We start from the raw sequence: 53,357 nt of genomic DNA, 5'->3' as shown, positions 1-53,357 counted from the left end.
ATGAATCACGAAGGGCTACGACCAGCATCCGACTACCTGGACAGCATGATCCGCGAACAGCAACGCCCGCGCCTTGTGACGATCGACGAAGGTCATTTCGACGTCCACCATCCCGAGCAGTACGGAAATCTCTACAGCATCCCGATCAGCAGCTGCACAGAACGCGACGACATCCTGCGCTGGCTTCGGCAGCTGTCCGAGAAGCCATGGGTGACGCCCTTGGTCATCGAGGACTTCGCCAAGGCGATGATCCGGCACTTCGGGGTCAGGGGCTGAGCATGACTTCCGATGCACGAATCAGCACCAGTCTGCCGGCGCACCCCAAGACGAAGAAGGTCATCCGACGCCTCGGTGATGGTGGCGCCTGGTACACGGTCTGTCTGTTCCTGTGGACGGCAGTCAATCGCTCCGACGGCGACCTGGCCGGACTGTCGACCGAAGACATCGAGCTTTCCGTGGACTGGCGAGGCGAGCCGAACGCCTTCGTCACAGCACTCAAGGACTGCGGCTTCCTTGATGGGGAAGAGGGCGCCTATCGCATCCATGACTGGGCCGAACACAACCCGTGGGCCGCAGGAGCCGAAGCACGCAGCGAGAAGTCGCGATGGGCGGCGGTGTGCAAACAGCACGGACGAAAGCAGGCTGCCCAAATGATGCCGGAGTATGCCAAGCGCATCGGAGAACAGTGCTTGGATGGTGCTACTGGCACTGATAACACTGCCACGGGCACGAATAAATCATCTGCTGGCACTGGCAATGAACTGCCAAGCGCACATCGACGAGTGCCACTGGCAGATTCTGGCACTGCGGGTGGCATGCGGGTGGCAGCAAAAACGAGTGCCCCGTCTCCGTCTCCGTTACCGTCTCCGTCTCCGTTACCGGAAGAGCACGAGAAACCATCGAACCGTTCGAGGGGCACCCGGCTACCCGACGACTGGACCCTAACCGCCGACCGGGTAGCGCTGGCGAAAGACGCCGACCCCCGCGTCGATCCGCGCCGCGAAGCACCGAAGTTCCGGGACTACTGGCTGGCCGCTACCGGAAAGAACGCCGTCAAGGCCAACTGGGACGCCACCTGGCGCAACTGGATTCGCCGGGCAGGTGAGAGCCTGGGAACGGGCGTTGCGCACACCGCGGCCAATGACAGCCCTGCCTCGTCGAGGCCGCTATGAGCCGCCCCAACGAGCCGACCATCCTCGAAATCGAGCGCATCCTGCTGGCGACGATGATGCTCCGCCCCGGTGACTGCTGGCGCGTGAACATCGTGGCGGAACACTTCGCCAGCGAGCAGCACGCCGACATCCTGCGCGCCATCCAGACCCGCTCGCAGGAAGCGAAGCCGATCGACCCGGTCTCGCTCATGGATCACTTCGAGCAGGCCGGGCAGCCGTCCATCGGGCAGCTCGCGCTGGAGATCGGCAACAGCGGCATGCTGACCCCGGTCCCGGAACCGTACGCGCACCGAATCAGCACCGCCTGGCGTCAGCGCAAGGCGCGCGACATCGGCATGGAGCTACTGAAGTCCACCGACGAAGCGGCCGTCGATCAGGCCATCGCCTCGCTGATGAACCTGCACGCCGTCGAGCAGAACCACGAGTGGGACGCCAAGCAGGCGACGAACGCCGCGTTCCAGGAGCTGACCACGATCCACGAGAGCGGCGGCAAGCTCCCCGGCGTCACGACCGGCCTGGTCGACGTGGACGAGAAGCTCGGCGGTCTTCACCGCGGCGACATGATCGTCATCGGCGGTCGAGCAGCCATGGGCAAGACCTCGTTCCTGCTCGGCATGGCCCGCGCCGCCGCGAAGGATGGCTATCCTGTCGGCATCATCTCGGGCGAGCAGCCCGTCAAGCAGATGGCCCTGCGCATGCTGTCCTCGGGGTTGAACATCGACTCGAAGAAATTCCGGAACGCGCAGTTCAAGGACTTCGAATGGAGCCAGCTCTACGGCGTCGTGGCCACGAATGCCGCGCTACCGATGTGGTTCCTCGACCGCTCCGCGCCCAACATGGCCGAGGTGTCTCGCGTCGCACGCCGCTGGAAGCACAAGCACGGCATCAAGGCGCTGTACGTCGACTACCTGCAGCGGATCGGAGGCGAAGGCGAACGGAAATACGAGCAGGTCAGCTTTGTTGCACGGGGCCTAAAGAACCTCGCTCGCGATCTCGACATCCCTGTGGTGGTGCTGGCTCAGGTGAGTCGCGCCGTCGAGGGTCGATCCAGCCCCATCCCGAAAATGGGCGACTTGTCCGACTCCAGCGAGATCGAGAAGGAGGCCGACCAGGTGCTGATGATCTATCGCGCCGGCTACTACAGCCAGGACGCCGACCAGAACACCGCCCGCGTGATCGTCGAGAAGAACCGCCACGGGCCGACCGGCTACATCGACGTGCATTGGCAGGGATCGACGATGACGTTCGGTGACCTCTCGCGCGAGTACGAGGATTCCCTTGGAGGTATTGCATGAACCAGTTAAGTCAGGCCCAAAACGCCATTCCCGCCAGCATCGCGCCCGCGCGAGTCGTCGCCCCGGTCACGCTGGTGCTGCCGTACCCGATCAGCGCGAACCGCTACTGGGCCAGCAGGATCATCACGCCCAAGGGCTCGCGCCGCCCGATGGCGCTGACCTACGTCACGCCGGAAGCGAAGCAGTACCGCGACGACTGCGCGAAGCTGGCGATCGCTGCAGGTGTTCGTCCGCTGCCTGGCCGCGTCTGCGTCGAGCTGAAGCTCTACCCGCATCGTCCACTCGACTGGGCGAAGCGCGCTCGCAAGGATCCCGACTACTGGGCCGACACCGTGCAGTGCATCGACCTGGGCAACTGCGAGAAGGTGCTCAGCGATGCGCTGAACGGCATCGCCTGGGCGGACGACAAGCAGCACCACCGCATCGTGAAAGATCGCATGGACCCCGACGAACACGGCGCCCGCGTGGTCGTGACGATCTCGCCAATGCAGCGCGAAGCGATCGCGCCGGGGTTGTTCTGATGATCGAGCGCAAGCAACTGTATCGACATAAGCCCGAAGAGGGCCAGATCGGCGACTGTTTTCGTACATCGATCGCATGCCTGTTGGACCTGGAGCCGGCAGCTGTTCCACACTTCGGTGTGTCGGACTTCGACGCAAGTGGGCGCGCCGCCAAGCACTCGCAGACGGCTGAAGCTGAGGCGTGGCTCGCAGAGCGTGGTCTCGCGCAGGTTCACGTCGCGTATGGCGGCGAGCTTGATGACGTCCTCGCTGCGGTGGGCTCACTGAACCCGAAGGCGTACTACCTGCTCGGCGGCCGGTCGCGAACCGGTGTGAATCACGCAGTCATAGGCTGTGGCAATCGAATCGCTTGGGACCCGTCGCTGACTGACGCCGGCATTGTCGGGCCGTGCTCTGACGGGCTCTTCTGGGTCACGTTCATCGTGCCGTCGCTGCTGGTGGCCGCATGACCACCCGCCCACCCCGCGAAACCATCGCGCCCAAGCTCCTGCCGCACCTCGCCGAGCCGATCGACGCCTACACGTTGGCCGAACGCGTCGGCACGACGTTCACGGGCTGCGAGTCGGCACTCAAGGCCATGCACCGCCGCGGGCTGGTGCGGAAGATCGTCAGGCGGGAGAAGGGCGAGTTTCTGGCGCATCACTGGCAGGTGAAAGCATGATCCGCAACGTCGTTCTGCGTGCGCAGTGGAGTGCTGGATATTCCAGCTTGTACCTCACGCCATCCGTTCGTGTCGGCAGCTGGCGCGACTCGCGCGGCCGCCACTGGTGGCTGGGCTGCTGCTGGTTCAAGTCTGACGTCTGCCTGCGATGGACGAATGCGTGACCAAACCGTACTCGCGCCCAGAGCGCTCCGCCGAGTTCGCCATCGCGCGCCGGCACCTGGCAGAGGTCTACCGCGATCCGTGCGCGCACTGCACGCATCGCGAGGTCGTGCTGGGCAAGGCGATCTGTCCGACGTTCGGCCGCACCTTCCCGCGCTGCACCAGCACGCCGGGGCTGCAGTTTGAGCCCGATCACAGCACACTCACCAAGGGCAAGCCATGACCACGAACGAACTCTTCGGCAAGGACCGCCCGATGCTGATGGAGCGACTGGGCCGACTGCTCGGGTCGTCCACGTTCACCACGCCAGAATCGGGTGGCGGCACGCCCTTCAGCTCCCGCAAACTGACCGCCGAGGCCGAGATGCTGCTGGCGCTGAAACTGGCGCAGACGCATCCCGGCGACGTCGGCCCATGGCTGGTGTACTCGATCGCTCTGCAGATCGACGACCGCCAGCGCGAGATCGTGCAGTGGCTAGCCGGCAAACTTGAGCGTGGAACCGGCGTACTCGGCAAACGCAATGCCCCGCGACTGCTGATCACCGCGCACGCCGCCTACCAGCTGGCGGTGCACGGCCTGGAGCCGAAGCGACCGAAGACTCGGCCGGCGGACTATCTGGCCCTAGTCAACATCGGTGCCGGCTGGCTCTGGATGAAGTGCGAGAGCGCGATCGACCGGGCCGAGTTTGCGAGCGGGAGGCCGAGGTCCGACTACCACGATTTGCCCGCGGCGAAAGAGGGGACTTGACGTCAAGGGGGTAAATGCCTAGATTTCGCTACAGGCGAAGTTGCCACCAACGCCGAACCATTACCCGAAACCCTGCCCGAAACGGCGGGGTTTTTGCGTTTCAGCTTGCCGCATCGCTTCACCGGGACAACGCCCACAAAGGCCATAAGGCGGCGATGGGCTGCGGCATCCAAATGCAGAGCGTTGTCGTCGTTGGCACGACTGCGAATGGCCGTAATTCGGCCCTGATGTAAGCCGTTAGGACGCGGGTTCGATTCCCGCCAGCTCCACCAGATGGGACTTGAGAGAACCGAAACGCGAGCTGAAAGAGGCTACGTCTCAGGTTCCATCTGATGGGGCTGACCTGGTTTCGACTGGCGGTAGAGATACGGGACGCGGCACGAAAGGCGACCGACGTAATCGGCGCAAAACCTACACCTGCCAATGACAGCGTGTACGACCAGGCCATTGCCGCCTGATCCGAAGTTGGGGCACTTCGTCACCGAACGCCCTCGGTCGCTGGACTCTCCGGCGACCACTTATTCACACAGGATCCGCGCGATGACCGCACTTCAAACGGGCGCCGGCATCGTCGAGCTGACGATGTCGCACCTGCTGCCCGCTAAGTTCGACGGCAAGCCGGCACGCGTGCAGATGCTGGCGATCGGGCTGCAGGAATCAGGGTTCCTGACGCGCCAGCAGAGCGGCGGCCCAGCCAGGTCGTACTGGCAGTTCGAGCAGGGCGGCGGCATTCGTGGCGTGCTGACACACCCGGCGAGCAAGGCCTACGCCCGCGCGTTCTGCGGCCTGCGCGCCATGGCGCCGGTCGAGAGCGACGTCTACGCCGCATTCCTGAGCGACGACCAGTTGGCCTGCGCCTTCGCCCGCCTGCTGCTGTGGACCGATGCGAACCCGCTGCCGCAGCTGGGCGATGCGGACGGCGCGTGGAAGTACTACCAGCGCAACTGGCGCCCGGGAAAGCCGAGGCCTGAAGCGTGGCCGGCGAACTATGCCGCGGCGCTGGACGCGGCTGGATGACGCCCATGGAAATCACACGTGCCGATGGCGACCACATGCAGTTCAAGCTCGGCCCAGTGGAACGCTGGGTGATCGCCGGGTCCGTGATGCTGCTGGTGTTCCTGCTGGGCTACGTGTTCCACAGCTTCGACAACCGCCTGGAAATCCAGGCCAACACGATGCAGACCGTCGTGACGCAGCAAGCCGTGACCAATGCGCAGCTGCAGACCCTGAGCCAGCAGCTTGCCGACGTGCCTGGCCTGACCCGCGCCATGGCCGAGGCGAAGGTGCAGATCGAGCGCAACACCTCCGACATTCGCGAACTGCAGCAGACGAGGCGCTGAGATGAAGCTGATCCCGAACGCGAGCAAGGCTCACCGGCTGTGGTCGATGCGCTTCATCATCGCCGCCGCGTTCTTCAGCTCGATCATCGCCGCCTATGCGCTGCTGCCACCGGACTGGCTGCCGGCCATCCCGCAGTGGATCAAGGGCGCACTGGCGCTGACTGATCTGGGCTGTGCTGGTGCGGCCGGTGTCGCGCGAGTGATCGACCAGCCTGCATTGCGTGAGCCGGAAAACGACGACAACGCGGAGCATGCGTGATGCTCGCCAGCATCGAAGCCAAGCTGATCGCACTGGCCGCAGTGATCCTGCTGCTGGTGGTCGGCGTGAGCTACTACGGGCACACCCGCTACCGGGCTGGCCAGACCGCTGTGCAGGCGAAGTGGGACGCGTCACAGGTCGCTCAGCAGCAGGCCGTCGCCAAAGCTCAGGCTCAGAACGACATTGCGTCCGCGGCGATGCGGGACGAATTCAACGCGCTGAGCGCGAAATACGAGGCTGCCGTCCATGCGAAAGCTCCCGCTGTTGCTGATTCCGTGGCTGCTGGTGTTGCTGGCGGCTCTCTCCGGCTGCGCAACGCCGGCATGTGCCCCGGTGCTGGTCAAGTCTCCGCCGCTACCGCCCGTTCCCGCGCCGCTGATGCAGCCGCCACCCAAGCCCTTGTCGATAGGGTTGCAGCTGCGATCCGAATTGTTCGAATCGGTGACGCCGCCGACGCCCGCGAGCTCCAGCTCCGTGCACAAGTGACTGGGCTGCAGGCGGTGCTGGCGGCCGAGCGCCGGGAGCACTGACATGTTCACCCTCGTCGCCATCATCATCGCCGCCCTGCTGCTGATCGGCGTGATCGTCTGGCTGCTGGCCGAGATCAACGCCGACCGCAAGTGGCAGGCCAGCATCAAGCCCACCGTGCCAGCGCCGCGGGAGCGGTTGCCGCCGAAGAGTGATATCTGATCATGGCTCGCCCGACCGCCTTCAAACCTGAATACGTCGCGCAGGCAAAGAAGCTCGCGACCCACGGGCTGACCGACATCGAGATGGCCGACGTGTTCGGCGTCTCCGATCGCACCCTGTACCGCTGGAAGTCCGATTACCCCGACTTCGCCAAGGCGATGAAGCTGGGCAAGAAGGGTCCGGATGACCGTGTTGCCGCCTCGCTCTTCCAGCGCGCCGTCGGCTATGAGCACGAGGTGGAGAAGATCTTCCAGCACAACGGCACCGTGGTCCGGGCCAAGACGATGGAGCACATCCCGGCATCGGTGACCGCCGCCATCTTCTGGCTGAAGAACCGCGCCGGGTGGAAGGACGTGAGCCGGCAGGAGCTGACCGGTCCGGCCGGCGCGCCGATCGAGACCGCCAATCGTTCGGTGGTGACCTCGGCCACCGACCCCATCGAGGCCGCGCGCATCTACCAGGAGATGATGAAGGCGGAGGCCTGATGCCGCTTCCGTTCGCCTTTGACTTCAAGAAGCCGGACTACGTGCCGGTGTTCGAGTGGCGCATGGAGCGCCTGCAACGGATCAGGAAGAACCCTTCCGCCATTCCGGCGATGAAGCAGTTCTACCGGGATCACCCGGCGCAATTCATCATCGACTGGGGTCTCACGTTCGACCCGCGCAACGTGGAGCGCGGCCTGCCGGCGATCATCCCGTTCGTCCTGTTCCCGAAGCAGGAGGAGTGGGTCGAGTGGTTCGTGGAGCGGTGGCGCGCGCAGGAACGCGGACTCACGGAGAAGACCCGCGACATGGGTATGTCGTGGCTCACGGTGGGCACGGCGGCTTCGATCTGCCTGCACAACGACGGCGTCGTGGCCGGGTTCGGATCGCGCAAGGAGGAGTACGTCGACAAGATCGGCTCGCCGAAGTCGCTCTTCGAGAAGGCGCGGATGTTCATGACCTACCTGCCGGAGGAGTTCCGCGGCGGGTGGGATCGGCAACGGCACGCCCCGCACATGCGGCTGGTGTTCCCGGAGAGCGGGTCGGTGATGACGGGCGAGGCCGGCGACGGCATCGGTCGCGGTGACCGCGCCAGCTTCTACATCGTGGACGAGCACGCCTTCCTGGAGCGCGCCCATCTGGTCGAGGCGGCGCTGTCGCAGACGACGAACTGCCAGCAGGACATCAGTACGCCGAACGGGCGGGCCAACGTCTTCGCGCAGAAGCGCTTCAGCGGCAGGGTCAAGGTCTTCACCTTCCACTGGCGCGACGATCCGCGCAAGGACGACGCCTGGTACGCCAAGCAGGTCGCCGATCTTGACCCGGTGACGGTGGCGCAGGAAATCGACATCAACTACTCGGCCTCGGTCGAGGGCGTGGTGATCCCATCAACCTGGGTGCAGGCCGCGATAGGCGCTCACCTGAAGCTGGGAATCACGCCCACGGGCGCCGGGTCCGGTGCGCTGGACGTGGCTGACGAGGGCGTCGACAAGAACGCCTTCGCCGGCGGACAGGGCATCCTGCTGAACGTGCTCGAGGAGTGGTCAGGCAAGGGTGATGACATCTTCGGCACCGTGGAGAAGGCCTTCGCCCTGTGCGACGCGCACGACTACGCGCGGTTCGACTACGACGCGGACGGTCTGGGCGCTGGCGTTCGGGGTGATGCACGGGTGATCAATGACCAGCGCCGGAAAGCCGGCGTGACGGAGCGCCGCGCCGAACCGTTTCGAGGGTCCGGCGAAGTCGTCGACCCGGACGGCGAGATGGTGTCGAAGCGCAAGAACAAGGATTTCTTCCAGAACTTCAAGGCGCAGTCGTGGTGGTCCCTGCGGATTCGGTTCCAGCAGACCTACCGCGCCGTCGTGGAAGGCATGGCCGTGGACCCGGACGCGATCATCTCGATTGATCCAGCCCTGCCGAACCTGGCGCGGCTCATCACCGAGCTGTCCCAGCCGACGTACAGCATCAACACCGTGGGCAAGGTCGTGATCGACAAGGCTCCGGATGGCACGCGTTCGCCGAACCTGGCGGACGCCGTGATGATCCACTACCACCCCGGCGCCCGTGCGCTGGACATCTGGGCCGCCCTGGCGGCATGAGGACACGATGAGCAAGCGCAATCGCCAACGCAACGCGGCACCTCCCGCGATGCGGACGCCGATGGCGCGCGCGTCGGCCGGCGCGAAACGCTACACCGCGGACAGCTTCCAGAACTTCGAGGCGCGTGTCGGCATTCAGACGAACAACCAGAGTTCGGGCGGCAGCTACGGTTTCGACTTCATCAGCCGCAACCGCGTTCAGATGGAGGCGATGTACCGCTCCAGCTGGATCGTCGGCGCCGTCGTGGACAGCGTCGCCGAGGACATGACGCGCGCCGGCATTGAGGTGACCTCGGACCTGAGCCCGGACGATCAACAGACCTTCGACCAGGCCATGGAGCGCCTGCAGATCTGGGACGCGCTGTGCGACACGATCAAGTGGGGCCGGCTCTACGGTGGCGCGCTGGCGGTCATGCTGATCGACGGCCAGAAGATGGACACGCCGCTGCGCACGGACTCGGTCGGCGAGGGGCAGTTCAAGGGCCTTCTGGTGCTCGATCGCTGGCTGGTGCAGCCGTCGCTGGAGAACCTGGTCACCGAACTCGGTCCGGATCTCGGCAAGCCGAAGTTCTACGACGTGGTCGCCGACTCGATGGCGCTGAAGCGTCAGCGGATCCACTACAGCCGGGTGCTGCGCATCGACGGGGTCGACCTGCCGTACTGGCAGAAGATCAGCGAAAACCTGTGGGGCCAGTCGGTCATCGAGCGTCTCTTCGACCGCCTGCTCGCGTTCGACAGCACCACGCAGGGTGCCGCCCAGCTCGTCTACAAGGCGCATCTGCGCACGCTCAAGGTCGACAAGCTGCGCGAGATCATCGGGCTGGGTGGACCGGCCTTCGAGGGTCTCATCAAGCAGATCGAGATGATCCGCCGGTACCAGAGCAACGAAGGACTCACCCTGCTGGATGCGTCCGACGAGTTCCAGGTCGACCAGTACACGTTCGCCGGCCTGGATGACGTCATGCTGCAGATGGCGCAGCAGCTGTCCGGCGCGGCGGAGATTCCGCTCACCCGATTGTTCGGTCAGTCGCCGGCCGGCCTGAACTCCACCGGCGACGGCGAGATGAAGCAGTACCACGAGAGCATCAACACGAAGCAGGAGCGCCGGCTGCGTATGCCGCTGACGCGCCTGATCGAAGTGATGGCCCGTTCCGTGCTCGGCACAGCAATGCCAAAGGGATGGGATTTCAGCTTCAACAGCCTGCAACGCATGTCCGATACCGAGAAGTCGGCGATCGCCACGGCGACCACGCAGGCGGTTCTGGAAGCATTCGATTCCGCGGTGATCGACCTGCCGACGTGCCTCAAGGAGCTGAAGCAGCTCAGCAAGATCACGGGCCTGTTCACCAACATCACCGACGAGATGATCAAGGTAGCCGAGAACGCGCCGCCGCCGGTCAGCGAGGTTGATCCTGATGCAAACCCTGCAGTTCCGGGATCGGAAGAAGAAGCGGCAGGCGCCGACAACCCGAAGGGCCGAGCTTCGCTACGCATCGCAGCTGCGTAAGGTCGCCGTCCAGGTCGGGCACCTGATCAACGGATTCCCCGCTGGCGATCCGGCAGCGGTACCGACGATCACGCAATTGCTCGGCAAGTACGCCGAAGCGCTGTCGCCCTGGGCGGAACGCGCCGCAGCACAGATGCTGGCCGAGGTCGACGCGCGCGATCGCGGCATGTGGGAGCAGCTCTCGGACGCGATGTCGCGGGAGCTGCGCAAGGAGATTCGCACCGCGCCGACCGGCGCGCGCATGCAGGAGTTGCTGCAGGAGCAGGTCACGCTGATCACGTCCCTGCCGAAGGATGCGGCGCAGCGCGTGCACGAGCTGACGCTGGCCGGCATCGAGGACAGCACCCGGGCGAAGGAGATCGCCAAGGAGATCGCGCGGTCGGGCGAGGTGTCGGTGAGACGCGCCAACCTGATCGCACGCACGGAGGTGGCGCGCACGGCGTCGACGCTCACCCAGGCGCGTGCCGAGCACGTTGGAAGTGAAGGTTACGTTTGGCGTACGTCAGGAGACGCAGACGTGCGGCACAGCCACAAGCAAATGAACGGGAAGTTCGTCCGGTGGGATTCCCCGCCGACGCTTTCCGATGGCACCACGACGCATGCCGGGCAGATCTACAACTGCCGATGCTACCCGGAGCCGGTGATTCCCGAGGATTGATGATGAAGACCACTGACTTCGACCCGTCCGGCGCGTCGCGGTACTACACCGTGTCCAAGCTGGGCCCGAAGCGATCGCTGACGCCCGAGGGATACCTGCTGTGCGAAGACGTGCCGGTGGCTCGTACCGGCGAGATGCTCTACGCCGAGGGCGAGATCGTCGGCGGTGACGGCGAGATGATCGCCGGCGACAACACCGGCATCGTGCGCGTCTCGCGCGGACCGGAGGATCTGTTCCGTCCGCAGACCATTGCCAGCTTCGAGGGCAAGCCGGTCACGCTGAGCCATCCGGACGAGTTCGTGGGCCCGGCCAATATCCGCAACTTCGCCGTCGGCACGATGTTCAACGTGCGCCGCGGCACCGGCATCGAGGACGACCTGATGCTCGCTGACCTGCTCATCACCGAGCAGGGCGCCATCAAGGCCGTGCAGGACGATGGCATCGAAGAGGTCAGCAACGGCTACGAGGCTGACTACGACCAGGCAGAACCGGGGCGCGCGGTACAGCGCAACATCGTTGGCAACCACGTAGCGCTCGTCGAGCGAGGCCGTTGTGGCCCGCGGTGCGCAATCGGAGACGAAGACATGGCAAAGAAAACGGGCAAGAGCAAGTTCGGCGACCTGCTGATGCGGGCGTTCAAGGCGAAGGACGCGGACGAGGTCGAGAAGCTGGCCAGTGAAGCCGAATCCATGGACGAGGAGTCCGAGGAAGAGAAGGCGGCGCGCGAGGCCAAGGAAAAGGAAGGCAGGACCAGCGACGCGCTGTCCAAGATCTTCGACAAGCTCACCGCGATGGACGAGGACATCCAGGAGCTGAAGAAGGCCAAGGCCGACGACAGCGACGAAGACGATGACGACGATGACAAGAAGAAGACCGACGATGCGGGCGACCTGACCCAGCCGGAAGCCGCCGGCAAGCTCGACGAGGCTGGCGTGAAGCTCTACACCGGCGACGCCGCGAAGCTGATCCCGTCGCTGGCCGAAATCCTCGCTCCGGGCACCAAGATGCCCACCTTCGACGCCAAGACCACCGACGCCCAGCGCGCGCAGGCCCTGTGCAGCTGCCAGCGCCGTGCGCTCGACACCGCGTACAAGACCGACGACGGCAAAGCGGCGATCGAGCTCTTCTTGGGCGGCCAGACTGCGGACTTCAGCAAGCTGCCGGTGCCGATGCTGCACGCCGCCTTCGTCGGTGCCGCCAACCTGATCAAGGCCCGCAACAACGACAACCACACCCGCGTATCGGTGTCGGTCAAGGACTTCGGCAAGACCACGGACGTCGCGTCGCTCAACAAAACCAACCGGGATTTCTGGGCCAAGCGCACCAGCATCCATCACTGAGGAGAAGGACACATGTCCAACGCATATCTGTACCGCATGCCGTCCGGTATCCCGGGCGATGTCAGCCGAAAACTGGACTCGACCATCGAGACCCAGTTCTTCAACGCCAGCCTCCCGTTCGCCTCCTACGGCCTCCCGGTGAAGCTGGTCAGCGGCAAGGTGGTGCCGTTCGCCGCCGCCGACGTGGCGACCAGCCTGTACGGCTTCCTGGTGCGGCCGTACCCGACCCAGAGCGCGCAGGAGCCGATCGGCACGGCCACCCCGCCGACCAGCGGCTCGGCCAACATCCTGCGCCGCGGCTGGATGACGGTGAAGTGCAACGCCGGCACGCCGGCGCAGGGCGGCACCGTGTACGTCCGCATCGACACCCCGTCCGGCGCCAAGGTGGTCGGCGGCATCGAGGCGGTCGCCGACAGCACGCACACCGTCGCGCTGACCGGCGTGTCCTTCACCAACGCCGGCGACGCCAACGGCAACGTCGAGATCGAATACAACATCTGATCCAACCCACAAATAGCCACGCAATGAGCCGCCTTCAGGGCGGCTTTTTTGTGGGCGCGATCCGGAGAACCGCACCATGAACAAACTGATCCTCCCGCGTTCCGTACGGAACGCATACACCCGTGACGCGGGTCTGATGACGTTCGATCAGGCCACCCGTGACAGCGCGGGTGCCTTCCTCGTCGGTGAGCTGGAGCGTCTGGACCAGCGCCTGCACGAGCCCCTGGCCTCGGTCACCTGGTCGCGCGACATCGACCTGCGCGAAGACGTCTCGATCGCCGACGAGGTGTCGAGCTTCACCAACTCCAGCTTCGCCGCCGCCGGCGGCGCATCGCCGAACGGAAAGAGTTGGATCGGCAAGGATGCGACCGCCATCCAGGGCATTGCGCTGGACATCGGCAAGACCGCCTATCCCCTGAGCCTGTGGGGCATGGAGCTTGGCTGGACCCTGCCGGAGCTGGCCTCGGCGCAGCAGCTCGGCCGGCCGGTCGACCAGCAGAAGTTCGCTGGCATGCAGATGAAGTACAACATGGACGTGGACGAGCAGGTCTACATCGGCGACGGCATCCTGGGCCTGTACGGCCTGCTGAACTCGCCGCTGGTGACCGCGACCAACGTCGTCAACGGTGCTTCGGCCAGCCCGCTGTGGACCAGCAAGACGCCGGACGAGATCCTCGCCGACGTCAACACCGTGCTGAATGCGGCGTGGGCGGCCTCGGGCTACGCGGTGGTGCCGGGCAAGCTGGGCCTGCCGCCGGCGAAGTACAGCTACCTGGTGAGCCAGAAGGTCAGCTCGGCCGGCAACATCAGCATCCTGCAGTTCCTCAAGGACAACTCGCTGGCCAACGCGGTCAACGGCGTCCCGCTGGACATCGTGCCGATGAAGTTCCTGACCGGCCGCGGCGCCGGCAGCACCGACCGCATGGTGGCCTACTCGCAGGATCAGAACCGGGTCCGCTTCCCGCTGGTCCCGCTGCAGCGCACGCCGGTGGAGTACCGGGGTATCAGCCAGCTGACCTATTACTATGGCCGCCTGGGCGCGGTCGAGTGGGTCTATCCGGAAACCGCACAGTACGCGGATGGGTTCTGATCATGGCGAACAAACTGGTCAACATCACCAAGGCGTTCACCCTCACTCTCGTGCGCGAGGGTGAGCAGATCCTGCTGAAGATCGAGGCGGGCGTGCAGCGCCTGGAAGCCGACATCGCCGACCACTGGTATACCAAGGCGCATTCGGCCGAGGTGCCCAAGGGCGTGAAGCAGTCCGATGCAGAGGCTGCGGCCGAGGCCAAGGCTGCGCAGGGAAAGGCCGATGCCGAAGAACTGGAGCGGATGGAGGCTGAGGAAAAGGCAGCCGCCGAAGCCGCGGCAGCCGAACAGGTAGCCGCCAAAGAAGCTGCAGCGAAAGCTGCAGCCAAGAAGTAAGGGAAGCCGATGGACGTCACGCAATTCCGCACGGATTTCCCCGAGTTCACGGATGCGACCACGTATCCCGACGGCTCGGTGACGTTCTGGTTGAACGTGGCGTCCATTTCCCTGCCGGAGGCTCGCTGGGGGGCGTGGTGGAACCTGGGGCAGGAGCTGTTCGTCGCGCACCATCTGGTACTGGCTGCTCAGGCCGTACAGGACGCGGCGATCAGTACACCGGGCGAAGTCACCGGGCCGACCACGGCGAAAGCGGTCGACAAGGTATCGGTCAGCATGGACGCCTCGGCGGTCACGCTCGAGGATGGCGGCTTCTGGAACATGACCCGTTACGGCATCCAGTTGCTGCAGTTCGCCCGCATGTGCGGTACCGGCGGCATGCAGTTCGGCGGCTGCTGAGGTGGGGGTCACCGTTACGAAGGATCGGCTGGCCGACGTGCTGAAGTCGATTCACGATCTGGTGAAGAAGGAAGTCTTGATCGGCATACCCGAGTCCAAGGATGCACGGAATCAGCGCGAGGCCGATGGGTCGCCGCTGGGTAACGCCGCGATCGGCTACATCCAGGAGACCGGTTCACCGACGAACAACCTGCCGGCGCGTCCGTTTCTGGTGCCCGGTGTCGAGGCGGCGCTGAAGCCCGCCACGGCCAAGCTGAAGGCAGGAGCCGCCAAGGCGCTGGACGGCCAGTCGGACGCGGGCGACAAGGCCATGCACGCCGCGGGGCTGATCGCCCAGAACGCGGTGCGCGCAAAGATCAACTCCGGGGTGCCGCCGGCCCTTGCAGAATCCACGCTGGCCAATCGGCGCCGGCGGGGGCGTACCGGCACGACACCACTGATCGACACCGGTCAGCTGCGCAACTCGATCACCTATGTGATCCGGGAAAAGTAAGCCCATGCCTTCGCTCAACGTCACCCGCGTCCTGTTCTCTCGCGAGTTCGTGGACCGGACGCTCGTGCGCCGGCGCCAGGCGCAGACCGTGGATGCCGGCGGCATCGCCAGCAACACGCCTACCGATACACCATTTGCTGGGGTCGTGACGAATGACGCCGGATCGATCCTCAAACGCTTCCCGGAAGCCAGCCTCGTCACCGGCTCCATGATGGTGCACTCCAGGACGCCGCTGAGCGCGGGCGCCGCCGGCAAGGATGCCGACCTCGTGCAATGGCAGGGCAACCTCTACACCGTCACCGATCTGGCCGACTGGACCACCTACGGCGCGGGCTTCACCTGCGCGCTGTGCACGCCGCTGACCCTTCAAGGGACCTGACCGATGCCGACCGATTCCTCCACTGGCGGGTATGTCTCGCCGGTGGCGCCGTCGTCGGCGCTGTTTGACGCTGCGCTGGACGCGCTGCTGCAGGGCGCTGTCGTGGGTATCACGGGGCTCGCCGGCTCGCTGGTGCGCCCGCGTTGGCAGCCGGTGGTGCCGAAACAGCCGGAGCCGAGCGTCGACTGGTGCGCGATCGGCGTCACCGAGGTCAGCCCGATGGATTACCCGGCCGAGATCCATGACGGCACCGGCAACGGCTCCGATCAGCAGCAGGCCTGGGAAGAGTTCGCTGTGCTGGCCAGCTTCTACGGGCCGGACAGCATGGCGAACGCCTCGCTGCTGCGCCGCGGCCTCTACGTCGCCCAGAACCGCGAGCTGCTGCAGGCGCAAGGCATCGACCTGGTCGAGGCCGGCAGAGTCACCACCGCGCCGGATCTGGTGAACCAGCAATGGGTGCAACGCCGCGACGTCCCGATCCGCTTCCGCCGCAAGGTGGCGACGGTCTATCCGATCCTGAACATCCTGTCTGCTGACGACACCCTCGTCACCGATACCCACTGAGGAGTCATCCCATGTCGCAAGGTCTTTCCATCGGCGATGTCGTCAACGTCAGCGTCGTCATGTCGCCCCTGGCGGCAGCGGTCCGCAACTTCGGTGCGCTTTTGATCCTCGGCTCGTCCGACGTCATCGACACCACGGAGCGCATCCGCACCTACAGCACGCTCGATGCCGTGGCTTCCGACTTCGGCAACGCCGCGCCGGAGTACCTGGCTGCCGACCTGTATTTCAGCCAGTCGCCGCAGCCCTCGACGCTCTACGTCGGCCGCTACGCGCAGACCGCCACGTCCGGCAAGCTCATCGGGCCGACGCTGAGCGCTTCTCAGCAGACGCTGACCAACTTCACCAGCGTGACCACCGGTGCCATCGACATCATGATTGATGGCGTTGCCGCTGACGAAACCGCCATCTCCTTCGCGGGTGATGCCAGCCTCAACGCCGTGGCGGCAACCCTGACGACTGCCATGGCTGGTGTCGCCACCGTGACCTGGGACGCGACGTATCAGCGCTTCACCATCACCAGCGCCACGACCGGATCCACGTCGAGCGTCGCCTTTGCCACGGCGCCGGGCGCGGGCGTCGACATCGCGCCGCTGTTCGGCTTCCAGTCCACGCAGGGCGGGCGCTTGGCGGCCGGCTCGGCGGTGGAGACGCTGCTGGAAGGCGTGCAGGCATGCGCTGACAAGTCCACCGACTGGTACGGCCTGTATTGCGCGCCGGTGACGCCGCAGGCGGATGCGGACACCCTGGCAGTCGCCGCGTATGTCGAGGCGGCCAACCCGTCGCGCATCTTCGGCGTCACCACGCAGGCTGCGGCGGTGGTCGATCCGGCGCAGTCCTCGGACATCGCCAGCCAGCTGAAGGCGCTGCTGTACAAGCGCACCTTCATCCAGTACAGCTCCAGCAGTCCGTATGCCGCCGCCAGCCTGTTCGGCCGGGCCTTCACGGTGGATTTCACCGCGCAGAACTCGACGATCACGCTGAAGTTCAAGCAGGAGCCGGGCGTCGCGGCCGAGACGCTGACCGAGTCGCAGGCCGCGGCGCTCACCGCCAAGAACTGCAACGCCTTCATTAACTACAACAACGCGACGGCGATCATTCAGCAGGGCGTGATGTGCAACGGCTACTTCTTCGACGAAGTGCACGGCCTGGACTGGCTGCAGAATCAGGCGCAGACCAACATCTTCAACGCGCTCTACACCAGCCCGACGAAGATCCCGCAGACCGACGCCGGCATCAACGTGCTGGTGACCACGATGGACTCCACCTGCGAGGCTGGGGTGAACAACGGTCTGGTCGCGCCGGGCGTCTGGACCGGTCCTGCGGTGGGTGCGCTGACCTCGGGCCAGACGCTGGCCAAGGGCTACTACAACTACGCCGCGCCGATCTCGACCCAGAGCAGCGCCGACCGCGCCGCGCGCAAGGCGCCGGTGATCCAGTGCGCCGTCAAGCTGGCCGGTGCGGTGCACTTCGCCAACGTCATTATCAACGTCAACCGCTGAGGAACGATCCATGTCCGATACCTATAGCTTCCTCAACGTCAACGCGACCATCGTCGGCCCCGGCGGCGCCTTCAACATCGGCCAGGGTGCCGGCATCGCCGAGGAAGGCATCACCATCGAGCGAAACGGCGACAAGGGCACCATGACCATCGGCGCCGACGGCACCGGCATGCATAGCCTGCACGCCGACAAGTCCGGCACGCTGACGGTGCGCCTGCTCAAGACCTCGCCGCAGAACGCCAAGCTGATGGCGATGTACGACCTGCAGACGGCGGATTCGCGCGTCTACGGGCAGAACGTCGTCACCATCACCGACACCGGCAGCAACGACAGCACCGGCTGCCGCGGCGTCGGCTTCAAGAAGGCGCCGACCCTGACCTACGCCAAGGAAGGCCAGATGATGGAGTGGACGTTCAACGCCATCGCCATCGACTCGATCCTGGGGACGTACTGATCATGGAGTTCGAGATCGCAGGGAACACCTACCGCAGCGGCAAGATGGACACCTTCAAGCAGTTCCACGTCTCGCGCCGGCTGGTGCCGATTCTGGGGAACGTGGCCGGCGCCGTCGGCGGGGAAGCCGGCTTCGAGGACCTGGTGCAGCCGCTGATGGTCGGCATCGCCGCCATGACCGATGCCGACTGCGACTTCATCCTCGAAGCCTGCCTGAGGGTCGTGCAGCGCCAGCAGGGCACCGCCTGGGCGCCGATCTACGCCGGCGCGAACCAGGCGCTGATGTTCGACGACATCGACATGAGCGTGATGCTGCAGATCGCCGGCAAGGTCATCCAGGACAGCCTCTCCGGTTTTTTTCCCGGAAAGGGCGCGGCAAAGAGTCCGCTGTCGCCGACCGGGGTGGCGTGACCTGGGCCAGCCTTCCCGACGGAGAGGACTGGCTGCTCCGGCCCGTGGTCAGGCAGCTCTGCCGCTACGAAAGCCTGAAGGATGGGACGCTCGACCTCGCTGACATCGCCCTGATGAACGAAGCGCTCGACGTGATCGAAGAAAACCGCGTGATTGCCGCAGGACTGAAACCATGAGCACTGAGGTAATCCGCGAATTTCTCGTTTCTTTGGGCTACAAGGTCGATTCCACGGGCGAGCGAAAGTTCGTCGACGGCGTCAAGGTCGCCAGTACCGAAGTGGCGAAGTTGGGTTTGGCTGCAGCCGCCGCAGCGGCCAGCGTCGCCGCGGCCGTGGTCAAGATGGCGAGCAGCCTGGAAGACCTGTATTTCATGTCGCAGCGCACGAAAGCGTCGGCGGCCAACATCCAGTCCTTCGGCTACGCCGCTAGTCAGATGGGCTCCAGCGTCGAGGGGGCGCGCGGCTCGATCGAGGGCCTGGCCAAGTTCCTGCGCGAGAACCCGGGCGGCGAAGGCTTGCTCGGCAGCATCGGCGTGCAGACCCGGGACGTGAACGGCGCGCTGCGTGACACGACCGACATCATGCAGGACATCGGCAAGCGGCTGCGCAACATGCCGCAGTACCGCGCCATCAGCTACGCCAACGTGTTCGGTATCGACTACAAGACCCTGATGGTGCTGGAGCAGGGTGTCGGCGAGTTCAGCGGGCGCTATCAGAAGCTGCTGCAGCGGTTCGGCCTGAGCGTCGATGACGCGACGAAGAAGTCGCACGAGCTGATGGTGGGCTGGCGCGACATGAAGGCGACGGCCGGCATCCTCGGCACGATCGTCGGCACCACCCTGATCGGCGCGTTCGACGAGCTGAAGCATCGGTGGGACTCGCTGGACTTCACGCAGAAAGAGAACATCAAGACGACCGGGAAATGGGCCGCCGGCATCGTCGCCGGCCTCGCCCTGGTCATGGGCGGCCCCGTGGTCTGGATCGCCGCACTGGCCGCCGGCGTCGTCGCCTTGTGGGATGACTATCAGGTCTGGAAGGAAGGCGGGAAAAGCCTGATCGACTGGAAGAACTGGAAGACCGAGATTGATCTGGCGACGGGAGGCATCACTGGCTTGATCAACACGATCAAGACGCTGGAGAGGTGGCGCGAAAAGGCCCATGACGGCCTCGGCAAGTTTGTTGCTGGTAAAGCTGCCGCCATCAATAACGGCACTGGTCCATATGATGCGCGCCAGCAGAACAGCCCGCTGCACAACTTCCTGAAGAACTTCGCCTATTACATGGGTTTTGATCCATCGACTGGCGAGAAGATTCCCGACAGGTACATGACCGACCCGGAGGCTTCGGCGGCCCCGCCGTCGGCAGGATCGACCCGAGGCATCCGCAACAACAACCCCGGCAACATCAAGTACGGCGAGTTCGCGCGCCGCCACGGCGCCACCGGACAGGATTCCGCGGGTTTCGCCATCTTCCCGAGCGCCGCGGCCGGCCTGGGCGCCATCAATGCCAACCTGAGCAGCTATGGGCGGCAGGGCATCAACACGCCATCGGCGATCGCGCACCGCTGGTCGACGACGGATCAGGACGCCTATACGCAGCGCCTGGCCGGGATGTTCGGCGGTGACGCGAACAAGTCGCTCAACCTCAACGATCCAGCCGTGCTCAACGCCCTGCGCAACGGCATCATCCTGCAGGAAAACGGCAAGAACCCGTACAGCGCGGAGATGCTCGGCGGGTCCGGCACGGCAGCTGCTCCGGGGCAGACGGCGGGCATGAACGTTGACCAGACCGTCACGATCAACATGCACGGCGTCGACAAGGCGAAGGACGCGGCAGACGCGGTGGTGTCCGGTATCAACGGCGCGAACGATCGGCTCGTGCGCAACCTGAAGGGAGCGGCATCGTGAGCATCCTGAGCGGCGCCGGCATCGCCATTGCTGGCCAGGTCGAGGACATCCTGCTCCGTCAGGGCCGCAGCATTGCTGGCATCGTTCCGCAGGTCGTGGTCGAGGAGAAGCACCGCGACGAGCTGGTCATCACGAACCACCCGGTGCAGAACGGCGCCAACATCACCGACCACGCCTACAAGCAGCCGGCGATGGTGTCGCTGCGCTATGGCTGGAGCAGCAGCGGCGCGCTGTACTCGCTGGACCTGGGCGCGCCGAGTGTCGACGACGTCTACAGCATGCTGCTGAAGCTGCAGGAAAGCCGGCAACCCTTCGACGTGGTCACCGGCAAGCGCAACTACAGCAACATGCTGATCCGCAGCATCGACCTGGTGACGGACAAGACCACCGAGAAGTCGATCATCGTCGACGTGCTGCTGCAGCAGATCATCATCGTGGAAACGCAGGCGGCCACGCTGAAGTCGCCGTCGGTGATGACCATGCCGGAGAAGACCGCGCCCGTGACCAATGCGGGCGTCAAGCAGCCCGTGAAAAGCGTCCTGTACCAGCTCTCGCAAGGCAGCCAGTCCATTCTCGGGGGTCTCTGATTCATGGCAACGACGGTGTTCGAAATCCCGCTGAACGGTCAGCCACAGCGCCTGCAGATCACCCTGGCGAACGTGGTCTACCAGCTCACCGTGCAGTGGCGTAACTCGGCCGGCTGGGTGCTGGACATCGCCACGTTGGCGGGAACGCCCATCGTGCAGGGCATTCCGCTGGTGACCGGCACCGACCTGCTGGCGCAGTACCGTTACCTCGGCATCGGCGGCGGGCTGGCGGTATCCACGGACGCCGATCCGGATGCCGTGCCCACGTACGCGAACCTCGGTACCGCGAGCCATCTCTACTTCGCGGTGAAGTCGTGACCCAGCAATACCTGCGCAAGGTCAGGCTGATCGTGGGCGGTACCACGGCGCCGGGCGTGGCCACCAACCCGGACGACGGCATCGACTTGTCGGAGCTGCACATCCGGTTCCAAGTGAGGAACACCACGGCGCAGACGCTGAAGCGAGCCGAGATCCGCATCTACAACCTGAACCAGGACACGGCGCGCAAGATCCAGAACGAGTTCACGCGGGTGGAGCTGTCGGCCGGCTACGGCGACGAGGTCGGCCTGATCTTTCAGGGGCAGATCGCGCAGATCCAGGTGGGGCGCGAGAACGCGACGGACAGCTACGTCCACATCTTCGCGCAGGACGGCGACGCGGCCTACAACTTCGCCACGACGAACCGCACCCTCGCCAAGGGCTGGACGCCCGACCAGCTGTACAGCGCGCTGCTGCAAGATCTTTCCAGCTTCGGAGTCACGGCCGGCTACAAGCCCGACTTCAGCACCGAATCGGCGTCCCGCGGCATGGCCTGCTACGGTATGACGCGCGATCACCTGCGCAACCTGGCCGAACAACAGGGGTGCGAGTGGAGCATCGAGGATGGCAAGCTCAACTTCGTCAAGCTGTCCAGCTTCCTGCCGGGCGAAGCGGTCGTGCTGAACTCGGCGTCCGGGATGATCGGCACGCCGGAGATGACGATTCAGGGCCTCGTGGTGCGGTCGCTGCTGAACTCGAACATCAAGTCCGGCGGGCAGATCAAGATCGACAACGCCAGCATCGCCAGCCTGAAGATCAACATCCCCTACGCCGGCAACGAAGTCGTGCCGGGCACGGATGCCGACGGCTACTACACCTCCCGCGTGGTGCAGCATGTCGGCGATACGCGCGGGCTGGAGTGGTACACCTCGATGATCTGCGTGGCGGTGGATGGCACCGCGCCGGCCGTCGGCCCGACGATTGTGGACGTGCCCAATGGATAGCCGCGAGCGGTACGACGACCCGGAGGTGATGCTGCGGGCCATGCTCGGCGGATTGCAGCAGGGCATCTGGACGGCGCTTCCTGGCGCGATCGTGTCGTTCGACGCGGACACCGTGACGGCCTCGGTGCAGCCCGGGGTGGCGGGCGTCATCACGGGACAGGACGGCGCGCCCGGCGCGGTGAATCTGCCGGTGCTGACGGACGTGCCCGTTGTGTTCCCGCGCGGCGGCGGCTGCACGCTGACGTTCCCGGTGGCGGCTGGCGATGAGTGCCTGATCGTGTTTGCCTGCCGCGCCATCGACGCGTGGTCGCAGTCCGGTGGCGTGCAGCCTCCATCGAACGCGCGCAAGCACGACCTGAGCGATGCCTTTGTCATCGTCGGACCGATGTCGCAGGCCAACAAGATCAGCGGGATCAGCAGCAGCACCACCCAGCTGCGCAGTGACGACGGGGCGACCTTCGTCGAACTCGACCCGGCCGGCCAGATCGTGAACGTGACGGCGCCTGGCGGCATGACGATCACCACGCCAACGCTGCACATCACCGGCGACGTGAACTGCGACAAGACGGTCACTGCGACAACGGACGTGGTCGGTGGCGGCAAGAGCCTGAAGAACCATGTCCATACTGGCGTCACGACTGGCAGCGGCACCAGCGGCCCGCCGCAGTAGTAGGATGGCGGCGCCTTGGTCGGCGGAGTGGGTCATGCGGTACGTGATGGGGTTGATCCTGATGGCGGTGACGGCGTCTGGCTTCGCGCAAGCGCAGCCGAAGGCGCCGCCGCTGGCGGAGCGATTGAAGATCTACGAGCAGTTGGCCTACATGACGCAGCGGGACTTTGCGGAGCTGACCCCGGAGGAGCAGCACGCATATACCTGCATCCAGATCGGCGAGAAGATCGACATCCAGCTGGATTACGAGAAGCACGGCTCGCACGGCATCTACAACATGGACGCGCTGCGGCATGCCGGGCCTGAGTACTGCCGCGCCTACCTGATGTCGATCCACTGAATCTGCTGCAACCCGATATTTCGAACCCCGCTCCGGCGGGGTTTTTCATTTCTGGAGCCGCCATGCGCTACCGAAAACTGGATGCCGACGGTGATTACGTCTTCGGCCACCAACAGGCTGACTTCTACCGGGATCAGCCCGAGGCCGTGGCGCAGGCCGTGCAGACGCGCCTCAGCCTCTTCACCGGCGAATGGTTCCTCGACACCACGGACGGCACGCCATGGCGCACGGACGTGCTCGGCAAGTACACCCAGAACGTCTACGACGCGACGCTCAAGTCGCGGATCCTCGACACCGATGGCGTGAAGTCCATCGACGCCTATGCCAGCACGCTCGACCGCCAGTCCCGCCGGCTGAGCGTGTCCGCGACGATTTCCACGATTTACGGCACGGCCACCGTACAGGCGACGCTCTGACATGACCATCACCACGACAGCGCCAACGATCACCGCCGCAGGCATCAGCGCCCCAGCCTATGGGGACGTGCTGGATTTCCTGCAGTCGCAGTACCGCACGATCTACGGCGCCGACATCTACCTGGGCGCCGACAGTCAGGACGGCCAGTTCCTCGCGGTCATTGCTGCGGCCATCAATGACGCCAACGCCGCCGCGATCGCGATCTACAACTCCTTCAGCCCAGCCACCGGGCAAGGCGCGGCGCTGTCCAGCAACGTCAAGATCAATGGTATTGCCCGCGAGGTGCCGACGTACTCGACGGTCGACCTCACTATCACCGGCCAGGCCTACCGCGTCATCAACAACGGTGTCGCGGTCGACGTCAATAACAACCGCTGGGCGCTGCCGGCGGTCGTCACCATTCCGTCGAGCGGCTCCATCACAGTCACGGCCATCTGCCAGCAGATCGGCGCTGTCTCGGCGCCCTCGGGCACGGTGACGGGAATCGCCACGCCGACGTTGGGCTGGCAGGCGGTGACCAATGCGACAGCCTCGGTGCCGGGCGCGCCGATCGAGTCCGACGCCTCGCTGCGCTACCGCCAGTCGATCTCCACGGCCATCCCGTCCCTCACGGTCATGGATGGCATCGTGGGCGCCGTGGCAGGCGTGGCGGGCGTCACGCGCTATGCCGCCATCGAGAACGACACCGGCTCGACCGATGCGAACGGCATCCCGGCGCATAGCATCAGCATGATCGTCGAAGGCGGCGACAGCCTGGTGGTTGCCAAGGCCATCGCCGCGAAGAAGCCACCGGGCACGCCGACGTTCGGCACGACCTCGGAAACCGTGATCGACACCTACGGCAACGTGATCCCGATCAACTTCTACCGGCCGACGGAAGTGCCGATCGGCGCTGCGATTACGATCAAGGCGCTGCCGAGCTACAACTCCGACATCGGCGTGCAGATCGTGGCGGCGGTGGCGGCCTACATCAACGCGCTCAAGATCGGCGACGACGTGATCCTGACGCGCCTCTATCTGCCGGCCAACCTGAGCGGAAGCGCGAACAGCCTGACGTTCGAGATTACCTCGCTGGCGATCGCGGCCACGCCGGCAACGCCCGCCGCGTCGGACGTGGTGATCGCCTTCAACGAAGTGGCGTCGTGCTCGACGTCCGACATCGCGCTGACGGTGACCTGATGGCTGACGTGACGGAGTACACGCAGCTCGTCACTTCCGAGCATGCCGACAAGCCGAAGTTCATGTCGATGGTATCGGCGGTCGCCGGGGCGTTCGTCGGTGCGCAGAACTTCCTCGTCAGCATGACCGCAGCGTTCGACCTGGACACGGCTGTCGGCGCGCAGCTCGATGTGCTGGGCCTGTGGATCGGCATCCCTCGGCGCATCAACGTGCCGGTCAGCAATGTCTATTTCGCCTGGGACACCGCCGGCATTGGCTGGGATCAAGGGGTGTGGTTCAGCACGGGCGACCCCAGCGACAGCATCTCCGTGCTGGACGATGACACCTATCGCCTCGTCCTGCGCGCCAAGATCGGGGCGAACAACTGGGACGGCACGATCATCACGGCAACGCCGATCCTAAATAGCGTATTCGAGGGCAGCGGAACCTACGTACAACTGAACGACAACGGAGACATGTCGTTCAACGTCTACATCAAGGGCCCTGAGCCTTCGGCGCTGAAAAAGGCGCTGATCGCCGGCGGATACATTCCGGTCAAGCCAGCAGGCGTGCGCGTGAACTACGGCGTCGGCATGGTGCTTGACGGATCGTCGGTCCTTGATGGCAGCTTCTCGTTGAGCGGCTTCAAGTCACTGCTCTGACGCGACGCATCACCACTCTCATTCGGGGCGCCTTCGGGCGCCTTTTGCGTTCCTGGAGACGACATGCCACTGCAAAACGATTTCCTGCCATTCGCCGCCGCATCCGGCGCGAACGTGATGACGCAAGCCGACTATGCCGCCGCAGCGACCACAGCCACCGGTGTCGTATCGGGCACCGCCTCGTCCGCTGCCGCCAACAAGACGTGGCGCCAGGCCAGCCTCATGGCCGCCATGCTCGCGCAGTTCATCGTGGACAAGGCTGTGCAGCCTGTCATCGATGACGGCACCACGGCGACGATCGAGGCCAACTTCATCGCCGCGATCCTGGCGGTGGCCGAGACCATGAGCATCACGATCCCTGACGTCGACGGCCTGGCTGCCGCTCTGGCAGGGAAGCTTTCCACCACCGACACGGCAGTGGCAGCGCTGAAGCTGGCCACCGCGCGCAACATCTCGCTCAACGGTGTCGTCGTCGGCGCCGTCAACTTCGACGGCTCGGGCAACGTGTCGATCACCACGACCACGACGCAGCTCGCCAAGCTCGCGGGCGCCGCGTTCACTGGTGCTGTCAGCGCGCCATCCTTCAACACGACGCCCTGATCATGGCTTATCCGACCGTCAACGACGTGCCGCTAGACCAGATATTTGAGCCTTATGTGAGCGGAGCAAAGGCGGACCTTACTGGTTACACCGTGAAAATAGCTGGAGTGGACACCGACCTGCGCGACCTGTTTGCTCCGCTATATCTTGGCTCACAAGCAGCACTTACGAACTACAAGGTCAATAACGTCGATTTGAAATTCATCTTTGCGGCTAAGGGATCGGTGCATTACAACATCCCAGCGCTTCAGGGGAATACCTATTCAGTCGCTGGAACGGCCTCGGGCGTGGGCGGGCAGCCGGGCGCAAGCGTCAATCTGACCTTGGCATTCAGTAGCGCTGGCACGTACTCGCTCACCGCTAACGTTGTGGCCAGCGGTGGCGGAAGCGGTACCATTGTTGGATTCCCTGCATCTGGCACTTGGCTGCCCTCTGGATGGACGGCATCCGACTCGCAGATCCAGTTTGCATACACCGAGACCGTCATTGAATCTGGCCCGGCGAGCAAGACGAATCCCGCAGCCACCTATCAATCGCTCAGCGCATCACGATCGTTTCTGATGAGTGCAGCTTGCGGCGCGACCAGTGCGAACGGTAACGGCTCAAGCCTCGCTATGACGTTACGCATCAAGCAGGTATCTACCGGGGCGGTCATCACGACCACTTTTACCGTCGCATGCGATGCGGCGCCGGGCGTCTGATAGCGGGCCTGATGTACTCAATCTCACGCAGCCCGCCTAGTGCGGGCTTTTTATTGCCCAAGAGAAGACCATGCCTAATCTGACTCCCGTTTCCAGCTTCGATGATGTGCCTGAGCTTGAGACCTCGACACTTGCGCTCGGCGGGCCTGGCGGCCCGATGAATCTTCCGGCGCAGGCGCTGCTCAATCGCACGCAGTGGCTGAAGGACAACGCCGCCGCCAGCACGGCTGGCCCGTATGCTGCAGGCTCGGGTACCGCCAATGCCATCACCGCTGCCTTCACGCCGCCGATCACCTCGATGGCCGACGGCCTGAAACTTCGGATCCTCGCCGCAGCAACCAACACCGGAGCTGCCACCTTCGCGCCGGACGCATTGACGGCTCAACCTATCGTCGGCGGTGCGTATGCGGCGCTGCAGGGTGGCGAAATCCTCGCGAACGGCGAAGTCGAGCTGACGTGGAACGCGACCCTTGGCGCCTGGGTGATCACCGCTCAGGCCGGCGGGTCGCCGCAGGTCCCGGATGCTGCGAAAAGCAAGCAGGCGGCAAGCAAGGGGCAGGTTGATCAGGTTAGCGCCAACCTCGCCAGCTCTGCGGCAGGAAAGGGCTCGGAACTCGTCGCTTATGACGCCACGAGGAACGTCAAGCAGAAATTCGACGGTCTCGATGCAGAGGCGCATACGTGGAATAACCCGACGACGAGGAACTTGTTTGGCGATGTGACGCAGAATTTTGTAAGCATCGCCCAAAAAGACGATATGGGCAGCCCTTTCATCTACACGCGGAAAACGGTCACCCCCACTACATCGCAATATGCAGGAGCTCATTACGACTACATCAAGCGGGTGGGCGGTGCCGCGTGGGCATGCAATCAGGCGACCTATTGGGTCACGGCCAACATGACTACTGGGTTTGACGTATGCAGCGTCAATACTGCAACCGCACAGCAGATCAATGGTGGCACTCTGCTGGCCCAGTGGAACCTTGCCATGTCTCCATGCATCGCAGATCCCGGGGCCTCATTCGCTGGGAAGGTATACGTCGCTGAGTTCAACCATGGCAACAGGTGGGCGGAGTTCGGGCTGTCCCGCAATATCAACTCGGGGTCGTGGGTCGGCGGACTGCTCATCGTCCCCGATGTACTGCTTGGTCCGGACGGCTATACCTCTGCCGATGGTAACTTCAACTCCACATTTGGACTTATTTTCGGGCCATCCGGTTCCGCCAAGAGAACGTGGACACTCATTCACGCAGACGATGGAGCCGTTCCGGCTGGTGGCCTGCATATGTGCATGCGTGGCGGCACGGTTGGGGCCGGCCTGCGACCGCAGGCTCTACTCGAAGCGCGCGACGAGTGGGTAAACATCATCGACCTGTCACCGGCCACCGACATTACGGGCAAGGCCATTTTACTTGCCGCGAATCACACCATTGCGATCGGCGACTGGCAGGTTGGCTATGGCTCAGCCATTCCTACGACCGGAGCTTGGTACAAGGGGTCTGTCGTCTACAACACCAATGCGGGCGCCGCAGGCAATCCCATCGGGTGGGTGAACGTCGGCCAAGGCACGCCGGGGGTATGGCGCGAACTCGGGTGGCACATGTCCACCGGCTCCAAGACCTATGATCCGCCGAGCATAGCGTCTATGGGCACGACCACGACCACCGTGACGTGCACTGGCGCAGCGATGGGCCAGATTGCCTCAGCGGGCTTTAGCCTGTCTCTCGCCGGCTTGATGATGAGCGCATACGTAAGCGCAGCAGATACGGTCACCGTGGTTCTGTTCAACCCCACGGGCGCAACTGTAGACATTGCTTCAGGAACGCTGAAGGTCAGGGCTGCGGCTGTCTGATAAGGGCTTGGCGTGGCTGGCTTGAGGTCACGACACTTCTGGCCAGCCGGATGAATGGCCGCTCGACCAGCACGAAGGACAGGAACGCAGCGGCGAGCGTGAATGGCACGCTTACGAAAAGGCTGATCAGATTGTCCAAGTGAGGGAAGGTCCGCGCGACGGTCTGTTGAATCACGAAGCCCCACAGGTATACGCCATAGCTCAAGTCGTGGGACGGCCGGAGCTTATGCAGGCGCGAGGTAGCGGACATCCACAAGGCGCCATAGACGATAGCCAGATACAGAAGTGGTGCGCCGAAAGCGGTCTTGTGCGCCGCCAGATAAGCCAGCACCAGCAGCAATGCCACCGGCCACGATACCGTCACATGCCGGCGCATGGCATACAGACCCATGCCAAAAGCGAAGAACGGGACGGGGTAGAAGGTGTAGGCGTTCGCGTTCTTTTGCAGCCCATCCAGGAGCGCGGAATGCACGTTGTAGTGGAGCATCCACCACACCAGGATCAACACGCCGACGCTCGCCAGCAGGTACAGCAGGCGATGCCGGAAGGCGCCAAGCAGGCCAGCCACGGCCACGAGCGCGTAACACTTCATCTCGATGGATAGTGTCCACAATGAGGGGTTCACCGCGTCCTTGATCGCTACATCCTGAAAGATCACGGGGAGGTAGCGAATTGTTCCGCGAAACATCTCTGCATTGACGGAGAAGTAACGCCAAACCAGCGGATCGTGGAACGCGTCACTGAAACTGACGCCGCGAAGGATGGGGTAGAGAAGGTAGGCGACGAGGGCAACGCACACGAACATGGCGGGATAGATACGGCTCACCCGCAACATGATGAACTTCCACAACGAACGCTGCCGGTCATAGCTTGCCGATACCAGTATGCCGCTGATCAGGAAGAACGTGTAGACCGCGATGCTTCCGCTGTACTCGATGCCAGTAAACGCCAGAATCGGCTCATGGCGTCCTGCCGCGGGCTGAATCCAGAACGAGTGTCCGAACATGACCAGCAGGGCGGCAATCAGACGCAACAAGTCGAAGTTGTTGTCGCGCGAGCCGATTACCTCCGAAAGAGGGTAGCGCTTCCAATGCATGACGGAATCCGGCGGGATGGGTGAGCTTACTTAGTCAACAGACCTACACGAAAACGGGAGCTGGCCTACATCACAGTATCGGTGACTTCAGGACAATGGTCACGCCCCGGCCGTCAGGCCTCATCCGGCGATAGTCAGCAAAGGCGACGTGCGTTCAGGCGCGGGCCGGTGGCCGGGGCGCTTTCGACGAATGTTGCAAGCCAGCAGAACACGCGTGTATCATTCGCGATCCTGAGCGGGTAGGAGCGGTATGCGAAGAGGCTCTGTTAGATAGAGCACGGAGCCTGCCCCCGCTACCAGATCTTTCTTGATGCAAGAAAGCCTCCTCGTGAGGCTTTTTTGTTGGGCGCATGGAGGCGTTGCGCCGGGCTGCCGTTGGCGGCCGCTGGCGCCGGAAAGAGCTGCTCGCAGAGGAGGAACATCGGCATGATAGGGAAATGGGCCGTTGGAGCCCATTTTTTGTTTCTGCTGTTCGGAAAGAGTGATCTGGGAAGGCTACCCATGGATACACAGGCACTGGCACAACGCTTCAGCGAGGTACTGGCCGATCTGGGCCTGGAATGCCTCGGCGTGGAGTTCACCCCGTCGCACGGGCAGAGTACCCTGCGCGTCTACCTGGATTTGCTGGACAGGGAAACGGGCGACGGCGAACGTCGCGAGGTCGGCATCGAGGATTGCGAAGCCGCCAGCCGCGAACTGTCCGCTTTGCTGGACGTGGAGGATCCGATCCCCGGCCATTACGTGCTGGAAGTTTCCTCGCCGGGGCTGGATCGACCGCTGTTCACCGCCGCACAGTTTGCGCGGGCCAGCGGGCAGGAAGTGAAATTGCTGCTGAAGGCGCCGCTGGAAGGCCGCCGTCGCCTGCGCGGCAAGCTGGTTTCGGTGGAAGGCGATCACATCGTGCTGGAAGCCGAAGGCAAGACGTTCGAATTCGATCACGCGCTGGTGGAAAGTGCGCGTGTGGTGCCGGATTGGGTGGCGCTCGGTTACGCGCCGCAGCCCAAGCGCGGCGGCAAGACGCCCGGCAAGAAGTAATCAGTGCGGCCATTCATGGCCGCGTTCCAATGTTTTGTGTTCCGGGACGGACGCAATAATTCAACCATCGGCATCCGGACGGGATGCCTACGGAGTTGCAGCAATGAGCAAAGAACTTTTGCTGGTCGTCGACGCGGTCGCCAATGAAAAGGGCGTGCCGCTGGAAGTGATTTTCGAGGCGATGGAGGCCGCGCTGGCCTCGGCCGCGAAGAAGCGCTATCCGGACGAGGAGCCCGACATCCGCGTCTCGATCGACCACAACACCGGCGAGTACGAGACGTTCCGCCGCTGGGAAATCATCGCCGACGACGGCGAGATGGAATCGCCGTCGTACCAGCTGCGCCTGATGGACGCGCTGGACGAGCGCGCCGACGCCAAGGTGGGCGAGTACATCGAGCAGCAGATCGAGAACGCCGAATTCGGCCGCATCGCCGCGCAGGCCGCCAAACAGGTGATCGTGCAGCGCGTGCGCGAAGCCGAGCGCCAGCAGGTGGTCGACGCATTCGCCGATCGCGTGGGCGAACTGGTCACCGGTATCGTCAAGCGCGTCGAGCGCGGCAACATCTACCTCGACCTGGGCAGCAACGCCGAGGCGTTCATCCCGCGCGACAAGACGATTCCGCGCGAATCGGCCCGCGTCGGCGACCGCGTGCGCGGCTACCTGTACGAAGTGCGTTCCGAGGCCCGCGGCCCGCAGCTGTTCGTGTCGCGCGCCGCACCTGAGTTCATGATCGAGCTGTTCAAGCTGGAAGTGCCGGAAGTCGGCCAGGGCCTGGTCGAGATCAAGGGCTGCGCCCGCGATCCGGGCGATCGCGCCAAGATCGCCGTGCTGGCGCATGACAGCCGCACCGATCCGATCGGCGCCTGCATCGGCATGCGCGGTTCGCGCGTGCAGGCGGTCTCCAACGACCTCAACGGCGAGCGCGTCGACATCATCCTGTGGCACGAGAACCAGGCGCAGTACGTCATCAACGCGATGGCGCCGGCTGAAGTGCAGTCCATCATCATGGACGAGGAAAAGCACTCGATGGACATCGCCGTGGCCGAGGACAAGCTGTCCCAGGCGATCGGCCGCGGCGGCCAGAACGTGCGCCTCGCCAGCAAGCTGACCGGCTGGCAGCTCAACGTGATGACGCAGGACCAGGTCACCGCCAAGAGCGAGTCCGAGCAGGAGGCCGCGCGCCAGCTGTTCATGGACAAGCTGGAGGTGGATCAGGAGATTGCCGTTATCCTCGTGCAGGAAGGCTTCTCCAGCATCGAGGAAATCGCCTACGTGCCCAGCGCCGAACTGCTGGCGGTGGAGGGCTTCGACGAGGACATCGTCGAGGAGCTGCGTGCCCGCGCCCGCGACGCGCTGCTGACCGAGGCACTGGCGGTGGAGGAGGGTGTCGACGACCATCAGCCTTCCGAAGAGCTGCTGGCGCTGGAAGGCATGGACGAAGCGACGGCCTATGTGCTGGCCGCGCGCGCGGTGACCACGGTCGACGACCTGGCCGACCTGGCGGTGGACGACCTGATCGATATCGAGGGCATGGACGAAGAACGTGCCGCAGCACTGATCATGGCCGCGCGCGCACCGATGATCGCGCGACTGGAGAAAGGCGGCTAACCGCGGACGGCGGCACCCTGGAAGGGTGTGCCGAGAAAGGCTTCCGGGAAGCCTTTCACCACGGATGGAGGTGGCGGCGCAGACAACGCCGCACAAGATGATAAGCGCGGGAACGGCGGAGCAAAGAACACGATGTCGGACGTCACGATCAAACAACTCGCCCAGGTACTGGGCCTGCCGGTCGACAAGCTGCTGACGCAGCTTGGCGAAGCGGGCATGAAATTCTCCGACCAGGAGCAGGTCATCAGCAGCACCGAGAAGGTGAAGCTGCTTGGCTTCCTGCGCCGCACGCACGGCAAGAGCGAGGCTGCTGCCGAGGTCGAGGACAGCGCGCCGCGCCAGATCACCTTGAAGCGCCGCACGGTCGGTGAACTGAAGGTGGCCGCGCCGGGTGGCCGCGGCGCCACGGGCGCGGCCAAGACAGTCAATGTCGAGGTGCGCGCCAAGCGCACCTACGTCAAGCGCAGCGTGATCGCCGAGGAAGCCAGCGCCGAGCCCGAGCGCGAGGACGCCGTGCGCAAGCTGCAGGAATCGCAGCAGCAGCGCGAGCAGGAAGAGCGCGAGCGGGTCGAGGCCGAGCAGCGCCGCCAGGCGGAAGCGCAACAGCGCGTCCTGGACGAGCAGCAGCAGAAGGCCGAAAAGGAACAGCGCGAGGTCGAAGTGGCCAGCCCCGCCGAACCGGCCGCGGCCGAGCACGTCGAGACGGCGCCGGAATCGGCGGGCGAAGCGGCGTCCGGGGCTGCCAGCGATGATGCGGCGGGAACCGTGCAGCGCATGGATCAACGCGACCTGGGCATGATCCTGCCGCGCATCCACGAGCCGCGCAAACGTGAAAAGCTGGTCAAGCCGGCTCCGGCTCCTGCTCCGGCCGCCGCTCCGGCGGCCCGTGTTGCGGCGGCCGGCGTCACGGCTCCCCCGGCTGCTGCTGGCGATGCCAGCCGCGGCAAGCCCAAGCATCCCCGTGAACGCAACGACAGCGTCGGCGGCAAGGAAGACCGCGACAGCGCCGGCAAGCGTTTCGCCGGTGGCCAGATGCACCTGAGCGAGGCCGACCGGGCCCGTCGCTCCTCCAGCAGCAAGCGCAGCAAGCCGGGCCGCAGTGGCGGTCGCGAATTGTCGCGTGGCAGCAGCAGTGCGCCGACCGGTCCGCATGGCTTCTCGCGGCCTACCGCGCCGGTGGTGCGCGAAGTGGTCGTGGGCGACACCAACGTCGTCGCCGAGCTGGCCCAGAAGATGGCGGTCAAGGGCTCCGAGGTGGTCAAGGCACTGTTCAAGATGGGCGTGATGGCGACCATCAACCAGACCGTCGATCACGACACCGCGGTGCTGGTGGTCGAGGAACTCGGCCACACGCCGATCGCCGACAACCAGAACAACGCCGAGGAGACGCTGGCGGCGCATACCCAGAACATCGAACTGGAGGGCGAGAAGGTCACGCGTCCGCCGGTGGTGACGATCATGGGTCACGTCGACCACGGCAAGACCTCGCTGCTCGACTACATCCGCCGCACCAAGGTCGCTTCCGGCGAAGCCGGCGGGATCACCCAGCATATCGGCGCGTACCACGTGCAGACGTCCAAGGGCGTGATCACGTTCCTGGATACGCCTGGCCACGCCGCGTTCACCTCGATGCGTGCCCGTGGCGCGCAGTCGACCGACATCGTGATCCTGGTGGTGGCCGCCGATGACGGCGTGATGCCGCAGACGGTGGAAGCGGTGAAGCATGCGCGCGCCGCCAAGGTGCCGCTGATCGTCGCGGTCAACAAGATGGACAAGGAAGGCGCCAACCCGGACAACGTCAAGCAGGGCCTGGTGCAGCACGAAGTGGTGCCGGAAGACTGGGGCGGCGACGTGCAGTTCGTGCCGGTATCGGCCAAGACCGGCATGGGCGTCGAGGAACTGCTCGACGCGATCTCGGTGCAGGCCGAAGTGATGGAACTCAAGGCTGTCGTCGACGGCCGCGCTTCCGGCGTGGTGATCGAATCCAGCCTGGACCGCGGCCGCGGCCCGGTGGCCACCGTGCTGGTGCAGCAGGGCACGCTGCGCAAGGGAGATTTCGTGGTCTGCGGCGTCGAATATGGCCGCATGCGCGCGCTGATCGACGAAACCGGCAAGCAGGTGGCCGAAGCCGGCCCGTCGATTCCGGTGCAGGTGCTTGGCCTGTCCGGAGTGCCGGAAACCGGCGACGACTTCGTCTGCGTCGAGGACGAGCGCCTGGCCCGCGAGGTCGCCGAGGAGCGCCAGCTCAAGCGGCGCGAGACGCGCATGGTCAGCAAGAGCAACCGGCTCGAGGACATCATCGCCAAGATGGGCCAGGGCGTGGAGCAGCAGACGCTCAACATCCTGGTCAAGGGCGACGTGCAGGGTTCGGTCGAGGCGCTGCGCGAGTCGCTGACCCAGATCGGCAACGACCGGGTCAGGGTCAACGTGGTGGCTTCCGGCGTCGGCGGCATCACCGAATCCGACGCCACCCTGGCGGCGGCCTCGAAGGCGCTGGTCATCGGCTTCAACGTGCGCGCCGACGCCTCGGCGCGCAAGGTGATCGAGACCAACGGCCTGGACGTGCGCTACTTCTCGATCATCTACGACGTGATCGATCAGGTCACCCAGGCGGCGACCGGCCTGCTCGGCATGGAAGTGCGCGAGGACATCATCGGCACCGCCGAGGTGCGCGACGTGTTCCGCAGCTCGAAATTCGGCGCCGTGGCCGGTTGCATGGTCACCGAAGGCGTGGTCAAGCGCAGCAAGCCGATCCGCGTGCTGCGCGACCACGTGGTGATCTTCGAAGGCGAGCTGGAATCGCTGCGCCGCTTCAAGGACCTCGTCGACGAAGTGCGCAACGGCATGGAGTGCGGCATCGCCGTGAAGCAGTACAACGACGTCAAGCCGGGCGACCAGATCGAGTGCTTCGAACGCACCGAAGTGGCGCGCACGCTCTGACCTTGAGCCCCTCTCCCGTCGGGAGAGGGGTTGGGGCGAGGGTTCACGACTTGCGCAACCTTCCAGTCGCAGAGTCCACGCAGGGTCGGGTACCCTCATCCGCCCCTTCGGGGCACCTTCTCCCGAGGGGAGAAGGGACATTGTCCTTCGGAGCTTTCTTCATGCCCTCCCGCGACTTCAAACGTACTGACCGCATCGGTGCCGAACTGCGTCGCGAGCTTGGCTTGCTGGTGCATGCGGCCGTGCGCGATCACGGGCTGCCGTCGACCAGCGTGTGCGACGTGGAAATCACCCGTGACCTGGACTGGGCCACGGTATGGGTGACCACGATGCTGCCCGAGCAGGGGTTGCCGGCAGTGAAGGCACTCAACGAGATGAGCCACGAGATCCGCCATGCGCTGGCGCACAGCGGCATGCGCATGCGCCGGGTGCCGGAATTGAAGTTCAAGTACGACGACTCGGTCGACAAGGGCGAGCGTATCGAATCGCTGCTGCGCCAGCAGGCGCGCGACCTGACGCCGCCGGGCGGCGACGAGCAGGATTGAACCGCAAGCCTTGGGCGTCACCGAGCCGATGAATCGTCCGCCGCGCATCCAGTTCCGTGACCTGCACGGCATCGTGCTGCTCGACAAACCATCGGGCCTGAGTTCCAACCAGGCGCTGCAGGCCGTGCGCCGGTTGCTGCGCGCGTCCAAGGGCGGCCATACCGGGGCGCTCGATCCGCTGGCCACCGGCCTGCTGCCGCTGTGTTTCGGCGAGGCGACCAAGCTGGCCGGCAGCCTGCTGGGCGCACGCAAGGCCTACCTGGCCGAATGCCGGCTCGGCATCACCACCGATACCGCCGATAGCGAGGGCGTGGTCGTTCGGGAATGCCCGGTGCCGGAGATCGACGACGCGGCGATCGAGGCGGCGCTGGCCCAATTGCGCGGCCGCATCCTGCAGGTGCCGCCGATGTATTCCGCGCTGAAGCAGGGCGGCGAACGGTTGTATGCCAAGGCGCGCCGCGGCGAAACCGTGGAAGTGCCGCCGCGCGAAGTGGAGGTGCATCGGTTCGAACTGCTGGCGCGCGACGGCGACACGCTGCAGCTGCTGGTGGAATGCGGCTCCGGCACCTACGTCCGCTCGCTGGCGGTGGACCTGGGCGAGGATCTCGGTTGCGGCGCCCACCTGGCCGCGCTGCGCCGGATCTGGGTGGAGCCGTTCCGCGAGCCGCAGATGGTGACTCTGGAACAGCTGCGGCTCGCGGCGGAACAGGGTGACGAGGCCCTGCTGGCGTGGTTGCTGCCGGTCTCGGCCGGACTGTCCGATCTTCCGGTATTGCGGCTCGATGAGACGCAAAGCATGGCCATTTCACGCGGCCAGCAGATTGACTTGCCGGGCTTGCGGGAGGCAGGACGCTGCGCGGCGTATGCCAGCGATGGCGCGTTGCTGGCGCTGCTGGAACCGGATGCCGAAGGGCGTGCGCGCATTCTGCGTGGCTTCAACCTGCCGCCGGACTGACCGATTTGCCCCGGAACACCGTTCCGCTCTTGTTGAAACACCGCTCCCATCAGTAGAATAGACAAGTTATTTCAAAGCTTTCACTCAACTAGGCGAAGCTTGCGCTTGCGTCATCACGATGACGCAAGCGCAAGCTTCGCATCGCCTTTCAAGGAAACGTATACCTCATGTCTCTTACCGCAGAACAAACCGGCAAGATCATCGCTGATTTCGGCCGCGTGCCGAACGACACCGGTTCGACCGAAGTCCAGGTGGCCCTGCTGTCCGCCCGCATCGACCATCTCACCGGCCACTTCAAGGAACACAAGCAGGATCACCACTCCCGCCGTGGCCTGCTGAAGCTGGTCAACCAGCGCAAGCGCCTGCTCAGCTATCTGAAGGATCGCGATCTTGCGCGTTACCAGACCCTGATCGAACGCCTCGGCCTGCGTCGGTAATTCGCGTGCGTTCGTCCATGAACGCAAAGATCAAGAGGCGCCCATCCGTGGGCGCACTTCTCAATCAGAGCAGGAATTAAGCACGTGGCAAAAGTAACCAAGTCATTCCAGTACGGTAATCACGAAGTCACACTGGAGACGGGCGAAATTGCCCGCCAGGCATCCGGTGCGGTCATGGCCAGCATGGGCGGCACCGTGGTGCTGGTCACCGCCGTCGCCGCGACCAAGCAGAAGGAAGGCCAGGATTTCTTCCCGCTCACCGTCGATTACGTCGAGAAGTTCTACTCCGCCGGCCGCATCCCGGGCGGCTTCTTCAAGCGCGAAGGCCGTCCGACCGAGAAGGAGACGCTGACCTCGCGCCTGATCGATCGCCCGGTGCGCCCGCTGTTCCCGGACGACTTCAAGAACGAAGTGCAGGTCATCGCCCAGGTCGTCTCGCTGAACCCCGAGGTTGACGGCGACATCGTGGCGCTGCTCGGCGCCTCCGCCGCGCTGAGCCTGGCCGGCATCCCGTTCAAGGGCCCGATCGGCGCTGCCCGCGTCGGTTACGCCAACGGCAAGTACCTGCTGAACCCGTCGGCCACCGAGCTGAAGACCTCCCAACTGGACCTGGTCGTCGCCGGTACCGCCGGTGCGGTGCTGATGGTGGAGTCCGAAGCGCAGCTGCTGTCCGAGGACGTGATGCTCGGCGCGGTGATGTTCGGCCACCAGCAGATGCAGACTGCGATCCGCGCGATCGCCGAACTGGCCACCGAGGCCGGCAAGCCGTCGTGGGACTGGCAGGCGCCGGCCCGCAACGAGTCGCTGGTCGCCGCCGTCAAGGGCGCGGTCGGCAACCAGCTGGCCGCAGCGTTCCAGGTGCGCGACAAGCTGGAGCGTCGCGACGCGATCTCCGCGATCAAGGCCGACGTGTTGGCCGGGCTCAAGGCGCAGGCCGAAGAGAATGGCTGGTCGTCCGCCGCAATGGCCAAGGAATTCGAGGAGCTCGAATACCACACCATGCGCGACAGCGTGCTGAAGACCAAGGTGCGCATCGACGGCCGCCAGCTGGACGACGTGCGCGCGATCACCGCCCGCGTCGGCGTGCTGCCGCGGACCCACGGTTCGGCGCTGTTCACCCGCGGCGAGACGCAGGCCCTGGTCGTCGTCACGCTGGGCACCACGCGCGACGCGCAGATCATCGACGCGCCCGGTGGCGAGTCGAAGGATCCGTTCCTGTTCCACTACAACTTCCCGCCGTTCTCGGTGGGTGAGGCCGGTCGCTTCGGCGCGCCGAAGCGTCGCGAGATCGGCCACGGCCGCCTCGCCAAGCGCGGTGTGCAGGCGGTGAAGCCGACGATCGAGGAATTCCCGTACGTGCTGCGCGTGGTCTCGGAAATCACCGAGTCCAACGGTTCCTCGTCGATGGCCTCGGTGTGCGGTTCCTCGCTGGCGATGATGGATGCCGGCGTGCCGCTGAAGGCGCCGGTGGCCGGCATCGCGATGGGCCTGGTCAAGGAAGGCGGCGACTTCGTCGTGCTGTCCGACATCCTGGGCGACGAGGATCACCTCGGCGACATGGATTTCAAGGTGGCCGGCAGCGCCGACGGCATCTCCGCGCTGCAGATGGACATCAAGATCGACGGCATCACCGAGGAGATCATGAAGGTGGCGCTGGAGCAGGCCAAGCGCGGCCGCCTGCACATTCTCGGCGAGATGAACAAGGCGCTGTCCACGGCCCGCTCGGAAATGAGCGAGTACGCCCCGCGCCTGATCACCATCAAGATCCACCCGGACAAGATCCGCGAGGTGATCGGCAAGGGCGGCGCCACGATCCGTTCGATCACCGAAGAGACCGGCACCACGATCGACATCAGCGACGACGGCACCATCATCGTCGGCTCGGTCAATCGCGAGGCGGGCGAAGCGGCGAAGAAGCGCATTGAGCAGATCGTTTCCGACGTCGAGCCGGGCCGCATCTACGAGGGCAAGGTCGCCAAGCTGATGGACTTCGGCGCGTTCGTCACGATCATGCCGGGCAAGGATGGCCTGGTGCACGTGTCGCAGATCTCCGACGAGCGCGTCGAGAAGGTTTCCGACAAGCTGAAGGAAGGCGACATCGTCAAGGTCAAGGTGCTCGAAGTGGACAAGCAGGGCCGTATCCGCCTGTCGATGAAGGCCGTGACCGAAGAAGAACGCGCTGGCGTCTGAGTTTCCGGACAAGGCGATTCCACAAGGCCCGGCCCATGCCGGGCCTTGTGCGTTCCGGCGCCGGTGATTTTGTGCAACACGCTTTTGCTAGGATGGATGAACCTTGCACGAGGACGCACCGATGGCCGACCCGGCGAATGATTTCATCAGGGATTACCAGGCGCTGGCACAGCAGTCGTGGGATGCCTGGACGCGCCAGTTCCAGCAGCAACCCGCGGCGAATCCGTTCGCGCCGCCACCGGCGTCAGCCGCGGGCAACGACATGCTGGAACGCACGCTGGCCGGCCTGAAGGGATATTTCGACTGGATGCAGGCGGCTGCCGGCGGCGCAGCCCAGCAGCAGCCGACCACCGACTGGCGCCAGCAGTTGCAGCAGATGTTCGGTGGTGCCAGCCAGCCGTTTGCGCAGGCCTTCGGCGGGATCGACAGTGCCGGCGCGGAAGGCTTCGCGCGGCAATGGCGATCGTGGATGCAGGCAGCCCAGCACAGCGGTTTCGGCGACCTGCCGGGCACGCACGGGCCGACGCCGGCGTTCGGCCTGAACCGCGAGCAGCAGATGCAGCAGCAGGCCCTGGCCACGGCGCTGCTGGAGTCGATGCAGGCGACCACCCGCTATCAGGAACTGATTCAGCGCGCCAACACGCAGGGCATGCAGCGCCTGCAGGAGAAGCTGGCCCGGCATGCCGAACCGGGTCGCCAGATCGATTCGCTGAAGGGACTGTACGACCTGTGGGTGGACGCCTCGGAGGAGGCGTATGCCGAGATCGCGCTGTCCGACGAGTTCCGCGAGGTCTACGGCGAGATGGTCAACACGCAGATGCGCGTGCGCCAGTTGCAGCAACAGCAGACCGAACAGCTCTGCCGGCAGTTGGGCGTGCCGACGCGCAGCGAAGTGTCGAGCCTTGGCGAACGGCTGCAGGCCTTGCGCCGCGAGTTTCGCGCCAGCCGGGCCGGTGCGTCCGCCGATCATGCCGACGAGATCATGGCGTTGCGCCGTGAGCTGGCCGCGCTGAAACGCCAGCTGGCCGATGGCCCGGCAGCGGCAACTGTGTCGAAGAAGGCTGCTTCCGCCAAGTCTCCGGTCGCTGCGAAGAAGGCGCCGGCAAAAGTGGCGCGCAAGCCTGCCGCCGTGTCCAAGTCCAGCTCCAGCCCGCGCAAGCGCAAGTAAGGAGGCCCGCCATGCAAACGCCATTGCGCATCGACCCGGCCAGGGCGCTGGGCGACATCGCCACGTTCCAGCGCAAGCTCGCCGCCGGCATGGGCCATCTGCGCAGCATGCGCGAGCCCGAGTACGCGAACACACCGCGCGAACTGGTCTACAGCGAAGACAAGTTGAAAGTGTGGCATTTCACCGGCTACGGCAGGAGCGCCTCGAAGACGCCGCTGCTGATCGTCTACGCGCTGGTCAACACAGTGTGGATGACCGACCTGCAGGCCGACCGCTCGATGGTGCGCAACCTGCTGGAGCAGGGCGAGGACGTCTACCTGATCGACTGGGGCTACCCCGACGGCGCCGACCGCTGGCTGACCCTGGACGACTACATCAACGGCTACCTCGACCGCTGCGTCGACGCGGTGCGCGAACGGCATGGACTGGATGCGATCAACCTGCTCGGCATCTGTCAGGGCGGCGCGTTCTCGCTGTGCTACACCGCGCTGCACGCGGACAAGGTGAAGAACCTGATCACCATGGTCACCCCGGTGGATTTCCATACGCCGGACAACATGCTGTCGCACTGGTGCCGCGGCATGGACGTGGACCTGTTCGTCGACACCATGGGCAACATCCCGGCGGGGCTGATGAACTACATCTACCTCACGCTGAAGCCGCTGCGGCTGAACCAGCAGAAGTACATCGGCATGGTCGACATCCTGGACAACCCGGCCGAGCTGGAGAACTTCCTGCGCATGGAGCGCTGGATCTTCGATTCGCCGGACCAGGCCGGCGAGGCGTTCCGCCATTTCATCAAGGATTTCTACCAGGGCAACAAGCTGGTCAAGGGCACGCTCGAGATCGGCGGCCGGCCGGTGGACCTGGGCATGATCACCCAGCCGGTGCTGAACATCTTCGCCGAGCAGGATCACCTGGTGCCGCCGGATGCCTCGCGCGCGCTGGGCAAGCATGTCGGCACCACCGACTACACCCAGCTCGCGTTCAAGGGCGGCCACATCGGCATCTACGTGTCCGGCCGCGCCCAGCGCGAGGTGCCGCCGGCGATCCATCAGTGGTTGCGCCAGCGCGCGTAATTGCGCGCCGGCATGCGCTCGCCTGTTGTGTGAAATACCTGCATGGCAGGCGATAATGAACAGATGAGCGCATCCGTCGAAACCCACGATTCCATCCGTGCCGTGCAGTGGCAGGGCGATCACCTGCGCCTGCTCGATCAGCGCCTCCTGCCGGGTGCGGAATGCTGGATCGACTGTCGCGATGCGGCCCAGGTGACCCAGGCGATCCGCGACCTGGCCGTGCGTGGCGCACCGGCGATCGGCATTGCCGCGGCATGGGGCGTGGCGATGGCCGCGCAGCAGGGCGCACCGCTGGAACCGGTGCTGGCGACGTTGCGCGCAGCGCGGCCCACTGCGGTGAACCTGATGTGGGCGCTGGACCGGATGAAGAGACGCATCGCGGCCGGCGCCGACGCCGATGCGCTGCTGCGTGAAGCGCAGGCGATCCAGGACGAAGACCTGGCCGCGAACCGCCGCATGGGCGAGCTGGGCGCCGCGTTGATCGCACCCGGCTCGGGCGTGCTGACCCACTGCAACACCGGCTCGCTGGCCACTGCCGGTTACGGCACCGCGTTGGGCGTGATCCGCGCCGGCGTGGCGGCGAAGCGCATCGCGCGGGTCTACGCCGGCGAAACCCGGCCATGGCAGCAAGGTGCCCGATTGACCATGTGGGAACTGGTGCGCGACGGCATTCCGGCCCAGCTGATCGCCGACTCCGCTGCGGCGCACCTGATGAAATCCGGCGCCGTGCAGTGGGTGATCGTGGGCGCCGACCGCATCGCCGCGAACGGCGACACCGCGAACAAGATCGGCACCTACCAGCTGGCGATCGCGGCGAAGTACCACGGCGTGAAGTTCATGGTGGTGGCGCCGTCCTCCACCGTCGACATGGCCACCGGCAGCGGCGAGGAAATCGAGATCGAGTTGCGCGACCCGGCCGAGCTGCTCGGCACCGCCGGCCATCGCACCGTGGTCGAGGGAGCGCAGGCGTGGAACCCGGTGTTCGACGTGGCGCCGGCCGAACTGATCGACGCGATCGTCACCGAGCGCGGCGTGATCGAGCGGCCGAACAGCATCGCGATGCAGGCGATGTTTGGATGCTGAAGCTGTCGCGCGAGGTCGCGCCGCGGCCGGTGGCGCGCTTGGCCTGCCGGTCGGCGCGGTCGTCGTGCAGGTTCTGGTGAACTTTCCGGGCCTGCGCCGGCGGCTTTCGCTGGCCGTGGCGACCGGTTCGGCGATCGCCGCGCTGGTCAATTTTTCGACAGCCCGGCGGATGCTTTCCAAACGCTCCAGGACGGCCACGTAAGTTATTGATTTTTAATAGTTAAATCCTGTCTTTTTGATGCCGTTCGTGATACACTCACGGGGTTGATTTCGGGTCGCTTGCGCACGCGCTTGAGGCGCGGCGCCAGCGTCCTTTTTTCGTTATCAGGGAAGCCGATTGATGGCAGAGCTCGCCAAAGAAGTGATTCGCGTCAACATCGAAGACGAGATGCGCCAGAGCTATCTCGATTACGCCATGAGCGTGATCGTGGGCCGCGCCCTCCCGGATGTCCGTGATGGCCTGAAACCCGTGCACCGCCGCGTATTGTTCGCGATGAACGAGCTGGGCAATGCGTGGAACAAGCCGTACAAGAAGTCGGCCCGCGTGGTCGGTGACGTGATCGGTAAATACCATCCGCATGGCGACCAGTCGGTCTACGACGCGATCGTGCGCATGGCCCAGCCGTTCTCGCTGCGCTACATGCTGGTCGACGGCCAGGGCAACTTCGGTTCGGTCGACGGCGACAACGCGGCGGCGATGCGTTACACCGAGGTGCGCATGTCGCGCCTCACCCACGAGCTGCTGGCCGACATCGACAAGGAAACCGTCGATTTCGGCTTCAACTACGACGAGAGCGAACGCGAGCCGCTGGTGCTGCCGTCGCGCGTGCCGAGCCTGCTGGTGAACGGCTCGGCCGGCATCGCGGTCGGCATGGCCACCAACATCCCGCCGCACAACCTCAACGAGGTGATCGCGGCCACGATGGCGCTGATCGACGAGCCTTCGCTGTCGATAGACGAGCTGATGCACTACATCCCGGGGCCGGACTTCCCGACCTACGGCATCATCAACGGCTCGTCGGGCATCATCGAGGCGTACCGTACCGGCCGCGGCCGCATCCTGGTGCGCGCGAAGGCCGAGATCGAGACCGAGTCGAACGGCCGCGAGACGATCATCGTCCACGAGCTGCCGTATCAGGTGAACAAGGCGCGGCTGATCGAGAAGATCGCCGAGCTGGTCAAGGAGAAGAAGCTCGAAGGCATCAGCGAGCTGCGCGACGAATCCGACAAGGACGGTATGCGCATCGTCATCGAGATCCGCAAGGACGCGATGGGCGACGTGGTGTTGAACAACCTGTTCCAGCAGACCCAGCTGCAGGTGACGTTCGGCATCAACATGGTGGCGCTGCTGGATGGCCAGCCGCGCCTGCTGAACCTCAAGGACATTCTCGAGGCGTTCATCCGCCATCGCCGTGAAGTAGTCACCCGCCGTACCATCTTCGACCTGCGCAAGGCCCGTGCCCGCGCGCATATCCTCGAGGGCCTGACCGTCGCGCTGGCCAACATCGACGAGATGATCGAACTGATCAAGACCTCGGCGTCGCCGGCCGAGGCGCGCGAGCGCATGGTCTCGCGGCGCTGGGAAGCCGGCCTGGTGCGGGCCCTGCTGTCCGCCACCGGCGCCGACGCGTCGCGGCCGGAGGACATGGATCCGCGCGACGGCCTGAAGGCCGACGGCTACCAGCTGTCCGAGGCGCAGGCGCTGGAGATCCTGGCGATGCGGCTGCATCGCCTGACCGGACTGGAGCAGGAAAAGCTTTCCGACGAATACCGGCAGATCCTGGAGACCATCCGCGGCCTGATCGAGATCCTGGAGAACCCCGACCGCCTGCTGGGAGTGATCCGCGAGGAACTGGAGGCGATCAAGGCCGAGTTCGGCGATGCCCGCCGCACCGAGATCCAGCATTCGCAGGAAGACCTCAACGTGCTCGACCTGATCGCGCCGGAAGACGTCGTGGTCACGCTGTCGCATACGGGTTACATCAAGCGCCAGCCGGCCAGCACGTACCGGGCGCAGAAGCGCGGCGGCAAGGGCCGTTCGGCCTCGGCGCTGAAGGACGAGGACGTCGTCGAGCAGCTGTGGGTGGTCAACACGCACGACACCCTGCTGACCTTCACCAGCACCGGCCGCGTCTACTGGCTCAAGGTCTACCAGATGCCGGAAGCGGGCCCCGGCGCGCGCGGCAAGCCGATCATCAACCTGCTGCCGCTGGGCGAGGGCGAGAAGGTGCAGGCGGTGCTGCCGGTGCGCGAATACACCGACGATCGCTTCGTGTTCTTCGCCACGAAGCACGGCACGGTCAAGAAGACCCCGCTGACCGAGTTCGCATTCCAGCTGCAGAAGGGCAAGCTCGCGATCAAGCTCAGCGACGGCGACGCGCTGGTCAACGTGGAGCTGACCGACGGCAACAGCGACATCCTGCTGTTCGCCTCCAACGGCAAGGTCAATCGCTTCGACGAGAACACCGTGCGTTCGATGGGCCGTACCGCCACCGGCGTGCGCGGCATGCGGCTGGCCGAAGGCGCCCACGTGGTTTCGCTGATCGTGGCGGCGGAAGGCGACATCCTTACCGCGACGGAACGCGGCTACGGCAAGCGCACCCAACTGGCCGAGTTCACCAAGAAGGGCCGTGGCACGCAGGGCGTGATCGGCATCCAGTGCTCCGAGCGCAACGGCGCGCTGGTCGGCGCCGTGCAGGTCACCGAAGCGCACGAGCTGATGCTGATCTCCGACCAGGGCACCCTGGTGCGCACCCGCGTGGCGGAAGTCTCGCAGCTCGGCCGCAACACCCAGGGCGTCACCCTGATCCGCCTGCCTGCCGACGAGACCCTGGTCAGCGTGATGCGGTTGGATGCGGAGGAGGACAACGGCGAGGACGCCGAGGTCGTCGACGCCAATGCGCCGGCCGGTGGCGATGGTTCCAGTGAGGTCGAGCCGGCAGGCACCGACGAGTGAACCTGGCACGCGCCTGAATCGAAAAACCCCGGCGATGCCGGGGTTTTTCGTTGCCGGACCCGGAATCGCCTCAGTGGGCGATGGCCGCCAGCATCGCCTCGGCGCTGGAAACGCGCAGTTCGCCGGGTGCCTCGACCTGCAGCAGGCGCACCACGCCATCTTCCGCATACAGCGCAAAGCGGCGCGTGCGCAGGCCCATGCCGAAGGCGGTGCCGTCCAGTTCCAGTCCCAGCGCGCGGGTGAAGCTCGCGTTGCCGTCGGCCAGCATCAGCAGGCCTGCGGGGACCTTCTGCGAAGCAGCCCAGGCCTGCATCACGTAACCGTCGTTGACGGCCAGGCACATCACGCTGATGCCGCGCTGCCGGAACTCGGCGAAGTGCGCCGAATAGCCGGGCAGGTGCTTGTTCGAGCAGGTCGGGGTGAACGCGCCGGGCACGCCGAACAGCAGTGCCTTGCGTCCGGCGAACAAGGCGGCGGACTGGGCCGGCCGGATGTCGCCGTCGATGACCTGGATGGTGGTGTCGGGAATCGTGTCGCCAGGCTGGATGCTCATGCGGGTCTCGGAATGGGGGGGGGAGGCCCCGCCATGCTAATCGCGCGGCGCTGGGCTGTCGCCTTGAATCGTCCGCCGCAGCACCTATTTTCTGGGGCAGGCGGTGATCGACCGCAATCCAACTTGAGGAGACATACGATGAACCTGGTTCGTCATGGTATCTGGAACACCGGCAGCAGCCTGCCCGAGGAACTCCGGCAGGCATTCGACCGCTTCCTGCAGCCCGAGGACGGCGACGCCTCCAACGTCGTCACCAGCCAGTGGGCGCCGCGCGTGGACATCCGCGAGGACGAGCAGCGCTTCGTGATCCTGGCCGACATTCCCGGCGTGGATCCGGCGCAGATCGAGGTGAGCATGGACAAGGGCATCCTCACCATCAAGGGTGAGCGCGAGGCAGGCAGCACCGAGCAGAACGGCAAGTTCACCCGGATCGAGCGTGCCCGCGGCGCGTTCCATCGCCGCTTCGCACTGCCCGACAGCGCCGATGCCGAGGGCGTCACCGCGAACGGCAAGTTCGGCGTGCTGGAGATCGTGATACCGAAGAAGGCCCAGGCAACGCCGCGACGCATTACCATCAACGCGAGCCACTGAGGCAAGGCGGGCTGCGAGGTGCCCCGCGGCGGAGTCGATCCGCCGCGGGTTTTTGCGTGAGTCGGGGAGTGGCAGGTGGAATTCAAAGACTATTACGAGATCCTGGGTGTGAAGCCCGATGCGAGCGAGGCCGAGATCAAGGCGGCGTATCGCAAGCTGGCGCGCAAATACCACCCGGACAAGAACAAGGAAGCCGGTGCCGAGGAGAAGTTCAAGGCGGTCAACGAGGCCAACGAAGTGCTCAAGGACGCCGAGAAGCGGCGTTCGTACGACCAGTTGCGCGCCGGCGGCTATCGGCAGGGCGAGCAGTTCCGCCCGCCGCCGGGTTGGCAGGGACAGCAGGGCTTTGGCGGCGGCGACGATGGCGACTTCAGCGATTTCTTCGAGAGCCTGTTCGGCCGCGGTGCAGCCGGCGGCCATCGGGGCCAGCCGCGGCCGCGTCGCGGTCGCGACGTGCAGGCGTCGGTGCAGATCGACCTGCAGACCGCGTTCGACGGCGGCCGCACGCGGCTGGCGATGCATGACCCGGCCGGTGGCGAACGCGTGCTGGAAGTGAAGATCCCGGCCGGGATCCAGCCGGGCCAGGTGATCCGCCTGTCCGGCCAGGGCCAGGCTGGCATGGCCGGGGGACCGAACGGCGACCTGCTGCTGGAAGTGGGCATTCGCGAGGATGCGCGCTTCCGCCTGGACGGCCGCAACGTGGTGCATGTGCTGCCGATCACGCCGTGGGAAGCGGCGCTGGGCGCCACCGTGCCGGTGCCGACGCTGGCTGGCACGGTCGACCTGCGCGTTCCGGCCGGTTCGCAGTCGGGGCGCAAGTTGCGCCTGAAGGGCCGTGGCATGCCCGGCGCCAATCCGGGCGATCAGCTGGTAGAGCTGTCGATCCGCGCGCCGGCGGCCGACAGCGACAGGCAGCGGGCCGCCTACGAGGCGCTGCACAAGGAGTTCGGGGACTTCGACCCGCGGCGCTGAGTCGCGCGATCGGTGCAAGCGAAAACGGCGCCTGCGGGCGCCGTTTTTCGTGAATCCGGATCGCGATGATCGATCGTCGACGATCAGCCCGGCAGGAATTCCTGCAGCGCCTTGACCAGTTCCTCTTCCTTGATCGGCTTCGTCACATAGGCCTTGGCGCCCTGGCGCATGCCCCAGACCTTGTCGGTTTCCTGATCCTTGGTGGTCACCAGGATGATCGGGATGTGTGCCGTTGCGGCGTTCTTGCTGATCGTGCGGGTGGCCTGGAAGCCGTTGAGGTTGGGCATCACCACATCCATCAGGATCAGGTCGGGCATTTCCTGCTTGGCCACTTCCACGCCGGCGGCGCCGTCTTCGGCCGAGAGGGTTTCATGCCCGAGTTTTTCGACGATCCGCTTGATACCCAGCAATTGCGACGGGGAGTCGTCGACGATCAGGATGCGTGCCATAAGGTGTTAGTCCCCTGCGAGTTTCGTTGATTCTAAGCCGTGGTGATGGTACTTCCAAGCGCGGTTTCGTCAAACCGTGCCTTCGATGCGCACCAGTGTGCGCCCGAACGAGTCGCCAGCGAGCATACGCGCAAACACGCCGGGCAGTTCGTCGAGGCTCGCTTCACGCGTGGCGATGCGATCCAGGTGCCGCGGTTTCCAATCGTTGGCGAGATGCCGCCAGATGCGGTCGCGGAGATCGCGCGCGGTGCCGGCCGAGGCGATTCCGAGCAGGCTGGCGCCGCGGATGATGAACGGCATCACCGTGCTGTCGAAGGCGATGCCGCCGGCGTTGCCGCAGATCGCCACGTTGCCGTACGGATGAATCAGCGGCAGCAGGCCGCTCAGCATGGCGCCGCCGACGTTGTCCAGCGCGCCGCCGAAGCGGGCCGAATCCATCGGCTTGCCGCTGAAGGCGAGCTGGTGGCGGTCGATGCACTCGCTGGCGCCAAGGCTGCGCAGGAAATCGAAGTGATCGGCCTTGCCGCTGATCGCGTGCACCTCGTAGCCGGCGCGGCTGAAGATGTCGATCGCCAGCATGCCGACGCCACCGCTGGCACCGGTCACCGCGATCGGACCCAGTGCTGGCCTCTGCCGGTTGTCCTGCATGCGCAGCAGGGCCAGCGCGGCGGTGAACCCGGCGGTGCCGATGATCATGCTCTCGCGCAGGCTCAAGGACGCCGGCAGCGGGATCGTCCAGCGCGCGTCGAGACGCGCGTATTCGCCGTAGCCGCCGTCGCGCGTCTCGGACAGGCCGCTGCCGGTGCACAGCACCGCGTCGCCTTCCCTGAACGCGGGATCGGTCGAGGCGACCACGTGGCCGGCCACGTCGATGCCGCCGTTGAGCGGATAGGTGCGCAGGATCCGGCCCTTGCCGGTGCCGGCCAGTGCGTCCTTGTAGTTGACCGAGGAATACGCAACCTTGACCAGCACTTCGCCGGACGACAGTGCGCCGGTGTCCATGGTCTCGATGCCGGCGCGGTAGCCGGCGTCGTCGTTGTGGATGCGGAACGCGCGGAAGCTGGTCATCTCGATGTCCCTCGGCAGCCGTTCAGGCGCTGACGCTGCTGGTGTCGATCCACTTGGGAATGTAGCTGCCCTGGTAGACCTGCATCCAGTCGAACAGCGCGGTCATGTCGTCGCCGAACCAGATGCTGTCGCGCTGCTCGGGACGCACGAAGTTCTCGTCGACCATGTGCTCCATCATCGTGCGCAGGTCGCGGTAGTAGCCGCGCACGTCGAGGAAGGCGCAGGGATAGCGGTGCAGGCCCAGTTGCGCCCAGGTCAGCATCTCGAACATCTCGTCCATCGTGCCGAAGCCGCCGGGCAGGGCGACGAAAGCATCGGACAGTTCGTACATGCGCGTCTTGCGCTGGTGCATGGTCTCGACGACCACCAGTTCGCTCAGGCCCGGATGGGCCACTTCAAGTTCCACCAGCTGGCGCGGGATCACTCCGACGACCTTGCCGCCGCCGGCGAGCACCGCGTCGGCCACCACGCCCATCAGGCCGACCTTGCCGCCGCCGTAGACCAGCGCGATACCGCGTCGGGCCATTTCCGTGCCGAAAGCATACGCCTGCCCGGCGTACTCGGGATGCCTGCCGCTGCTGGAGCCGCAGTAGACGCAGATGGCGGTGGGTTGGGGCATGAGGACACCGAAAGTCTCGGGGCGTCATCCCGGCGAAAGCCGGGATCCAGTGTCTTATGCGGCGACGGCAAAGGCACTGGATTCCGGCTTTCGCCGGAATGACGACGGGAAAACAAACGGCCCGCCAGTGTTGCCATGAGCGGGCCGCGTGGATCCCGGATCGGCGCATATCCATGTGCTGTCCGGGATGAGGTCATCCATTTCCGGGGTGGATCCCGTGTCATCGGCCATCCATGGCCTGCACGGGATGAGCGCATCCTGCGCTCAATTGCCCTTGTGGATGGCGCGCTTGTCGACCGACAACGCGGCCTCGTGCACGGCTTCGGAGAGGGTCGGGTGGGCGTGGACGATGCGCGCCAGATCCTCGGACGAGCCCTTGAACTCCATCGCCACCACGCACTCGGCGATCAATTCGGACACGCCCGGGCCGACCATGTGCACGCCGAGGATGCGGTCGGTTTCTGCGTGGGCGAGCATCTTCACTTGGCCGACCGCCTCGTTCATCGCGACGGCGCGGCCGATCGCGGCGAACGGGAAGCTGCCGACCTTGTACGGCACGCCCTCGTCCTTCAGCTGCTGCTCGGTCTTGCCGGCCCAGGCGATCTCCGGCTCGGTGTAGATCACCCACGGGATCGTGTCGTAGTTGACGTGGCCGGCCTTGCCGGCGATCCACTCGGCCACCGCGACGCCTTCCTCGGAACCCTTGTGCGCGAGCATCGGGCCGCGCACCGCATCACCGATCGCCCACACGCCGTCGACGCCGGTGTGGTTGTGCTCGTCGACCACGATACGGCCACGCTCGTCCAGCTTCACGCCGGTGTCGTCGGCCAGCAAGCCAGCGGTATAGGCGCGGCGGCCCACGGCGACCAGCAGCTTGTCGACGACGAGCTCGTGCGCGCCGTCCTTGTCCTCGTAGGTGAGGGCCACTTCCTTCTTCTTGATCTCGGCCTTGGTCAGCTTGGCGCCGAGCTTGATGGTCAGGCCCTGCTTGGCGAACTCGCGGGCGGCCACCTTGGCCACGTCGGCATCGGCAACGGAGAGGAAATCCGGCAGTGCTTCGAGAATGGTGACGTCGGCGCCAAGGCGCTTCCACACGCTGCCCAGCTCCAGGCCGATCACGCCGGCGCCGATCACGCCGAGGCGCTTGGGCACTTCGGCGAGGTCGAGCGCACCGGCATTGTCGAGGATCATCTTGTTGTCGAACTTCGCGAACGGCAGTTCGATCGGCACCGAACCCGAGGCGAGGATCACATTGGTGGCGCTGATCGTCTCTTTCTTGCCGTCGGCGCCGGTGATCTCGACGCTGTTGCCTTTCAGCAGCTTGCCGGTGCCGAAGTACGGCGTGACCTTGTTCGCCTTGAACAGCTGGGCCACACCGCCAGTGAATTGCTTGACGATCTTGTCCTTGCGGCCGATGAAGGTCGGCACGTCGATCTTCGCGTTGTCGGCCGTGATGCCGTGCACGCCGAAGTTGTGCGTGAGGTTGTGGAACTGGCGCGATGAATCCAGCAGCGCCTTGGACGGGATGCAGCCTACGTTGAGGCAGGTACCGCCGAGCGCCTGCTTGCCGTCCTTGCCGGCGAACGCATCGACGCAGGCCGTCTTCAGGCCAAGCTGTGCGGCGCGGATCGCGGCCACATAGCCGGCCGGGCCGGCGCCGATGACGATGACATCGAATTTGTCGCTCATGTCGTTTCTCGATTTGTCCCTCTCCCATTGGGAGAGGGTGGCCGAAGGCCGGGTGAGGGTACGGGCGGAGCGAGGCGTTGCGATGTTACCGAACCCTCACCCCAACCCCTTTCCCAGTGGGATAGGGGCTTCAGGCGTTTAGAGACCCAGCAACATGCGCTGCGGGTTCTCCAGCTGGTTCTTGATGTCGACCAGGAACAGCACCGCGTCCTTGCCGTCGATGATGCGGTGGTCGTAGCTGATCGCGATGTACATCATCGGCGCGGCGATGATCTGGCCGTTCTCGACGATGGCGCGTTCCTTGATCGTGTGCATGCCCAGGATCGCGCTCTGCGGGGGGTTCACGATCGGGGTGGACAGCAGCGAACCGAAGGTGCCGCCGTTGGTGATGGTGAACGTGCCGCCCTGCAGGTCGTCCAGCGACAGCTTGTTCGCGCGAGCCTTGGTGGCGTAGTCGGCGATGCCCTTCTCGACATCGGCGAAGCTCATGTCCTGCACGTCGCGCAGCACCGGCGTGACCAGGCCCTTGTCGGTGGACACGGCGATCGAGATGTCCTGGTAGCCGTGGTAGATCACGTCGTTGCCGTCGACCGACGCGTTGACGAACGGATAGCGCTTCAGCGCCTCGGCGGCGGCCTTGACGAAGAAGCTCATGAAGCCGAGCTTGACGCCGTGTTCCTTCTGGAACGCGTCGCCGAGCGCCTTGCGCATCTTCACCACTTCGCTCAGGTTCACTTCGTTGAACGAGGTGAGCATGGCGATCGAGTTCTTCGACTGCATCAGGCGCTCGGCGATGCGCGCGCGCATGCGGGTCATCGGCACGCGCTCTTCCGGGCGTGCTCCGGGAGTCGGCTTCGCCGCCGGTGCCGCGGCGGCCGGGGCAGCCGTGCCGCCCTTGCCGTAGTTGACCAGGTCTTCCTTGGTCACGCGGCCGTCGCGGCCGGTGCCGGTGACCTTGGACGGGTCGATCTTCTCTTCGGTGGCGACGCGCAGGCCGGCCGGCGAGAGATCCTCGGCGCCCTTGGCGGCGGCCTTCGGCGCGGCCGGCGCGGGAGCGGCCGCCGCAGGTGCCGGCGCGGCAGACGCGGGAGCCGGCGCAGCGGCAACGGCGCCTTCCTCGATGATCGCGATGACCTGCTCGCTGTTCACCGTGTCGCCGACCTGGTGCTTGATCTCCTTCAGCACGCCGTCGACCGGCGAGGGCACTTCCAGCACCACCTTGTCGGTTTCGAGGTCGACCAGGTTCTCGTCGCGCTTCACCGCGTCGCCGGCCTTCTTGTGCCAGCTGGCGATGGTGGCGTCGGAGACGGACTCGGGCAGGACGGGGACTTTGAGTTCGATGGACATAACGATCCTTGGGGGTCTTTATTCTGCGGAGTGGTCGGTGCCGACCGGCGCGCTGAGCGCCTGTTCGACGAGTGCTGCCTGTTCGGCGACGTGGGTGTTGTGGTGGCCGGCGGCCGGTGCCGGCGAGCGTGCGCGTCCCGCGTACGAGAGACTGTGCTTGGCTCCGATGCAGGCCTGCAGGTGGTGGCGGATCTGGAACCAGGCGCCCTGGTTCATCGGCTCTTCCTGGCACCAGATCACTTCCTTGGCGGAAGGGTACTTGTCC

General features: G+C 65.2%; 64 protein-coding genes (2 of these 64 running past the window's edge). 56 read left to right on the top strand and 8 right to left on the bottom strand.

Annotated elements, in window-relative coordinates:
• A protein-coding gene (locus tag KK131_RS01585; RefSeq protein WP_214554793.1) for a hypothetical protein crosses the window boundary here: on the top strand, positions 1 to 4 show its 3' end. The gene continues 167 nt to the left of window position 1, outside the view; 4 of the gene's 171 nt are visible here — the last part of the coding sequence; its start codon lies off the left edge, out of view; the stop codon is at positions 2 to 4.
• Complete coding sequence (locus tag KK131_RS01580) at positions 1 to 276, top strand: hypothetical protein (protein WP_214554792.1); 276 nt, start codon at positions 1 to 3, stop codon at positions 274 to 276. Before KK131_RS01585 ends, KK131_RS01580 begins: the two co-directional genes overlap by 4 nt.
• Positions 277 to 278: 2 nt before the next feature.
• Positions 279 to 1,172 carry a hypothetical protein gene (locus KK131_RS01575; RefSeq protein ID WP_214554791.1) on the top strand — a complete coding sequence of 298 codons (894 nt, stop codon included), beginning with the start codon at positions 279 to 281 and terminating at the stop codon, positions 1,170 to 1,172.
• On the top strand, positions 1,169 to 2,467 hold the full coding sequence (locus KK131_RS01570) for a DnaB-like helicase C-terminal domain-containing protein (protein WP_214554790.1): 1,299 nt from the start codon (positions 1,169 to 1,171) through the stop codon (positions 2,465 to 2,467). Before KK131_RS01575 ends, KK131_RS01570 begins: the two co-directional genes overlap by 4 nt.
• Positions 2,464 to 2,988, top strand: coding sequence for a RusA family crossover junction endodeoxyribonuclease (locus tag KK131_RS01565; protein WP_214554789.1), 525 nt, complete (start codon positions 2,464 to 2,466; stop codon positions 2,986 to 2,988). Before KK131_RS01570 ends, KK131_RS01565 begins: the two co-directional genes overlap by 4 nt.
• Positions 2,988 to 3,437 (top strand): hypothetical protein, encoded by a 450-nt coding sequence (locus KK131_RS01560; RefSeq protein ID WP_214554788.1) that lies wholly within the window; start codon positions 2,988 to 2,990, stop codon positions 3,435 to 3,437. The genes KK131_RS01565 and KK131_RS01560 overlap by 1 nt, the downstream gene beginning before the upstream one ends.
• Positions 3,434 to 3,649, top strand: a complete 216-nt coding sequence (locus KK131_RS01555; protein WP_214554787.1) for a hypothetical protein — start codon at positions 3,434 to 3,436, stop codon at positions 3,647 to 3,649. The genes KK131_RS01560 and KK131_RS01555 overlap by 4 nt, the downstream gene beginning before the upstream one ends.
• Positions 3,650 to 3,809: 160 nt before the next feature.
• Complete coding sequence (locus KK131_RS01550) at positions 3,810 to 4,034, top strand: hypothetical protein (protein ID WP_214554785.1); 225 nt, start codon at positions 3,810 to 3,812, stop codon at positions 4,032 to 4,034.
• Positions 4,031 to 4,558, top strand: a complete 528-nt coding sequence (locus tag KK131_RS01545) for a hypothetical protein (protein WP_214554783.1) — start codon at positions 4,031 to 4,033, stop codon at positions 4,556 to 4,558. The genes KK131_RS01550 and KK131_RS01545 overlap by 4 nt, the downstream gene beginning before the upstream one ends.
• Before the next feature lie 540 nt (positions 4,559 to 5,098).
• Positions 5,099 to 5,575, top strand: coding sequence for a hypothetical protein (locus KK131_RS01540; RefSeq protein ID WP_250887149.1), 477 nt, complete (start codon positions 5,099 to 5,101; stop codon positions 5,573 to 5,575).
• A gap of 5 nt (positions 5,576 to 5,580) precedes the next feature.
• Positions 5,581 to 5,898, top strand: a complete 318-nt coding sequence (locus KK131_RS01535) for a hypothetical protein (protein ID WP_214554781.1) — start codon at positions 5,581 to 5,583, stop codon at positions 5,896 to 5,898.
• A 1-nt stretch (position 5,899) separates the two neighbouring features.
• Positions 5,900 to 6,157 carry a hypothetical protein gene (locus KK131_RS01530; RefSeq protein WP_214554779.1) on the top strand — a complete coding sequence of 86 codons (258 nt, stop codon included), beginning with the start codon at positions 5,900 to 5,902 and terminating at the stop codon, positions 6,155 to 6,157.
• Entirely contained in the window at positions 6,157 to 6,687 is a 531-nt protein-coding gene (locus tag KK131_RS01525; protein ID WP_214554778.1) for a hypothetical protein, read from the top strand. The genes KK131_RS01530 and KK131_RS01525 overlap by 1 nt, the downstream gene beginning before the upstream one ends.
• A 1-nt stretch (position 6,688) precedes the next feature.
• A complete protein-coding gene (locus KK131_RS01520; RefSeq protein ID WP_214554777.1) occupies positions 6,689 to 6,847 on the top strand; it encodes a hypothetical protein in 159 nt (52 codons plus the stop codon).
• Between the two features lie 2 nt (positions 6,848 to 6,849).
• A complete protein-coding gene (locus KK131_RS01515; protein ID WP_214554776.1) occupies positions 6,850 to 7,332 on the top strand; it encodes a terminase in 483 nt (160 codons plus the stop codon).
• 41 nt (positions 7,333 to 7,373) lie between these two features.
• A complete protein-coding gene (locus KK131_RS01510; RefSeq protein ID WP_345777230.1) occupies positions 7,374 to 8,927 on the top strand; it encodes a TerL protein in 1,554 nt (517 codons plus the stop codon).
• A 7-nt stretch (positions 8,928 to 8,934) separates the two neighbouring features.
• Complete coding sequence (locus KK131_RS01505; protein WP_214554775.1) at positions 8,935 to 10,434, top strand: DUF1073 domain-containing protein; 1,500 nt, start codon at positions 8,935 to 8,937, stop codon at positions 10,432 to 10,434.
• Positions 10,343 to 11,092, top strand: coding sequence for a phage minor head protein (locus KK131_RS01500; RefSeq protein ID WP_214554774.1), 750 nt, complete (start codon positions 10,343 to 10,345; stop codon positions 11,090 to 11,092). The genes KK131_RS01505 and KK131_RS01500 overlap by 92 nt, the downstream gene beginning before the upstream one ends.
• Positions 10,993 to 12,432 (top strand): DUF2213 domain-containing protein, encoded by a 1,440-nt coding sequence (locus KK131_RS01495; RefSeq protein WP_345777231.1) that lies wholly within the window; start codon positions 10,993 to 10,995, stop codon positions 12,430 to 12,432. The genes KK131_RS01500 and KK131_RS01495 overlap by 100 nt, the downstream gene beginning before the upstream one ends.
• 12 nt (positions 12,433 to 12,444) lie before the next feature.
• The gene (locus KK131_RS01490) at positions 12,445 to 12,933 is read left to right on the top strand and encodes a hypothetical protein (RefSeq protein ID WP_214554773.1); all 489 of its coding nucleotides are present in this window, start codon (positions 12,445 to 12,447) and stop codon (positions 12,931 to 12,933) included.
• Between the two features lie 76 nt (positions 12,934 to 13,009).
• Positions 13,010 to 14,023 (top strand): DUF2184 domain-containing protein, encoded by a 1,014-nt coding sequence (locus tag KK131_RS01485; protein WP_214554772.1) that lies wholly within the window; start codon positions 13,010 to 13,012, stop codon positions 14,021 to 14,023.
• 2 nt (positions 14,024 to 14,025) lie between these two features.
• A complete protein-coding gene (locus tag KK131_RS01480) occupies positions 14,026 to 14,358 on the top strand; it encodes a hypothetical protein (RefSeq protein ID WP_214554770.1) in 333 nt (110 codons plus the stop codon).
• 9 nt (positions 14,359 to 14,367) lie between these two features.
• On the top strand, positions 14,368 to 14,757 hold the full coding sequence (locus tag KK131_RS01475; RefSeq protein WP_214554769.1) for a DUF4054 domain-containing protein: 390 nt from the start codon (positions 14,368 to 14,370) through the stop codon (positions 14,755 to 14,757).
• Positions 14,758 to 14,794: 37 nt separating this feature from the next.
• Positions 14,795 to 15,250, top strand: coding sequence for a hypothetical protein (locus tag KK131_RS01470; RefSeq protein ID WP_214554768.1), 456 nt, complete (start codon positions 14,795 to 14,797; stop codon positions 15,248 to 15,250).
• Positions 15,251 to 15,254: 4 nt separating this feature from the next.
• Entirely contained in the window at positions 15,255 to 15,629 is a 375-nt protein-coding gene (locus KK131_RS01465; protein ID WP_214554767.1) for a hypothetical protein, read from the top strand.
• Between the two features lie 3 nt (positions 15,630 to 15,632).
• On the top strand, positions 15,633 to 16,193 hold the full coding sequence (locus KK131_RS01460; protein ID WP_214554766.1) for a hypothetical protein: 561 nt from the start codon (positions 15,633 to 15,635) through the stop codon (positions 16,191 to 16,193).
• Positions 16,194 to 16,204: 11 nt separating this feature from the next.
• Positions 16,205 to 17,692, top strand: coding sequence for a DUF3383 domain-containing protein (locus KK131_RS01455; protein WP_214554765.1), 1,488 nt, complete (start codon positions 16,205 to 16,207; stop codon positions 17,690 to 17,692).
• Positions 17,693 to 17,702: 10 nt separating this feature from the next.
• The gene (locus KK131_RS01450) at positions 17,703 to 18,146 is read left to right on the top strand and encodes a phage protein (protein WP_214554764.1); all 444 of its coding nucleotides are present in this window, start codon (positions 17,703 to 17,705) and stop codon (positions 18,144 to 18,146) included.
• A gap of 2 nt (positions 18,147 to 18,148) precedes the next feature.
• Positions 18,149 to 18,556, top strand: a complete 408-nt coding sequence (locus tag KK131_RS01445) for a phage tail assembly chaperone (RefSeq protein WP_214554763.1) — start codon at positions 18,149 to 18,151, stop codon at positions 18,554 to 18,556.
• On the top strand, positions 18,553 to 18,732 hold the full coding sequence (locus KK131_RS01440; RefSeq protein WP_214556718.1) for a hypothetical protein: 180 nt from the start codon (positions 18,553 to 18,555) through the stop codon (positions 18,730 to 18,732). Before KK131_RS01445 ends, KK131_RS01440 begins: the two co-directional genes overlap by 4 nt.
• Complete coding sequence (locus tag KK131_RS01435; protein WP_214554762.1) at positions 18,729 to 20,462, top strand: hypothetical protein; 1,734 nt, start codon at positions 18,729 to 18,731, stop codon at positions 20,460 to 20,462. Before KK131_RS01440 ends, KK131_RS01435 begins: the two co-directional genes overlap by 4 nt.
• Positions 20,459 to 21,049, top strand: a complete 591-nt coding sequence (locus KK131_RS01430) for a phage baseplate protein (RefSeq protein ID WP_214554760.1) — start codon at positions 20,459 to 20,461, stop codon at positions 21,047 to 21,049. Before KK131_RS01435 ends, KK131_RS01430 begins: the two co-directional genes overlap by 4 nt.
• Positions 21,050 to 21,052: 3 nt before the next feature.
• The gene (locus KK131_RS01425) at positions 21,053 to 21,367 is read left to right on the top strand and encodes a hypothetical protein (protein ID WP_214554758.1); all 315 of its coding nucleotides are present in this window, start codon (positions 21,053 to 21,055) and stop codon (positions 21,365 to 21,367) included.
• Complete coding sequence (locus KK131_RS01420; protein ID WP_214554756.1) at positions 21,364 to 22,311, top strand: hypothetical protein; 948 nt, start codon at positions 21,364 to 21,366, stop codon at positions 22,309 to 22,311. The genes KK131_RS01425 and KK131_RS01420 overlap by 4 nt, the downstream gene beginning before the upstream one ends.
• Positions 22,304 to 22,981: a Gp138 family membrane-puncturing spike protein gene (locus KK131_RS01415; protein WP_214554754.1), complete on the top strand. Its 678-nt coding sequence runs from the start codon at positions 22,304 to 22,306 to the stop codon at positions 22,979 to 22,981. Before KK131_RS01420 ends, KK131_RS01415 begins: the two co-directional genes overlap by 8 nt.
• A gap of 34 nt (positions 22,982 to 23,015) precedes the next feature.
• Positions 23,016 to 23,321, top strand: a complete 306-nt coding sequence (locus KK131_RS01410) for a hypothetical protein (RefSeq protein WP_214554752.1) — start codon at positions 23,016 to 23,018, stop codon at positions 23,319 to 23,321.
• 62 nt (positions 23,322 to 23,383) lie between these two features.
• Positions 23,384 to 23,737 carry a hypothetical protein gene (locus KK131_RS01405; protein ID WP_214554750.1) on the top strand — a complete coding sequence of 118 codons (354 nt, stop codon included), beginning with the start codon at positions 23,384 to 23,386 and terminating at the stop codon, positions 23,735 to 23,737.
• A gap of 1 nt (position 23,738) precedes the next feature.
• Positions 23,739 to 24,917 (top strand): baseplate J/gp47 family protein, encoded by a 1,179-nt coding sequence (locus tag KK131_RS01400; protein WP_214554748.1) that lies wholly within the window; start codon positions 23,739 to 23,741, stop codon positions 24,915 to 24,917.
• Positions 24,917 to 25,558: a DUF2612 domain-containing protein gene (locus tag KK131_RS01395; protein WP_214554747.1), complete on the top strand. Its 642-nt coding sequence runs from the start codon at positions 24,917 to 24,919 to the stop codon at positions 25,556 to 25,558. The genes KK131_RS01400 and KK131_RS01395 overlap by 1 nt, the downstream gene beginning before the upstream one ends.
• A 63-nt stretch (positions 25,559 to 25,621) precedes the next feature.
• Positions 25,622 to 26,158, top strand: coding sequence for a hypothetical protein (locus KK131_RS01390; protein ID WP_214554746.1), 537 nt, complete (start codon positions 25,622 to 25,624; stop codon positions 26,156 to 26,158).
• Between the two features lie 2 nt (positions 26,159 to 26,160).
• A complete protein-coding gene (locus KK131_RS01385; protein ID WP_214554745.1) occupies positions 26,161 to 26,859 on the top strand; it encodes a hypothetical protein in 699 nt (232 codons plus the stop codon).
• A 70-nt stretch (positions 26,860 to 26,929) separates the two neighbouring features.
• Positions 26,930 to 28,711 (top strand): hypothetical protein, encoded by a 1,782-nt coding sequence (locus tag KK131_RS01380; RefSeq protein WP_214554744.1) that lies wholly within the window; start codon positions 26,930 to 26,932, stop codon positions 28,709 to 28,711.
• Here the strand turns inward: KK131_RS01380 and KK131_RS01375 are convergent.
• Positions 28,692 to 29,807: an acyltransferase gene (locus KK131_RS01375; RefSeq protein ID WP_214554742.1), complete on the bottom strand. Its 1,116-nt coding sequence runs from the start codon at positions 29,805 to 29,807 to the stop codon at positions 28,692 to 28,694. The two genes, KK131_RS01380 and KK131_RS01375, sit on opposite strands and share 20 nt — an antisense overlap.
• Before the next feature lie 501 nt (positions 29,808 to 30,308).
• Between KK131_RS01375 and rimP the strand changes: the two genes are divergently transcribed.
• From rimP to gyrA, 12 genes are all read left to right on the top strand, one after another.
• Positions 30,309 to 30,842, top strand: a complete 534-nt coding sequence (rimP, locus tag KK131_RS01370) for a ribosome maturation factor RimP (protein WP_214554740.1) — start codon at positions 30,309 to 30,311, stop codon at positions 30,840 to 30,842.
• A 103-nt stretch (positions 30,843 to 30,945) separates the two neighbouring features.
• Positions 30,946 to 32,451, top strand: coding sequence for a transcription termination factor NusA (gene nusA, locus KK131_RS01365; protein WP_214554738.1), 1,506 nt, complete (start codon positions 30,946 to 30,948; stop codon positions 32,449 to 32,451).
• A 132-nt stretch (positions 32,452 to 32,583) separates the two neighbouring features.
• The gene (gene infB, locus KK131_RS01360; RefSeq protein ID WP_214554736.1) at positions 32,584 to 35,391 is read left to right on the top strand and encodes a translation initiation factor IF-2; all 2,808 of its coding nucleotides are present in this window, start codon (positions 32,584 to 32,586) and stop codon (positions 35,389 to 35,391) included.
• Between the two features lie 161 nt (positions 35,392 to 35,552).
• The gene (gene rbfA, locus KK131_RS01355) at positions 35,553 to 35,936 is read left to right on the top strand and encodes a 30S ribosome-binding factor RbfA (RefSeq protein WP_214554734.1); all 384 of its coding nucleotides are present in this window, start codon (positions 35,553 to 35,555) and stop codon (positions 35,934 to 35,936) included.
• 28 nt (positions 35,937 to 35,964) lie between these two features.
• Complete coding sequence (gene truB / locus KK131_RS01350; protein ID WP_214554732.1) at positions 35,965 to 36,891, top strand: tRNA pseudouridine(55) synthase TruB; 927 nt, start codon at positions 35,965 to 35,967, stop codon at positions 36,889 to 36,891.
• A 167-nt stretch (positions 36,892 to 37,058) separates the two neighbouring features.
• Complete coding sequence (gene rpsO / locus KK131_RS01345; protein ID WP_007513234.1) at positions 37,059 to 37,328, top strand: 30S ribosomal protein S15; 270 nt, start codon at positions 37,059 to 37,061, stop codon at positions 37,326 to 37,328.
• Between the two features lie 84 nt (positions 37,329 to 37,412).
• The gene (pnp, locus tag KK131_RS01340; protein ID WP_214554731.1) at positions 37,413 to 39,518 is read left to right on the top strand and encodes a polyribonucleotide nucleotidyltransferase; all 2,106 of its coding nucleotides are present in this window, start codon (positions 37,413 to 37,415) and stop codon (positions 39,516 to 39,518) included.
• Positions 39,519 to 39,621: 103 nt separating this feature from the next.
• Complete coding sequence (locus KK131_RS01335) at positions 39,622 to 40,686, top strand: poly(R)-hydroxyalkanoic acid synthase subunit PhaE (RefSeq protein WP_250887150.1); 1,065 nt, start codon at positions 39,622 to 39,624, stop codon at positions 40,684 to 40,686.
• Between the two features lie 11 nt (positions 40,687 to 40,697).
• Complete coding sequence (gene phaC / locus KK131_RS01330; protein ID WP_214554730.1) at positions 40,698 to 41,765, top strand: class III poly(R)-hydroxyalkanoic acid synthase subunit PhaC; 1,068 nt, start codon at positions 40,698 to 40,700, stop codon at positions 41,763 to 41,765.
• A 63-nt stretch (positions 41,766 to 41,828) separates the two neighbouring features.
• A complete protein-coding gene (gene mtnA / locus KK131_RS01325; RefSeq protein WP_214554729.1) occupies positions 41,829 to 42,848 on the top strand; it encodes an S-methyl-5-thioribose-1-phosphate isomerase in 1,020 nt (339 codons plus the stop codon).
• The gene (locus tag KK131_RS01320) at positions 42,838 to 43,050 is read left to right on the top strand and encodes a hypothetical protein (RefSeq protein ID WP_214554728.1); all 213 of its coding nucleotides are present in this window, start codon (positions 42,838 to 42,840) and stop codon (positions 43,048 to 43,050) included. Before mtnA ends, KK131_RS01320 begins: the two co-directional genes overlap by 11 nt.
• Before the next feature lie 138 nt (positions 43,051 to 43,188).
• The gene (gene gyrA, locus KK131_RS01315) at positions 43,189 to 45,804 is read left to right on the top strand and encodes a DNA gyrase subunit A (RefSeq protein ID WP_214554727.1); all 2,616 of its coding nucleotides are present in this window, start codon (positions 43,189 to 43,191) and stop codon (positions 45,802 to 45,804) included.
• Between the two features lie 70 nt (positions 45,805 to 45,874).
• On the opposite strand, the gene KK131_RS01310 is transcribed toward gyrA, so the two are convergent.
• Positions 45,875 to 46,357, bottom strand: coding sequence for a peroxiredoxin (locus tag KK131_RS01310; protein WP_214554726.1), 483 nt, complete (start codon positions 46,355 to 46,357; stop codon positions 45,875 to 45,877).
• A gap of 138 nt (positions 46,358 to 46,495) precedes the next feature.
• On the opposite strand from KK131_RS01310, the gene KK131_RS01305 reads away from it, so the two are divergent.
• Together KK131_RS01305 and KK131_RS01300 are read left to right on the top strand one after the other, a co-directional pair.
• Positions 46,496 to 46,948: an Hsp20/alpha crystallin family protein gene (locus KK131_RS01305; protein ID WP_214554724.1), complete on the top strand. Its 453-nt coding sequence runs from the start codon at positions 46,496 to 46,498 to the stop codon at positions 46,946 to 46,948.
• Positions 46,949 to 47,023: 75 nt separating this feature from the next.
• Positions 47,024 to 47,920, top strand: a complete 897-nt coding sequence (locus KK131_RS01300) for a DnaJ C-terminal domain-containing protein (RefSeq protein WP_214554723.1) — start codon at positions 47,024 to 47,026, stop codon at positions 47,918 to 47,920.
• Positions 47,921 to 48,003: 83 nt separating this feature from the next.
• Here KK131_RS01300 and pilH read toward each other — a convergent pair whose 3' ends face one another.
• The 6 genes from pilH to KK131_RS01270 form a co-directional block, all read right to left on the bottom strand.
• Positions 48,004 to 48,369, bottom strand: a complete 366-nt coding sequence (gene pilH / locus KK131_RS01295; RefSeq protein ID WP_214554722.1) for a response regulator — start codon at positions 48,367 to 48,369, stop codon at positions 48,004 to 48,006.
• A gap of 69 nt (positions 48,370 to 48,438) precedes the next feature.
• Entirely contained in the window at positions 48,439 to 49,437 is a 999-nt protein-coding gene (locus KK131_RS01290) for an oxidoreductase (protein WP_214554721.1), read from the bottom strand.
• Between the two features lie 22 nt (positions 49,438 to 49,459).
• The gene (locus tag KK131_RS01285) at positions 49,460 to 50,056 is read right to left on the bottom strand and encodes a TIGR00730 family Rossman fold protein (protein ID WP_214554720.1); all 597 of its coding nucleotides are present in this window, start codon (positions 50,054 to 50,056) and stop codon (positions 49,460 to 49,462) included.
• Between the two features lie 264 nt (positions 50,057 to 50,320).
• The gene (gene lpdA, locus KK131_RS01280; protein ID WP_214554718.1) at positions 50,321 to 51,745 is read right to left on the bottom strand and encodes a dihydrolipoyl dehydrogenase; all 1,425 of its coding nucleotides are present in this window, start codon (positions 51,743 to 51,745) and stop codon (positions 50,321 to 50,323) included.
• Between the two features lie 138 nt (positions 51,746 to 51,883).
• Complete coding sequence (gene odhB / locus KK131_RS01275; RefSeq protein WP_214554716.1) at positions 51,884 to 53,092, bottom strand: 2-oxoglutarate dehydrogenase complex dihydrolipoyllysine-residue succinyltransferase; 1,209 nt, start codon at positions 53,090 to 53,092, stop codon at positions 51,884 to 51,886.
• Between the two features lie 18 nt (positions 53,093 to 53,110).
• Positions 53,111 to 53,357 carry the end of a 2-oxoglutarate dehydrogenase E1 component gene (locus KK131_RS01270; RefSeq protein WP_214554714.1) on the bottom strand. The gene runs 2,594 nt beyond the window's last position, so only the last 247 of its 2,841 coding nucleotides appear in the window; the start codon falls outside the window, past its right edge; its stop codon occupies positions 53,111 to 53,113.

Origin of the sequence: Rhodanobacter sp. LX-99 (assembly GCF_018599185.1) — a bacterium.
GTDB lineage: Bacteria > Pseudomonadota > Gammaproteobacteria > Xanthomonadales > Rhodanobacteraceae > Rhodanobacter.
This window is presented reverse-complemented; position numbering and strand designations above follow the sequence as displayed.

Excerpts from the sequence above, each read along its gene's own strand:
- KK131_RS01410 (WP_214554752.1), top strand. The coding sequence starts at position 23,016 with ATGCGGTACGTGATGGGGTTGATCCTGATGGCGGTGACGGCGTCTGGC.
- KK131_RS01570 (WP_214554790.1), top strand. The coding sequence starts at position 1,169 with ATGAGCCGCCCCAACGAGCCGACCATCCTCGAAATCGAGCGCATCCTG.
- KK131_RS01490 (WP_214554773.1), top strand. The coding sequence starts at position 12,445 with ATGTCCAACGCATATCTGTACCGCATGCCGTCCGGTATCCCGGGCGAT.
- KK131_RS01540 (WP_250887149.1), top strand. The coding sequence starts at position 5,099 with ATGACCGCACTTCAAACGGGCGCCGGCATCGTCGAGCTGACGATGTCG.
- KK131_RS01395 (WP_214554747.1), top strand. The coding sequence starts at position 24,917 with ATGGCTGACGTGACGGAGTACACGCAGCTCGTCACTTCCGAGCATGCC.
- KK131_RS01375 (WP_214554742.1), bottom strand. The coding sequence starts at position 29,807 with ATGCATTGGAAGCGCTACCCTCTTTCGGAGGTAATCGGCTCGCGCGAC.
- KK131_RS01560 (WP_214554788.1), top strand. The coding sequence starts at position 2,988 with ATGATCGAGCGCAAGCAACTGTATCGACATAAGCCCGAAGAGGGCCAG.
- KK131_RS01290 (WP_214554721.1), bottom strand. The coding sequence starts at position 49,437 with ATGACCAGCTTCCGCGCGTTCCGCATCCACAACGACGACGCCGGCTAC.
- gyrA (WP_214554727.1), top strand. The coding sequence starts at position 43,189 with ATGGCAGAGCTCGCCAAAGAAGTGATTCGCGTCAACATCGAAGACGAG.
- KK131_RS01520 (WP_214554777.1), top strand. The coding sequence starts at position 6,689 with ATGTTCACCCTCGTCGCCATCATCATCGCCGCCCTGCTGCTGATCGGC.
- KK131_RS01310 (WP_214554726.1), bottom strand. The coding sequence starts at position 46,357 with ATGAGCATCCAGCCTGGCGACACGATTCCCGACACCACCATCCAGGTC.
- KK131_RS01535 (WP_214554781.1), top strand. The coding sequence starts at position 5,581 with ATGGAAATCACACGTGCCGATGGCGACCACATGCAGTTCAAGCTCGGC.
- infB (WP_214554736.1), top strand. The coding sequence starts at position 32,584 with ATGTCGGACGTCACGATCAAACAACTCGCCCAGGTACTGGGCCTGCCG.
- KK131_RS01530 (WP_214554779.1), top strand. The coding sequence starts at position 5,900 with ATGAAGCTGATCCCGAACGCGAGCAAGGCTCACCGGCTGTGGTCGATG.
- rbfA (WP_214554734.1), top strand. The coding sequence starts at position 35,553 with ATGCCCTCCCGCGACTTCAAACGTACTGACCGCATCGGTGCCGAACTG.
- KK131_RS01565 (WP_214554789.1), top strand. The coding sequence starts at position 2,464 with ATGAACCAGTTAAGTCAGGCCCAAAACGCCATTCCCGCCAGCATCGCG.
- KK131_RS01555 (WP_214554787.1), top strand. The coding sequence starts at position 3,434 with ATGACCACCCGCCCACCCCGCGAAACCATCGCGCCCAAGCTCCTGCCG.
- KK131_RS01285 (WP_214554720.1), bottom strand. The coding sequence starts at position 50,056 with ATGCCCCAACCCACCGCCATCTGCGTCTACTGCGGCTCCAGCAGCGGC.
- KK131_RS01545 (WP_214554783.1), top strand. The coding sequence starts at position 4,031 with ATGACCACGAACGAACTCTTCGGCAAGGACCGCCCGATGCTGATGGAG.
- KK131_RS01480 (WP_214554770.1), top strand. The coding sequence starts at position 14,026 with ATGGCGAACAAACTGGTCAACATCACCAAGGCGTTCACCCTCACTCTC.
- KK131_RS01435 (WP_214554762.1), top strand. The coding sequence starts at position 18,729 with ATGAGCACTGAGGTAATCCGCGAATTTCTCGTTTCTTTGGGCTACAAG.
- nusA (WP_214554738.1), top strand. The coding sequence starts at position 30,946 with ATGAGCAAAGAACTTTTGCTGGTCGTCGACGCGGTCGCCAATGAAAAG.
- KK131_RS01415 (WP_214554754.1), top strand. The coding sequence starts at position 22,304 with ATGGATAGCCGCGAGCGGTACGACGACCCGGAGGTGATGCTGCGGGCC.
- KK131_RS01500 (WP_214554774.1), top strand. The coding sequence starts at position 10,343 with ATGCAAACCCTGCAGTTCCGGGATCGGAAGAAGAAGCGGCAGGCGCCG.
- KK131_RS01450 (WP_214554764.1), top strand. The coding sequence starts at position 17,703 with ATGTCCGATACCTATAGCTTCCTCAACGTCAACGCGACCATCGTCGGC.
- rpsO (WP_007513234.1), top strand. The coding sequence starts at position 37,059 with ATGTCTCTTACCGCAGAACAAACCGGCAAGATCATCGCTGATTTCGGC.
- KK131_RS01425 (WP_214554758.1), top strand. The coding sequence starts at position 21,053 with ATGGCAACGACGGTGTTCGAAATCCCGCTGAACGGTCAGCCACAGCGC.
- KK131_RS01475 (WP_214554769.1), top strand. The coding sequence starts at position 14,368 with ATGGACGTCACGCAATTCCGCACGGATTTCCCCGAGTTCACGGATGCG.
- KK131_RS01525 (WP_214554778.1), top strand. The coding sequence starts at position 6,157 with ATGCTCGCCAGCATCGAAGCCAAGCTGATCGCACTGGCCGCAGTGATC.
- KK131_RS01445 (WP_214554763.1), top strand. The coding sequence starts at position 18,149 with ATGGAGTTCGAGATCGCAGGGAACACCTACCGCAGCGGCAAGATGGAC.
- KK131_RS01505 (WP_214554775.1), top strand. The coding sequence starts at position 8,935 with ATGAGCAAGCGCAATCGCCAACGCAACGCGGCACCTCCCGCGATGCGG.
- phaC (WP_214554730.1), top strand. The coding sequence starts at position 40,698 with ATGCAAACGCCATTGCGCATCGACCCGGCCAGGGCGCTGGGCGACATC.
- lpdA (WP_214554718.1), bottom strand. The coding sequence starts at position 51,745 with ATGAGCGACAAATTCGATGTCATCGTCATCGGCGCCGGCCCGGCCGGC.
- KK131_RS01460 (WP_214554766.1), top strand. The coding sequence starts at position 15,633 with ATGCCGACCGATTCCTCCACTGGCGGGTATGTCTCGCCGGTGGCGCCG.
- mtnA (WP_214554729.1), top strand. The coding sequence starts at position 41,829 with ATGAGCGCATCCGTCGAAACCCACGATTCCATCCGTGCCGTGCAGTGG.
- KK131_RS01580 (WP_214554792.1), top strand. The coding sequence starts at position 1 with ATGAATCACGAAGGGCTACGACCAGCATCCGACTACCTGGACAGCATG.
- KK131_RS01390 (WP_214554746.1), top strand. The coding sequence starts at position 25,622 with ATGCCACTGCAAAACGATTTCCTGCCATTCGCCGCCGCATCCGGCGCG.
- KK131_RS01400 (WP_214554748.1), top strand. The coding sequence starts at position 23,739 with ATGACCATCACCACGACAGCGCCAACGATCACCGCCGCAGGCATCAGC.
- KK131_RS01385 (WP_214554745.1), top strand. The coding sequence starts at position 26,161 with ATGGCTTATCCGACCGTCAACGACGTGCCGCTAGACCAGATATTTGAG.
- KK131_RS01455 (WP_214554765.1), top strand. The coding sequence starts at position 16,205 with ATGTCGCAAGGTCTTTCCATCGGCGATGTCGTCAACGTCAGCGTCGTC.
- odhB (WP_214554716.1), bottom strand. The coding sequence starts at position 53,092 with ATGTCCATCGAACTCAAAGTCCCCGTCCTGCCCGAGTCCGTCTCCGAC.
- KK131_RS01485 (WP_214554772.1), top strand. The coding sequence starts at position 13,010 with ATGAACAAACTGATCCTCCCGCGTTCCGTACGGAACGCATACACCCGT.
- rimP (WP_214554740.1), top strand. The coding sequence starts at position 30,309 with ATGGATACACAGGCACTGGCACAACGCTTCAGCGAGGTACTGGCCGAT.
- KK131_RS01405 (WP_214554750.1), top strand. The coding sequence starts at position 23,384 with ATGCGCTACCGAAAACTGGATGCCGACGGTGATTACGTCTTCGGCCAC.
- pilH (WP_214554722.1), bottom strand. The coding sequence starts at position 48,369 with ATGGCACGCATCCTGATCGTCGACGACTCCCCGTCGCAATTGCTGGGT.
- KK131_RS01380 (WP_214554744.1), top strand. The coding sequence starts at position 26,930 with ATGCCTAATCTGACTCCCGTTTCCAGCTTCGATGATGTGCCTGAGCTT.
- truB (WP_214554732.1), top strand. The coding sequence starts at position 35,965 with ATGAATCGTCCGCCGCGCATCCAGTTCCGTGACCTGCACGGCATCGTG.
- KK131_RS01515 (WP_214554776.1), top strand. The coding sequence starts at position 6,850 with ATGGCTCGCCCGACCGCCTTCAAACCTGAATACGTCGCGCAGGCAAAG.
- KK131_RS01305 (WP_214554724.1), top strand. The coding sequence starts at position 46,496 with ATGAACCTGGTTCGTCATGGTATCTGGAACACCGGCAGCAGCCTGCCC.
- KK131_RS01465 (WP_214554767.1), top strand. The coding sequence starts at position 15,255 with ATGCCTTCGCTCAACGTCACCCGCGTCCTGTTCTCTCGCGAGTTCGTG.
- KK131_RS01575 (WP_214554791.1), top strand. The coding sequence starts at position 279 with ATGACTTCCGATGCACGAATCAGCACCAGTCTGCCGGCGCACCCCAAG.